Below are 55,426 nucleotides of genomic sequence, written 5' to 3' on the forward strand. Positions count from 1 at the left end.
GATCACCTTCGACCAGTCCTCGAAAGACATGTCGGAGAACTTTCCGAACCCCTCCACGCCCGCCGCGTTGACCAACACCAGAATCGGCCCGAACTTCTCGCGGATCTTCGCTATCGCGGTCTCGACCTGGGCGCGGTCCGTGACATCGGCGCGGTAACCGAAGCCGTCGTCGGTGGGAGACAGATCGAGGACGGCGACTTGAAATCCGTCTCTACGCAATCGCTGGGCGACGGCTCGGCCGATCCCCGAAGCACCGCCGGTAACGACCGCCGTCTTCACGCGAGCACCACCCGACTTTTGCTGAGCGACCGCCCAAATGCTGGGCTTCACATGCCTATCACCCGGCCTCGGCGACGGTCAAGCGCGCGTTGCCGATTTCGCCTTGATTCCGCTCAGTCGCCCCTCTTAGGGTCCGTCGATGGACGGAGTCACGGTGCAGCAGTCGCAGATCGAACTGTTTGCGCCCGTGGTGGCGCGCCTGCACGGACGGTGAGCCTTGACCACTGCCACCGGAGGTGCAAACATGTCAGCTACCCGGTTTGGGCGATCGCTCAAACGAGCGGGCCGACAGTTTGTCGCAGAATGAACGGCTCAATGGCTAAGCGCACCAGATACAGCGAAATACCACGATCAGTACGCGAATTACCGGCTCGAGCTCGGTATGGCATTGCATGAACAGGATGCCGTCTTGGTCGATCGAGGCCACCCATTCCGCCCTGAAGACGCGCGCGCAGAACACCTTTCATCTCAGCGATCAGGAATTGCCCATCCGCCAGTTCCACACCGTCATTCGCGACACGGTGGACGCCTACCGGTCCGTAGAGTCGTCATGACGCTGGCCCAAGAATTCTCCGACCTTGAACCGTTTGTCGACGACTGGGCTTTGCCAACCCGGGCCGAACGCTACGAGGCGCGGCTGTCCAAGCCCCACGACGACCTCGTCAGGTTTTACGACGCCATCGCACCGCGGGCCGAGGAGGCGATCGCGTACCTGAATGAGCGTGACATCAACGCATTACCGGACGATGCGCGACCAGGCTGCTGCACCTGCTCTATTCGATGATCCTCGTCTCCTATGCTGTCAACGTGTTCAAGCGGAATCGCATCCCGGACTCCGGCGCCGCGTTCTTCGACATGGCTGTCGAACCGGCCGTGTGATGTGAGCTGCCCGTGACCGCATCCGAGCGACCGAAAGCGCGCGACTCCACGACGCGCGACATGCTGGTGGAGGCGACGAGTCAGATCATGCTCGAGGAGGGTTACGCCGCGGCCACGTCGCGGCGCGTCGCGGCCAAGGCAGGTGTCAAACCGGCGTTAGTGCATTACTACTTCCCCACGATGGACGATTTGTATCTGGCCGTATTTCGCCGCGGTGCCGCGATCTATCTTGAGCGCCAGCAGAAGGCGTTGGCCTCCGACCAACCGTTGCACGCCTTCTGGGCAACTCTCACAGAGCCCAAGGACACCCGGTTGCTGCTCGAGTTCATGGGGCTTGCCAACCACCGCAAGGAGATTCGGGCCGAAATCTCGGCGTGGTCGGAACGCTGGCGTGAACAGCAGATCACCGCGCTGAACTTCATCATCCGCGAACACGACATCGACACCGACGAATTCCCGCCAGCGGCACTCGCGGTTGTCATCACATCCATCGGGCGCACCCTGATCCTCGAGCAGGGGCTCGGCACCCACGGTGGACACGACGAGGCCGTCGCGTTGGTCAACCGCTTCCTGGACCGGTTTGAGATGCCCGAACCCAGAGCGCGCCGGGAACGCGGCGCGAAGTAGCTCGAATCCCATGCGCCGCCGCATCACTGCGAGCTTTACGATGCGATCCTGCGCCGTAGCTACGGCGCTCAAGGAGGCCCGCCATGGCACTGCCCGCTTTGGTTCTTGTGCACGGAGGCGGACTCGCCGCCGATTCGTGGGATCTGACCATCGATGAGATCCATCGGTTGGCACCGGAGTTGACCGTGCTTGCCCTGGACATGCCTGGACGAAGGAACAAACCGGGAGACCTGAGAGAGATGACTATCGCCGACTATGTCGACTCGTTGGTCGGTGACATCGAAAGCGCCGGCTTGAAAGAGATCGTCATCGCTGGTCACTCAATGGGGGCCATACCGCTGCCAGGAGTCGTCGCCAGGTTTGGACCGGCTCTGGTCCGCGAAATAATTTTTGCCGCCGCGTTTCTGCCGCCGGAAGGCACATCGATCGTGGACGACTCACCGTGGCAGATCGCGATGATCGCACGCCGCAGGGCAAAGAAAAACATGCCGACGCCAACGCCGAAGTTGTATGCACGGTTCTTATTCATGAACGGGGTTCCTGCGCGTGGCCGCCGATTCATGACCGGCAAACTCTATCCAGAGTCACTGCGCATTCTCACCGAGAAGGTGTCTCGACGGGGAATGCCCGATGACATTCCGCGCACCTGGATCCTGACCCGGCGGGATCGTGCTCTCGCTCCTAAGCTGCAGCGCAAATACATTGACGCGCTCGGCGGTGTGCAGACACTCATCGAGATCGACACCTGCCACATGGTTATGGTCAGCGAGCCCGAACGGCTGGCGAAGATCCTCGTCGGGCGCTGCCTGCTCTATGCGTAGCCGCTCTCAGGGCAGCACCACCCGCAGCCGTTCCCAGCCGCGCACCGTGGACGTCGACGCCAATTGTGCGGTGTCGTAGTCGATGTCCCACTCCGGCCACCGGTTGAGGATCTCGTCGAGCGCGACGCGCCCCTCGAGGCGAGCCAGGTTGGCGCCCAGGCAGTAGTGCACGCCCTTGCCGAACGTGATGTGTGAGATGTTGTCGCGACGGATGTTGTAGTTGTCCGGATCGGTGTAGCGGCGGGGATCGCGATTGGCGGCGCCGAACAGCAGTAGCATCGCGCTGCCCGCCGGGACAGTCGTGCCGTAGCAGTCGAAATCCTTTGCCATCCAACGTGCGACGTGTGGACCGGTCGGTTCGAATCGCAGTGTCTCGTCGACGGTACGGGTCAACAGGGACCGGTCTTCGTAGACTTCGCGTCGCTGGTCGGGGTGCTCGGCGAGCACCTTGGCCAGCCAACCGATGAGCCGGCCGGTGGTCTCGTTGCCCGCACCGGCGACCACCTGCGTGTAGTGCAGCACCTCTTTGCGCGTCAGCTTGCGGTGCACCCCGTTCTCGTCATCGAATTCGACGTTTAGCAGCGTCGTCATCAGGTCGTCCGAGGGGTTCTTCGATCGCCAGTCGACGTAGTCGGCGTAGATGCGGCCGTCAGCGATGGAGTCGGCGTCGGCGACCTTCAACGGCGCGCCGGGCTTGGTGCGCAGGTTAGCGTCGTTGGCGTCGCGCACCGAGATCTGCTCGGACTCTGGTATTCCCAACAGCATGCCAATCACCCGCATCGGCATCATCGAGGCGAGTTCGGCGATGATGTCGAATCCCCCGGAGCCCAGCAGCGGGTCCAGACAACGCACGCAGTACTGCCGGATCTGATCCTCGAGGGCGGCCATCCGGCGCGGCGTGAACACGCGGGACATCAGCCCGCGGAGCCTGGCGTGCTCCGGCGGGTCCTGGAACATCATGACCCCGCCGGGCATGTCGAATTTCGACTGGACGAGCTCGAGGATATCGCTACGCCTGTTCGAGAAGGTCTCCCAGTCAGACAGCCCGTGCTCGACATCGGAATGCCTTGACAGAGCCCAGAAGTTGTAGCGCTCGTTGTAGTAGATCGGTGCCTCTTCGCGCAGCCGCGCGTAGACCGGGTACGGGTTGGCATTGATGTTGACGTCGTAGGGGTCGTAGTAGACGTCGGTGTCGTTGGTGACGGTCATCGATGCTTCCTAACTTCAGACGGCTGCCGGCATCGACCGGGAGCGCAACGCCGGTGATGTATCGCGCTTCGACGCGGGCCGGAACCACGCGGCATTGACCATGCCCGCGACGATGTCGGCACCTTCCGGTGCGAGCCGGGCGGCGTCACGTCTTCGCTGCGCCCGTGCCGCGCCTGTCACGAATGCGACCTTGCCGTTCATCCGACCCATGACATCCTCCACCCATCAACTTTGGGCGATCGCCCAAACATGTGGCGCAGGCCATGTCTAGCAGCATCGCGACGAGTCCGTCAAGCCCGCGCCGCGGCCTCGATCGGCGTTGCCGCGGCGGCGCGGGCGTGGACGACGAGCGCGGTCGCGTTCCAATCGGCGAGCCCGCCCCGGCGCTGTTGATGGTCCGCCACGCGCCCGACGGTGTGCCGTTCAATATCGGGGCGGCCAAGAGATGATGGTCGGGTGGCGAATGAAAAGGCGGCGACCGGGCTTCTGCTGATCGATCCCTACAACGATTTCATTTCTCCGGGCGCAAAGGTCTGGGACCGGTTACAGCGCGTCATCGAGAGCAATGACTGCGTCACTCATATGCAGCAGGTACTCGACGCCGCCCGCGGCGCGAACCTGCGCGTTTTTTATGCGCTGCATCGCCGCTACCGGCCGGGCGACTACGAAACCTGGAAATACGTCGCGCCGGTGCAACGAGCGGCCTGGTCGCGCAAGACCTTCGAATACGGCAGCTGGGGCGGCGAGATCCGGCCCGGGTTCGAGCCGCAAGCGGGCGACATCGTCGCCCATGAGCATTGGTGCTCGAGCGGTTTCGCCAACACCGACTTGGACCTGCAACTCAAGCGTCATGGCATCGAACGGGTCATCGTGATGGGTTTGATCGCCCATACCTGCGTCGAGGCGACGGTTCGCTTCGCCGCCGAGCTTGGTTATGACGTCACGGTGGTCCGGGACGCCACGGCCGACTACTCGGACGCCGAAATGCGCGCCGCCCTCGAGGTGAACATGCCCAACTACGCCTCGGCCATCGTGACCGCCGATGAGGCCGTTGCTGTGATCACCTCCCTGTAACGAGACGTCAGAAGCCAGATCAATTCCGTGAAGATTGGCGCGACACCGCGACAGTGACGTGGGATCAGTTACGGCGCGATGTGCGTGCCCGGCGCGTTCACGGCGGCGGTCCGGCGCGCCGGCGCCGGCCGGCGAGCTGGCAGGTGCGTTCATCGGGCTGGCCGGCAATGACTCCCTAGTCAGACGGGCCCGTCAGTGCGTCGATGTGGTAGCGGCTGGCTGTCCAGGGCGGCGAGTCCACGGTAGGCGTCAGGGTGACCGTCAGCTGCGCCTTGCCCGCCGTGACCGACCGCGGCACCAGGTAGGTGTCGTCCAACCATCGGTGAAAGGTGTTGCTGCGCGGCTGCAGCCAGTTCCCGGTCGGCACGCCGTCGACCGCAACGTCAACCGATTGGAAGCCGGTCGCCTGATCCGATGTGCGGCGCAGCAGGATGCCGTGGTTGTCCGGATCGATCTGAACGTGAAACGTGATCGCGCCCTGGGCCCTACGCACCGAGCCCACTACGGGCAGGGTGTCCTGGGTGCCCTCGTACTCACTGACCAGTAACTGATCGGTTGCTTCGGAATCGTTGTAGCCGTGCAGGACTCGATTGACCGGATCGGTGGGGCTCACGTCGTCTGCGCCGGTGACACCGACGTCCGGCTGCGTGTAGAGGAATGCGGTTGAGCTGTAGTCGGGTTGGACCATGTTCCGCTTGCCGTGCTCGATACCGAACCGGATCGCGGAGTGATAACCGATAGCGTCGGCGAGCATGATCCGGTACACGCAGACGCAGTAGTCGGCGCACCCGCCCGTGGCCGTACGTTGGTCGGGTTGGCCGTTGAGTGGGTCGCTGAAGTGGGTGCCGTTCTTGAAGTACCAGCCGCCCTCGTAGAGGTCCTCGGTGCCGGTCCCGTACCACTGCGGTGATGCGGCGCCGTCGGTGTAGACCCGTTCGGCGCCTTCGAGAAAGTACGGGGCGTCGTCACTGAATGCCGTTTTGGTTCGATAGCCGTGAATGGTTTGACTGACGCCGACGAATTTGCCGTGTCCCTGTTCTTCGGCGAACACCCAATCCTGGCCGGGGATCGTGGGTCCGGCGTGTGAGCGCGCGGTGAAGTAGCCGGCGCGGCCGCTGGTCAGCGCGGGCGCCCACTGGGCGTCGGGTGTGGTGGCGACGTCGCTGTCTATCCCCGTCACCGGTTCGGTGCCTGCATTGACGAGCATCACGCGGACTGACTCAGCGAAAGGCATTGGCCACCAATCGGATAACACCAACGCCCCGTCGGGCTCCACGCTGGTCGCGAACATCAGGGACCGCACGGGGTTCGCGCCCAGCCCGGCGCCGAAGAATTCCCCAAGCGGTGAGTCGACCGTGGTTGCGCCGTCGAACTCGATCTGCAGCCGCAATCCGGTTAACTGTTCTGCCGCCGGCTCGGGCAGGTGCAGCCTCAGCGCCGAGATGCTGGCCGGTCCACCCGATTCGGCAATAGTCAGCTCGGCGCCTGCTGGGAGGTCGGTGACCCGATTGGTGTGTACGGCACTGGCTGCCGCCGGTTTGGGGTCTACCGCGCCGGCGGACCGGAGAGTGCTCAGCACATCGAGCGCGGGGTCGGATGGTGAGAACGTGTTTATCCCGTCGGCGTCGGGAAATTGCCGATAATCGACGTGGTAGTACTCCAAATGGGATGTGACGCTGACCCGCATGGACCGCCGATAAGGCATCGGCACCTTGACGTAGTCGCCTCCGGGCGATTGAGCGGCGTTGGCCACTAGAGGCCACACGAACGGGGCCCCCAAATTGCCGTCGACCAACGATTGCAGTGAAGTGTCTACCACGGACTGCCCGTCCAGCTCGATGCGGATGTTTCCGAGGGCGCGAACATTGCCGCCATCGCGGGTCAGCCAGATCGAATCGATCTCTCCCGCACCGTGATCCTCCGCGATGACGCAGCCGGCACCCCCTGGCGCCAGGCATCCGCCGCTGCCGTTGCGATTGCCGGTGGAGATGTCGAAGTCACCGCCGCTGCGATCAAAGCTCGACACCTGCAGGCTCTGCGAACCCGGGTTCAAATAGGGCAACCGGTCCAACCGGCGGTAGGTGTCCCAGCCGACCATCCTTTCACCGGCTGTGTCGGGGCCGGCCGGCTCCGCACCCGCCGCCCCCGTCCCGGAAATCGCCAGCAGCAGCACCGCGGATACCGCGCAACACGCCCGCGCCGCCACCAACATCCCGCTAGCCCTTGAGATCTCGATCCCGGCTGGGCTGAACACGTTTGGGTTCGCCCGGCATCTTCGGGTAGTTCGGCGGGTACGGCATGTCCCCGAGCCCGCGCTCTTCGTCGGCCTCGGCCATGTCCAACAATGTAGCGATCGATTGGACCGCGTCATCCATTGCGGCCCAAGGGTCTATTCGAGCCTTGACGACGTCGGGCACGGTGGCCATGGTGTAGTCGTCTGGTTCGGCGTCGGCCAGCTCCTCCCACGTCAGCGGCATCGACACCGTCGCGATCGGGGTGCGCCGCACCGAATATGCCGAGGCCATAGTGCGGTCCCGCGCGTTCTGGTTGAAGTCGATGAAGATGCGCTCGCCACGCTCTTCCTTCCACCATGACGTGGTGACGGCGTCGGGTGCGCGGCGCTCGACTTCGCGGGCCAGGGCGATGCCTGCGCGGCGCACCTCGATGAAGTCCCAGTCGCGGGCGATCCGCAGAAAGACGTGGATTCCGCGACCACCCGAGGTCTTCGGGTATCCCACCAGACCGAGTTCATCAAGCAACGGCCGCAGCACGTCGACCGCGACGGTGCGCGCCTGCTCGAACGCGACCCCGGGCTGCGGGTCCAGGTCGATGCGTAGTTCGTCGGGATGCTCGGTATCCGGGCAGCGCACCTGCCACGGGTGCAAGGTGACCGTGCCCATCTGCGCCGCCCACACGACCGCCGCCGGATGGGTCACCTTCAGCGCGTCGGCCGTCCGTCCCGACGGAAAAGTCACCTGGCAGGTCCGCAGGTAGTCGGGGTGGTGCTGCGGGATCCGCTTCTGGTAGATCTCCTCGCCGTCGATGCCGTCCGGGAAGCGTTGCAGGTGGGTGGGCCGGTCGCGCAGCGTGTCGAGCATCGGACCGCCCGCCACGGCACGGTAGTAGTCCACCAGGTGTCGTTTGCTCCCGTTGGATCCCAGTTTGGGGAAATACACCTTGTCCGGATTCGTCAGGCGCACCGCAATGCCATCGACGTCGAGCTCTTCTGCAGCAGCCATGCCTCCGATTCCAGCACAATCGGGCTATGGACCTCCCCGTCATGCCGCCGGTGTCGCCGATGCTCGCGAAGTCGGTTCGCTCGATACCCCCTGACTCGTCCTATGAGCCCAAGTGGGACGGCTTCAGGTCGATCTGTTTCCGCGACCACGACCAGGTCGAGCTGAGCAGCCGCAATGAACGGCCGATGACCCGCTATTTCCCTGAGCTGGTCGAAGCAGTCAGAGCTGAGCTGCCGGACCGCTGCGTGATCGACGGTGAGATCGTCATCGCCACCGACCACGGGTTGGATTTCGAGGCGCTACAACAACGCATCCACCCGGCGGACTCGCGCGTGCAGATGCTCGCCAAGACCACGCCGGCATCCTTCATCGCATTCGATTTGCTCGCCCTCGGCGACGACGACTACACGCGGCGCCCCTTCAGTGAACGACGTGCCACCCTCGTCGACGCTTTGGCCGCCTCGGGGCCCTCGATCCACGTCACGCCGGCGACCACCGATCTGGACACCGCGCAGCGCTGGTTCGACGAATTCGAGGGCGCCGGCCTCGATGGCGTGATCGCCAAGCCACTGAACATCGCGTATCAACCGGACAAGCGGGTCATGTTCAAGGTCAAGCACGAGCGGACGGCCGACTGTGTGGTCGCCGGCTATCGGGTGCACAAGTCCGGTGCCGGCGCGATCGGTTCGTTGTTGCTAGGTCTCTACCAGGACGATGGACAGCTCGCGTCGGTGGGAGTGATCGGCGCGTTTCCGATGGCCGAGCGGCGGCGGTTGTTCGACGAACTACAGCCGCTCGTCACCGATTTCGAGGATCACCCGTGGAATTGGGCGGCCCATGAGGCCGGCGAGCGGACTCCTCGTAAGAACGAATTCTCGCGCTGGAACGCGGGTAAGGACCTGTCGTTCGTGCCGCTGAAGCCCGAGCGAGTGGTCGAGGTCCGCTACGACCATATGGAAGGCCGGCGGTTTCGCCACACCGCACAGTTCAATCGGTGGCGTCCGGACCGTGACCCGCGCTCGTGCACCTACGAACAGCTCGAACAGCCGGTGACCTTCAGTCTCGGCGAGATCCTGCCGGGACTCGGTTCGGGCTAAGACGGCGGTCAATCGCCGGCCGGACGGCATCTGAGCCGGGATGTCGGCTTCTATTGTCACGATGCCGCTGTCGTGCGTATCACCAACGAATTTCTTGATACCTCAACACGTTTGAGGTTTTCCAATGCCGGTGAGCTATCTAGTTGGTTGTCGGTGGTGGTTGCGGCTGGAAGGGGTCGTACCACCACCAGTCGGCGCGCTCGCCGGTGGGCCCGGGACACGGCGGGACGGTGGGCGGGGGTTGAGTTGGTGGGCGCGCGACCGATCCCGGGCGCAGTGGTCGCCCGGAGCTGTCGGTGACGCCGAGATCGTCGGCGCGTCCGACGATGGCGATGACGCCCCGGTGGTGCAACCGATGGTGATAAGGACATACCAACACCAGGTTGGCCAAGTCGGTCAGACCCCCGTCCTCCCAGTGCCGGATGTGGTGTGCGTGCAGACCGCGGGTGGCCCCACAACCCGGAACCACGCACGCGGGATGACGGTGCTCGAGCGCGCGGCGCAGCCGTCGGTTGATCACCCGCGTCGCACGGCCCGCACCGATGACCTCGCCGTCACGTTCGAACCACACTTCGCAGGTGGCATCACAGGTCAGGTATCGACGTTCGGCGTCGCTGAGCAGCGGACCGAGATGCAGCGCCGCGACGGGCTGCTGAGCATCGACGTGCACCACCACCGTGGTCTGATGGCCGTGTGGCCGGCGGGCCGCCTCAGCGTCCCATCCGGCCTCGACCAGGCGCATAAACGCTTCACCGTTGCTCGGCAACGGCGGCGCCTGATCGCTGGCGCCCTCGGCATTGCTCCGATCGTGCTTCCATTCGGCGATTAGCGCATCACGATGCGACGCCAGCGCCGTGTCGAACTTCGCCGCATCCAGGTGTGGAAGTGTGATCCGCCAACAGGTAAACCCCTCGCCGGAGGTCACGGTGATCGAGCGCTGCGGTTCAGGCCGAGAATCGGGTTCGGGTCGGGGTTCCAGCTTGACCGCCGTACGCAGCTGGTTAACCGTCGCGACGGCGGCCAGCTGCGCATAGTGCTCATCAGACCCCTCCCCGGCCCGCGCGGCGATGACGCCAACCTGGTCGAGCGACAGTCGGCCCTCCCGCAGGCCTTGGGCGCAACGAGGAAACGCCTCGAGCCGGCGCGCGACGGTGGTGATCGTATGGGCGTTCGCCGATGACGAGCCCATCTTCCAGGCCACCAACGCCGGAACCGACCGTGCGCCCGTGACGCCGCCGAGCTCGTCGCGATCAATCTCGGCCACGATCTCCACGATGCGCCCATCAATCGCGTTGCGCTGACCTGTCAACTCCGCCAGCTCGTCGAACAGCACCTCCAGCCGCTCGGCAGGGCTCACCGCGACCGGAGGCGTTGCAGTCGAAGACATGGCCTCATCATCGCAACCGGGTACGACAAATCCGGGCCACCCAATACGGCGACGGCAAGTGACCGCATTACCAAGCCGCGTGACGACCGCGGACCCCGAATCATGAGCCGAAGCGGCGGCTCAGCCGTCGATGTGCGTCGGCGGGTCGGCGAAGGTGAAATCCGAGGGCTGCTGGCCGGGACCCATCAGACCGCAGTGATTGTCGGGCACGAGGTACGAACTCATGCCATTGGGAACCAAGCGGGTGACGGCCACACAACGTTGCCAGGTGCCGTCGGGCTGGACGGGTCCGTCGCACTTGCTGAGTACGGGTCCCCCGTACTGACAGCCGGCGCGGGCGGGTGGCGATGCGGCGATCCAGTGTGCGGCCAGCAGCAAGGCAGCGAATCCTCCGACGATGCACCGCTTCATGGTTGCCTCCCGTCAACGACGCTACCGTCTGTGCGACTGCAAACACACGGTTTAGCCGCGTTTGATCCCGATCGGAGCGGGCACGCGGCAACCATGTCAGTCACAGCCTTTCAAGACCTGCCGTTGGCCGATCGTGACCGCAAATGGGATGGGGACGCGACCGAAACGCGGGTGCGTAAGTGGGCCGACGCACAGGACGGTCCGAACCAGAAGTACCGCGACGCGCACGTCTGGTACGACGCGGATAAAAAGGACAATTTCACGGCCTACAAGCTGCTGATCGCCGATGTCATCGACGGCAACCTGAAGGCCGTACCCCGCGGCGTGATGGCGGCGGGCGCGATCATGGACGGGGCGCGGGGCGGCATCGACGTGCCCGAGTCCGATGTCGATCGGATCAAGAGCCACTTGGCGAAGTACTACAAGAAGATGGACGAAAGCCCGCCGTGGGAACGGGACTAGACCCTGACCGTGAGCTGCGATAGCCCGCGCAGCGTCACATTGGGCTTGTACTGGGGCTCACTGTCCAATCGGGCGTTCGGAAATCGCGCCGTCACCGCCGACAGGGCCACCCCGGCTTCCAGCCTGGCCAGCGGCGCACCCAGGCAGTAATGCGCGCCGCGACCGAATCCTAAGTGCCGCATCGCTTTCCGATCCGGATCGAAGACATCGGGGCGGTCATACTCGGCGGGATCGCGCTGGGCGGCGGCGGTCAGCAGCATCATGATGTCGCCCTCGGGCACCTCAATGCCCCCAATTGCCATGTCGTCGCCGGCGGTTCGGGCGATCATCTGCACCGGCGGGTCATAGCGCAACGTCTCCTCGATGACCGCGGGAGCACGGCTGGCGTCGGCGCCGAGCGCGGTCCATTGCGACGGTTGGCGCAGCATCGCCAGCACCGCGTTGCCGATCAGGTTCACCGTGGTCTCGTGACCGGCGACCAGCAACAGGACGCAGGTGGAGACGATCTCCTCGGCGGTCAGCTGGTCGCCTGACTCTTCCACGGCGATCAGTCCGGACATCAGGTCGTCGCCGGGCCGCGAGCGTCGCCGGTCGATCAGGCCGTGCAGGTAGGCGCGCAACCACATTCCGGCGGCCATCCGCTCTGTGAAGTTGTCTGATGGCGCTCCGGTGAAGGCGACGAACGGGTCCAGTGATTGCGCCAGCAGCGCGGACACGCGGCTGAACTGTGGCTCGTCCTCGAGCGGCACGCCGAGCAGTCGGCAAATCACCGCTACCGGCAATGGGTAGGCGAGGTCTTCGACGACTTCGAACCGCTCCTTCTCGGCGATCCGGTCGAGCAACCCGGTTATGAGCGCGGTGATGTCGGGCTGCAGCGCGTTCACCACTTTCGGTGCGAACGCCTTGCTGACCAGTTTCCGCAGCCGGGTGTGGTCCGGCGGGTCCTGAAACAAGAAGCCCGGCGGGCTCGGCGGCGGCGCCTTGGCACCCGTCTCGATGAGCTGGCGGGTCTGCGCTTCGACCTGCGCGCGGGCGGCCTTCGACTTGCTCCTGTCGTTACTCGACGACGGGTGGCGCAAGGCGTCGTCGCAGTCACGGTAGGTCGAGAACACCGCGAGGTTGCCTTCCGGCAAGGCGATCGACCCGCGTTCACGAAACTGCGCGAACAGCGGGTAGGGGTCCGCACGGACGGCCGGGTCCAACAGCTGTACCAACAATTGACCGGGCTTGGTGGACTCGGCAGGCGCGGTCGTCATCCTGACATTGTGCCCGGCGCCCGGCGCCCCCCTTACTCAGCGGCGCAAGAACTCCACGATGTGGCCGGCCAGCTCCGCTCCGGCATCCTCCTGCACGAAATGGCCGGCGCCACGGATTACCGGGTGGTCGATCCCCTGGGCGCCACGCATCTGGCGCTGGAAGATGGCGGCCATCGGTCCGGTGATCGGGTCGCTGTCGCTGAAGGCGACCAGCATGGGTGTCGGGCTGGCCGAAAGCATGGTCCAGGCGGTCTTGTTAGCCACCGCGGCGGGGTCGTCCGGTGAGGTGGGCACCAGGCCGGGCATGGCGCGCGGCCCGGCGCAGTAGTCGTCGGTGGGGAAGGGCGCGTCATAGCCGGCGCGCACCTCCTCGCTCATCTTTTGGCGGCAGCCGCCCTGGACGAACGCGCCGATGTTCAACGTCGGCGCCGAGGTGATCGCTTCGCGGAACTTCCACCAGACATCGGCCATGGGCTGCTCGCCATTCGGTAGCCCGGTGTTGGCGACCACCAGTCGAGCGAACCGTTCGGGATGTTCTGCGGCAAGGCGCAATCCGATCAGTCCACCCCAGTCCTGACCTACCAGTGTGACGTCGTGCAGGTCGAGGACATCGAAGGCCACCGCTCGCATCCACTCGACATGGCGGGCGTAGCTGTGGTCTTCGCGGCGGGTCGGCTTGTCCGAGCGCCCGAACCCGACTAGGTCGGGGCAGATGACGCGATGACCGGCGGCGGCGAGGATCGGCATCATCTTGCGGTACAGAAATGACCACGACGGTTCGCCGTGCAGCATGAGAATGGGGTCGGCGCTTTCCGGGCCGTCCTGGACCCAGGCCACGCGCAGCGCGCCGCCTTCGGCGTCGGGCAATTCGCAATACCTTGGGGTGTAAGGGAAATCGGGAAGACCGGCGAAGCGGTCCTCGGGTGTCCGCAGCGTTTGCATGTCACGACCCTTCGGATAGTCCGGCCAGGCCCGGATCCGCCATCAAGCGATCGAGAAAACCGTGCTGGCCTTTCAGCAATTTGACACGCGCGGTCGCCACCGCGAACCAGCCCACGCGATCGACCTCCGGAAACTCCCGGAGCGTGCCCGATCCTTTCGGCCACTCCAATTCGAAAGTGTTGCTGCGCGCGTCGGCGATGTCGAGGTCGCTATGGACGGCGAAGGCGGTCACGACCTTACCGCCGGATTGTTTCAGCTGACCTAGGTCGATGCGGGGCCCGGCCGGCACCGGTAGCCCCAGCTCCTCTGCGAACTCCCGCTGCGCGGCCGCCCAGGGATCTTCCCCATCGGTGTACTCGCCTTTCGGGATCGACCACGCGCCGTCGTCTTTGCGGGCCCAGAATGGCCCACCCGGATGCGCGAGCAAGACCTCGACGACGCGGTCGCGGGTCCGGTACAACATCACACCCGCGCTCAGTTTGGCCATCGAGGCCTATTCTCCCACAGCGCGTTCCAGATCCTTGAGCGAGGACTCCAGGTGCGCGAGCAGGCGTTGCAGGTGCGGCACGCTGCGCCGGCAACCCACTAGGCCGAAGTCCAGATTGCCGGCGTTGCTGGCCAGGGTGATGTTCAGAGCTTGGCCGTCCAGCGCGATGGACAGCGGGTAGTTGCCGTCGAGCCGGGCGCCCCCGTAGTAGATCGGCTGTGTCGGGCCCGGCACATTCGAAATGATGATGTTGAACGGTGGTGACGTCGAGGACACCCAGCCCGGGACCGCCGCCAACGCCAGCGCTGACGTGTTGACGGCCGAGAGCGCCAGCGCCTGGAAACGCGGTAACTGCGAGAACACTTTCTTGTTGCTGCGCATCGAGTCGCTGATGGTCAGCAGACGCTGGGCGGGGTCATCGGCGTCGGTGGCGAGGTTGCACAGAATGGCGCCGACCAGGTTGCCGCCGGCATCAGCCTCTTCCTCCGTGCGCAGGCTCACCGGGACCATCGCGATCAGCGGTGTGTCCGGCAGCGCGTCTTGCTCGAGCAGGTAATAGCGCAGGGCGCCTGAGCACATAGCCAAGACGACGTCGTTCACCGTCACCCCCGCCGCCTTCTTCACGTTCTTGATCCGGTCCAGTGACCAGGACTGCGCGGCACACCGGCGGGCACCGCCGATCTTGACGTTCAACATCGTCTTCGGCGCCCCGAAGGGCAACGTCAGTTGCTGCTCGAACAGCGCCGCGCGCGCCAACCCGATCGTCGAGGGAGCCAGTGCCGCAAGGGATCCCGCTGTGCGGGCCAATGAGCTCAATGGAGACGACGGACTGGACTTGCGCTTGGGCTTAGGCAGAGTCCACGGGGCGCGAATCTCGGGGTCCTCGGGGTCGGTGGTCAATGCGCGCTGCATCAGCTTCTGCGCGGAGACACCGTCGATCAGCGCGTGGTGCACTTTCGTGTAGATGGCGAACCGGCCATCTTTGAGACCTTCGACGATGTGTGTCTCCCACAGCGGGCGGTGACGATCCAGCAGGCTGCTGTGCCACCGCGAGGTGAGCTCCAGCAACTCGCGGACGCGTTTGGGGGACGGCAGCGCCGAGCGTCGGACGTGGTAGTCGATGTCGACGGCGTCGTCGTACGACCAGCCAAGGTTCGCGACTCCGCCGACAAAGCTCGCGGGACGCTTGCGAAATGTGGGCTGGAAATCCCGCTGAGCGGCCAGGCTCTTGTACAGCTCACTAACGAAGCCGCGGCCGGCGCCCGGCGGGGGCTCGAACAACTGCAAGCCTCCGACGTGCATGGGATGTTCGCGAGATTCCCCCAGAAGAAAGATCGCGTCGGTGGGCATCATCAGTTCCATCCACCTATTAGACCCATTTCGGCCTGATCCGGGAAGCTAACGCGGGATTGGACCCGCGTCAGATCATCAGGTCACGACCGACCATGTCGAGGTCGCGATCAAATCCCCGCGTTCCAGCCCGGCGGAGCGGTGCTCGTGCACCTTGGCGTACTCCCGGGTCGTCACCATGTCGACGAAGGCCTGCGGGGTTGGGTACTCGACGATGAGAATCGCGTCCCACCAAGGTCGTTCGCCATCGCCGATCACCACCGATGGCGCACCCCCCGCATACCGCAGGGTGGCGCCCACGCGTTCCAGGTGTGGAGCCACTTCTCGACCGTATTGCACGTAGCTCTGCAGGCCGCCCTCCGGCTTGAACTTCAACAGGTTGACCATCACCACCGGCGCATCAACCGGTCGCGCCGCGAGCGCGGCGAACTGCTCGGGCGTCGGCTGCAAGCTGCTCATGTGAATCTCCCTGCGCTGGTTACCTTCTGAATACATGCGGGGGCGTGGTTACAGCAGATCCGTGATCGTCTTCAGGCCCGCGTCATAGAGCACACCGGGCAGCATCCCACCGTCGCACTCGATGGTGGTGCCGTTGACGAAGTCGGCCTGTCCACCGGCGAGGAAAACGCAGACCCGCCCGACTTCGGCGGGCTCGCCGGCGCGACGCAACGGGACGGCGGCGAAATACTCTGCGCCATCGGGGTCGTCCTTGGGTAGCACGAACGATCGGAAGTTCTCCGTCATCGTCGGGCCCAGGGCGATGCAGTTGACCCGCACCGTGGGCCCCCACTCTTCGGCCAGGGAGCGGGTGAGGTGGTTGAGACCGCTTTTGGCCGCGCCGTAGGAGACCAGGGTCGGAGACCCGGCCGGATGTCCGGCGCCGCTGGAGATGTTGATGATGCACCCGACGCCGTCCTGGGTTTGCATCTGCCGATAAGCGCGGATCGCGAACCACAATGGGCTGATGAGGTTCATCTGCACGGCGAAGGCGTGAAACAGGGCCGTGCGCGCGTAATCGTCGTCGGCGGCGGGCGCGCCCTGAATGCGTTGCACCAGTTCGGGAATGCTTTCGGCATGCGGCGCGGGAACGGTTCCTCCGGCATTGTTCACCAGGATGTCGACCCGACCGTGGGTAGCCACGACCCCGGCGACGAACGTGTCGATCGAGCCATGGTCACCCTGATCGCACACCTGTTGGGAAGCGCGGTCCGCCCACTCCGGTTCGATGCCGGGAATGGTGGGCAGCGGTGACCGCGAGCAGCCGATCACGGTCGCACCGGCGCGCAGCAGTTCATGGGCGATGCCCACGCCCACGCCGCGGCTGGTGCCGGTGACGATCGCGACCTTGCCGTCGAGGACGCCCATTAACAGACCCTCTCACGAAACCACCGATTGTTGACAGTCACTGTCATCCAGTCATAGCCTGCCATTTCATTCGCCGATGTGTAAAGAGCGCACCGTCCGGGAGGTCAATGATGAGCAGGCCAGCCAAATTCCGCGTCATCCAGTGGGCCACTGGGGGCGTGGGCAAAGCGGCGATCGGGTGCGTCATCAATCACCCACAGCTGGAGCTGGTGGGGTGCTGGGTGCACAGCGCGGACAAAAACGGTGTCGATGTCGGCCGGATCGTCGGCACACAGGAGCTTGGCGTCACCGCCACCACCAGCATCGACGAAATACTGGCGTTGGATGCCGACTGCGTCATGTACAGCCCGCTGATACCCAACGACGACGAAGTGATCGCCATTCTGCGGTCCGGCAAGAACGTGGTCACACCCGTTGGCTGGGTCTACCCCGACCCGGACAACAAGCGTCACCGGGCCGTCGCCGACGCCGCGACGGAAGGCGGTGTGACGCTGCATGGTTCGGGCATTCACCCCGGCGGCATCACAGAACGGTTCCCGCTCATGGTGTCCTCCCTGTCGTCGGCGATCACGCACGTGCGTGCCGAAGAGTTCTCCGACATCCGCACCTACAACGCGCCGGACGTGGTGCGCCACATCATGGGATTCGGGGGTACCCCGGAGGAAGCCACACAGGGGCCGATGGCCGGTCTGCTAGCAGGGGGTTTCAAGCAGTCGGTGCGGATGATCGCCGACCACATGGGCTTTCGCATCGATCCCGACATCAGGACGGTTCAGGACGTCGCCGTGGCGACCGCCGACATCGACTACGATCCCTTCCCGATCACGACCGGCACGGTGGCCGCACGCCGGTTCCGCTGGCAGGCCCTCGTCGATGGCGAGCCGGTCATCACCGCGGCGGTCAACTGGCTGATGGGTGAGGAAGATCTGGCCCCGGCCTGGAATTTCGGCGGGCGGGGTGAGCGCTTCGAGGTCGAGATCACCGGTGACCCCGACGTGAGTCTGACCTTCAAGGGTCTGCAACCGGAGACGATCGCGGAGGGCCTGGTGAAGAATCCGGGCGTCGTGGTCACCGCCAACCACTGCGTCAACGCCATTCCTGGCGTCTGCGCCGCCGAGCCGGGCATCAAGACCTATCTCGACTTGCCGCTGTTCGCCGGACGTCCGGCTCCCGGCCTCGCCGCGGGAAAGCCATGACCGAGTTCCTCGAAATGCAGCGGGGTGTAGGGCTGCAGATGGGACCCGCCAGATGAGCTACAGCCACCACGATTCGATGCGTGGGCACGTCGCGATCGTCACCGGTGCCGCCCAAGGCGTCGGAAAGGGCGTCGCCGCAGCGCTCCTCGAACGCGGTGCGGCGGTGCTACTGGTTGACATCCAGGAGGAGGTGCTGAACAGGACCGCCATCGAACTCGAGTCGATCGGGCGGATGGAACGGCTCGTCGCGGATTTGCGCGACCCGGACAGCGCGCAGCGTATCGTGGCCGCAGCGGTTGACGCTTTCGGCACGGTTCACGGCCTGGTCAACAACGCCATCGCCACCAACGAGCCGAAGGCGTTCGTCGACATCACCACCGAAGACCTGGCCCTCGGCTATGACGTGGGCCCCCGCGCGACGTTCCTGCTGATGCAGGCCGTGCACCCGTTGATGGTGGAGGCCGGCGGCGGATCGATCGTCAACCTCGGTTCGGGGACGGGCACGGGCGGCGAACCCAAGTGGGGCGGCTATGCCGCGGCCAAGGAAGGCATCCGCGGGCTGTCGAAGGTGGCCGCGCTGGAATGGGGGCGCGACAACATCCGTGTCAATGTCATCTGCCCCTTCGCCGAATCGGACGGCGTCAAGTTCTGGAAGTCGTTCGCGCCCAAGGAGTACGACAAGGCCGTGGGGCGGGTCCCGATGAAGCGTATCGGCGACGTCCGCACTGACGTGGGTGCGCTGGTGGCGTTCCTACTCGGCGATGACGCCACCTTCATCACCGGACAGACCATTCACGTCGACGGTGGGATCGGCTGCTTCCGATGACCGGCGAGTCGCTTCGCGACCGGCAGCGCGCGCAGATCCGGGCCGATATTCGGCGTGCGGCGTTTCGCCTATTCGTCGAGCGCGGGTACGACGCGGTGACTACAGAGGAGATCGCCACGGCCGCAGGCGTTTCGCCACGCACGTTCTTCCGGCATGTGCCGGCGAAAGAAGAACTTCTGCTCGCCCCGGTGCGATACGGTGGCGCCGCGATCGTCAATCTCCTCGAGGGGCGGCCCGCCGCCGAGCCACCCGATGTCGCCTTGATCAACGCCATCGTCACGCGGACCCGCTCATTCCAGCAGGCCGACACCGAGGAATGGCGCGAAGCCCTGCTGGTGGCGCCCGACCTGCTCGCCAAGGTCACGGTGCACCGGCCGGCCGATAAGGAGCGAGCCACCAAGCTGATCGCCGAACGGATGGGCGCCGACCCCGAGGCCGACATTCGTCCGGGCCTGCTGGTTCAACTCGCGTTCGCGGCCGCCGACTTCGCCTTTCAGCAGTGGGTGCGACGGTCGGGGACACCGTGGCCACTGGACCGCTACGTCACCGATGCGCTGGAGGCGGTCAAATCTGGGCACTGGAAACGGAAATGAGTTGTTCAGTGCCGCTGCAGCACTTCGGGATTGGCGAGCCGAATGGGCGTCCCGTCCAGCCACGCCAGCACCGATTCCACCGTTTCGGAGTAGAAGACGCCCAGCATTTCACGCGTGACATATCCCAGGTGGGGAGACAGCGTCACGTTTGAAAGCTGCCGCAGCCGATGGTCTTTCGGCAGCGGCTCGGTGTCATAGACGTCGAGGCCCGCCCCGGCGATGCGCCCGGTTTCCAGCGCGGCCAGCAGGGACGCCTCGTCGACGATCGGCCCCCTGGAGGTGTTGATCAGGTAGGCGTGTGGCTTCATCAGCGCCAGTTCCGCTTCGCCGACCAGTCCCCGGGTGCGTTCCGAGAGCACCAGGTGAATGGAGACCACGTCCGAGGATGCGAACAGCGTGGCCTTATCGACTCGGCGTGCGCCCGCACTCGCGGCGGCGTCCTCGGTGAGATTGCGACTCCACGCGATGACATCCATGTCAAAGGCCCTGGCGTACTCGGCCATGCGTCTGCCGACCCTGCCCAGCCCGAGCAGGCCGAGGGTCTTACCGGACAAGGTCATACCCGCGCTGGTCTGCCACCCGCCATCACGCATGCTGCGATGCTCTTCGGCGAGATTGCGCACCGTCGCAATCATCAGACCCCAGGCGAGTTCCGGCGTGGCGTCGCGCATGGACCTGAATCGGGGATGGGAAAAATCCGAGTGCGCCACCAGAATAGCGTGCTCGCCGGCCGCGGCCATGTCCATGTTCGGCAGGCTCCTGCCGACAATAGTGAGCAGCTTCAGGTTCGGTAGCCGCTCGATCAAGGTCCGCGGAAACGCCATTCGCTCTCGCAGGGTGCACACCACATCAAACGGCCGCAAGGCCTCGGCGGCCTCGTCTTCACCAAGGTGGCGGCCGAAAACGGTTACCTCGGCCCGCTTTTGCACCGGTGACCAGTCGCTAACCTGTAACGCCACGCCGGCGTAGTCGTCCAGAATCGCTACCTTGGGCATGCGGTCTCCCCACTCACCTGCATGACTCACTGGAACATCACGTCGCGGGCGCCGTCAAGGTCGCGACGGTGGTCTGCATGTGGGCCGACCCGTGGACATTGCCGAACACCCACCGCATATTCATCGAGTGGGCCTCGGCTCGCTGTATTTCTGCTCGGTCGGCATGGATGATCAGCGGCGCGCTCATGGCGCTCAACCCACCGCCGCACGATGTTCGCAGAGCGGCGGCGCTGCCGTTCATCGGCTGGATCACGCTGGCTTTCGGGGTCTACATAGCCATCAAAGCGTGTACACGACCGACATGGCGGGCTCAAGCGAACCGCCCCGCCATGAGCCGGATCACCGGTGGACGGCACACATCATGGAGCAGACCGCGTCCAACGAGCTGATCCGTCCACTGAGCGGGTATGTCGGCCCCCGCAGCGCGCTCTATCGTAAAGACCGTGTTTGCGAAGGTACTGGTCGCCAATCGCGGGGAGATAGCGATCCGCGCGTTCCGCGCGGCCTATGAGCTGGAAATAGGCACGGTCGCGATCTACCCCTATGAGGACCGCAATTCCGTGCATCGGCTCAAGGCCGACGAGTCCTATCAGATCGGCGAGGAGGGCCACCCGGTTCGCGCATACCTATCGGTCGACGACATCGTCGCGACGGCACAGGCTTGCGGAGCGGACGCGATTTATCCCGGCTACGGCTTCTTGTCGGAGAATCCGGACCTGGCGGCGGCGTGCGCGGCGGCGGGCATCACCTTCGTCGGCCCGAGCGCAGAGGTGCTCGAGCTCACGGGCAACAAGTCGCGGGCGGTCGCGGCGGCGCGCGAAGCCGGCCTTCCGGTGCTGGCTTCTTCGGCACCCTCGACGTCGGTCGACGAGCTGCTGGCGGCCGCCGAGTCGATGACCTTCCCGCTATTCGTCAAGGCGGTCGCCGGTGGCGGCGGACGGGGGATGCGCCGGGTGGTCGACACCGCCTCGCTGCCCGAGGCGATCGAGGCCGCCAGCCGCGAGGCCGAATCAGCGTTCGGGGATGCCTCGGTGTTCCTCGAGCAGGCGGTGATCGACCCGCGGCACATCGAGGTGCAAATCCTGGCCGACAGCCAGGGCAATGTCATGCACCTCTACGAGCGCGACTGCAGTGTGCAGCGCCGCCACCAGAAGGTCGTCGAGATTGCGCCGGCACCGAATCTGGACCCAGAGCTGCGCCAACAGATCTGCGCAGACGCGGTGACATTCGCGCGGAGCATCGGGTATACGTGTGCCGGCACGGTCGAATTCCTACTCGATGAACGCGGCAATCACGTGTTCATCGAGATGAATCCCCGAATCCAGGTGGAGCATACGGTCACCGAGGAGATCACCGATGTCGACCTGGTGTCGGCGCAGCTGCGCATCGCCGGGGGACAGAGCCTAAAAGACATTGGTTTGACCCAGGATTCGATCGTCCCCCACGGCGCGGCGTTGCAGTGCCGGATCACCACTGAGGATCCGGCGAACGGTTTCCGCCCGGACACCGGCCGAATCACCGCCTATCGCACGCCCGGCGGCGCGGGAATCCGGTTGGATGGCGGCACGACGCTGGGCGCCGATATCAGCGCCCACTTCGACTCGATGTTGATCAAATTGACATGCCGGGGCCGCGATTTCGCGACGGCCGTGCGCCGGGCACGACGCGCGGTCGCGGAGTTTCGGATCCGGGGTGTGTCGACGAATATTCCGTTCCTGCAAGCGGTCCTGGACGACCGTGATTTTCAGGCCGGCCGCATCACGACATCGTTCATCGAACAGCGCCCGCAGCTACTCACCGCGCGCGGCTCCGCTGACCGCGGCACCAAGATCCTCAACTATCTGGCCGACGTGACCGTCAACAAGCCGCACGGTGAGCGTCCGTCGACGGTGTACCCGCACGACAAGCTGCCAGACATCGATTTGTCTGTTGAGCCCCCGGACGGTTCCAAACAGCGGTTGACCGAACTCGGGCCGGAGCGATTTGCGGCCTGGTTGCGCCAGTCGGCCGGCGTCGGCGTCACCGATACCACGTTCCGCGACGCGCACCAATCCCTACTCGCCACCCGGGTCCGCACCAGCGGCCTGATCAAGGTGGCGCCCTATATCGCGCGGACCACACCGCAACTGCTGTCGATCGAATGCTGGGGCGGGGCGACTTACGATGTGGCGCTGCGGTTCCTGAAAGAAGACCCGTGGGAACGATTGGCGACGCTGCGCGAGGCGTTGCCCAACATCTGTCTGCAGATGCTGCTGCGCGGGCGCAACACCGTCGGCTACACCCCCTATCCGGAGACGGTGACGACGGCGTTCGTCGAGGAAGCGACGGCCACGGGCATCGATATCTTCCGGATCTTCGACGCGTTGAACAACGTCGACTCCATGCGGCCGGCGGTGGACGCCGTGCGCGAAACCGGCGCGGCGGTGGCCGAGGTGGCGATGTCCTACACCGGGGATCTGAGCGATCCGGCCGAAAAGCTTTACACGCTCGACTATTACCTGAAGCTGGCCGAACAGATCGTCGACGCGGGCGCCCACGTGCTGGCGATCAAGGACATGGCTGGGTTGCTGCGTGCGCCGGCGGCAGCGACGCTGGTCTCGGCGCTCAAGTCGCGATTCGACCTACCGGTACACGTGCATACCCACGACACCCCGGGCGGTCAGCTGGCCAGCTACGTGGCGGCGTGGCACGCCGGGGCCGACGCCGTCGACGGCGCCGCGGCCCCCCTAGCGGGAACCACCAGCCAGCCCGCACTGTCGTCCATCGTGGCCGCCGCGGCCAACACGACCTTCGACACCGGCTTATCGCTTTCAGCCGTCTGCGACCTGGAGCCGTATTGGGAAGCGCTCCGAAAGGTCTATGCGCCCTTTGAATCCGGGCTTCCCGCCCCAACGGGACGCGTCTACCACCACGAGATTCCGGGCGGCCAGCTGTCCAACCTGCGCCAGCAGGCGATCGCGCTGGGACTCGGCGATAGATTTGAGGATATCGAAAACGCCTACGCCGGAGCCGATGCCATCCTTGGACACCTCGTCAAGGTCACCCCCTCCAGCAAGGTGGTCGGTGACCTGGCGCTGGCACTGGTGGGAGCGGGCGTCAGCGCGCAAGAATTCGCCGACGATCCCGCACGGTACGACATCCCGGAGTCGGTGATCGGGTTTTTGCGCGGAGAACTCGGTGACCCACCGGGCGGCTGGCCCGAGCCGTTACGCACCAAGGCATTAGAGGGGCGCGGCCCGGCGAAACCCGAACAGGCGCTGTCGGCCGACGACGAAAAGGCGTTGGCCACCCCGGGCGTCGAGCGGCAGGCGGCGCTGAACCGGCTGCTGTTCCCCGGGCCGACCAAGGAGCTCGAGGACCATCGCGAACAGTACGGGGACACCTCGCGCCTGAGCGCCAACCAGTTCTTCTACGGACTGCGTCAGGGCGATGAACACCGCGTCGAGCTGGAGCGCGGTGTGGAGCTGTTGATCGGCCTGGAGGCCGTCTCAGACGCGGACGAACGCGGCATGCGCACCGTGATGTGCATACTCAACGGTCAATTACGACCCGTCCTGGTACGTGATCGCAGCGTCGCCTCGGACGTGCCCGCCGCCGAGAAGGCCGACCGTGCCAACCCGGATCACATCGCGGCGCCTTTTGCCGGCGTCGTGACTGTGACCACCGACGTCGGCCAGGAAGTCGAAGCCGGTCAGACGATCGCCACGATCGAGGCGATGAAGATGGAGGCGGCCGTCACCACCCCGAAGTCCGGAAAGGTCGCACGAATCGCGGTCTCGCAGACGGCACAGGTCGAAGGCGGTGACCTGTTGGTGGTGATCGACTAGCGGCGATCGCCGCCGTCAAGCGCGCCTGCCGTTGATCAGCGCCGAGCGCGCCAGCGTCCGCTCCGCCTGCTTCACGTGGGCAGCGTCGACCAGGACACCGTTCACGCCGGTCGCGCCGCGTCCGTTGGCCTCGGATTCCCGGTACGCAGCGACATTGGCTTCGGCCCTGGCGATTTCGTCGGCGGTCGGCGCGTAGACCTCGTTGGCGAAACTCGCCGGGGCTGTTGAATCAGATCAAGCAGGCCGCCCGGGTGGTGCCGAGCAATTTCCTCATCTTGTTCCCCGAGCATGAGAAGCACTCGCTTGACGGACATCAGGAGTCGCTCGACGCGCTCGGTGCCAAAGACGCCGAACGGGCCCGCACCATCGCCGAAAGACACGTGCTGGACGCCGGACGCTCGCTCGCCGACCGGCTGGAGCAGCGTGCGGTCACGCCCGGCGCGCCGCCTCCTGAGCCAGTTGAACGCGCGACGTGAGCCCGAGTTTCGTGTACACGTGGGTGAGGTGTGTTTGCACGGTCTTGGGTGAGACGAACAGCCGCTTGGCAATGTCCTTGTTGCTCAACCCTTCACAGACGAGGCGCACGACATCGTGCTCGGCAGGTGTCAACGACGCCCAGCCGCTGGACGGGCGCTTGCGCTCGCCGCGGCCACGCTGCGCGTAGGCGATCGCCTCCTCGGTCGACAACGCCGCCCCTTCGGCCCACGCCGCGTCGAAGTCCGCCTCATCCATCGCGTCGCGCAACGCCGCAACCGACGAATCGTAGCTGTCTTGATGGACCTTGAACCGCACGTTCTGGGTGCGCTGGCGGAAGGCGTCGGCGGCTCCGAAGAGGCGCGCGGCTTGCTGAGTGTCGATATCTCTGGCCAGTTCGGCGAGGCATTCAAGGATGCCGGCAAGCGGTTGATAAACCCCAGAGCTGGCGGCACAGGCAAGCGCATCATGGGCGTCACGTTCTGCGTTCCCTCGACTGCGCTCTGCGATAGCAACCCGAGCGCGGGCCAGTAGCGCCGCCACCAGGTGCCACCCCGTCGCCACCGAAGCCGCTTCGTCGGCCAAACTGCGCGCCAACACGAGGTCGCCCTCCGCCAGCGCCACTTCAATGGTGTTGAAGGCACGTTGCACCACTGCCATCTGGGGTTGGGACACACCGATGTGGTGCGAGGCCCGCTCGCTCGCGTCATGAGCGGCGCGGACGTCGCCCGCGGCCAGCGCCGCCACCGACGACGCCGCGTGGCCCATTCCCTTGAAAATTTCATCCATGTCCGACGCGGTCTCGAGTGCCTTATCTACCACAGCGCGCGCCGTATCGACGTCACCCTGGTGTGCCAGTGCCATAGCCAGACCCATCCCTGCGATTGGTTTGAGAAACTCGTCGTGATCGGCTTCGCACTCGGCGATTACCCTCTGGAATCGGGCAACGGCGGAGGCAACGTCGCCGTCCATCAACTGCACCCACGCGAGGTACAGGCGACACATCCGCGAGTTGGGCCGGTCGCCAATCGCATCCGCGATATCGCGACCTTCTTCACCGGCGGTGCGGGCCGCGATCGGGTCGCCCACGCTCACCCAGGTGTTCGCCTGCCAGGCGAGGATCCGGCTCAGGCTCCATCGATCGTCCAAACTGCGGGCATACACCATTGCCTCTGCGTAGTACTTTGCGGCCGCCTCCGCGTTGTAATGGACGGCGCCCGCGATCCAGCCACAGGCGGTCAACGTCCTTGCCAGCAGGGCCGGGTCACCGACTTCGCGAGCGATCGCCAGCCCGCGCTCGGCCCGATCGAAGCTGCCGCCGACAAACATGTTCAACACCGCCGCGTCGGCGAGCGCCCGGGCACGCACCGAGGCGGACACCTCGAGAGTGTTCAAATCGCGCTCTCCGAGAACGGTGTCGAACCATGCCCGGCCTTCCAGCACGCGTAAACGCGTGAGCCAAAGTGGTTGGAGCGAGGATGCCAGCGATAGCGCGCGCTCGGTATCGGATGTCTCCAGGTTCCATCCCAACGCGTTGCGCAGGTTGTCCATCTCGGCTTCCGCCTGATCTAGGCGCTGCGCGTAGTCAGTGCGGGCCGGCGCGTCGAGCAGCGCCGCCATCGCCGTGTAGTAGTCACAATGCCGCGACCGGACCACGTCGGCCTCGCCCGACTCCCCCAATTTCTCCAGCGCATATTGGCGCACGGTTTCGAGCAGCCGGTATCGCGTTCTTCCGCCGCTGTTTTCGGCAACCACCAGCGATTTGTCCACCAGCAACGTGAGCTGGTCCAGCACCTGGTAACGCTCGACACCATCGACTCCGGCGACCGCCTGCGCTGCGTCCAGGTCGAAACCACCCAGGAACACTGCCAACCTGCGGAACAAGATCCGCTCCGTATCGGTGAGCAGGGCGTGCGACCAATCCACCGACGCGCGCAACGTCTGCTGTCGACGCACCGACGTTCGCGCGCCTCCGGTGAGCAGACGGAAGCGGTCGTGCAGGCTGCCAAGGATCTCATCAACCGACAACGCGCGCATGCGCGCCGCGGCCAGTTCGATCGCCAATGGCATCCCATCCAGGCGCCGGCAGATCTCGGTGACCGCGCGGGCGTTGTCGTCGTTCACGGTGAAGCCACTTCTAACCAACCGCGCACGGTCGGCGAACAACTCGATGGCGTCGTCGGACAGTGACAGCGAGGGCACCTGCCAACCGGCTTCGCCCGTCACACCGAGCGGCTCACGGCTGGTGGCGAGCACGGTCAGCCGCGGTGCGGACCCGAGGAGGCCAGCGACCATCGCGGCGGACGAGTCGAGCAGATGTTCGCAGTTGTCCACCAGCAGCAGCATGTGGCGGTCGCGAAGATGCTGCTGCAGCGTGTCGATGGTGGATCGACCGGGCTGGTCGGGCAGCCCCAGCGCGCGTGCCGCGGCGACCGGCACGACATTGGGATGGGTGATGGGCGCCAGATCGACGTAACAGATTCCGTCGCCGTACTGCTCGGCGAGGGCCGACGCGACCTGCACGGCTAGGCGCGTCTTGCCCGCTCCGCCGGCTCCGGTGAGGGTGACCAGACGGTTGGTCGCCAGTGTTTCGCATAGGCCATGGATTTCCCACTGGCGCCCAACAAAATTCGTGAGTTGGGTTGGAAGATTATGAGAGACATGAGCTTTTGGTGTACGCAGTGGCGGGAAGTCATTGCGCAGGTCTGGGTGGCACAGCTGCACAACCCTTTCGGGACGGGGCAGGTCCCGAAGCGGATGGCTGCCCATGTCGGCCAGCGACACGTCCGGCGGAAGCTGATCGATGACCAACAGTTCCGTTGCACCCGACAACACCGTCTGTCCGCCGTGCGCGAGATCGCGCAGTCGGGCGGTGCGGTTGATCGTGGGACCGATGTAGTTGCCCTCATCGCGCAGGCGCACTTCCCCGGTGTTGATGCCGATGCGCAGCCGAATCGGCGCCAACGGGGCCCGCTGCAGGTCCAGGGCGCAGGCCACCGCGTCGGACGCGCGAGCAAAGGCGATCACGAAGCTGTCGCCCTCGCCCTGCTCGACCGGGCGGACTCCGTCGTGGGCCGCCACCACGTCCGTCAGCGTCTGGTCCAGCCGCGCGACAGCAACCGCCATTTCGTCCGGCTGGGTCTGCCACAGGCGCGTGGAGCCCTCGACGTCTGCCAGCAGCAACGTCACGGTTCCGGTCGGCAGCTCGCTCACGGCCAGGTCGCTCCACTCAGTCTCGCTCATGCTAGCCAGCATGCGGTGCTGCGGATCGCAGAACATCAGCAAAATTGCTGATGTTCCCTGGCGGCCATGTTCAGGTGGGTGTCTAACCCCGAGAGTAATTAGGTATTTCGCCCGATGGACTGGCGGCGGCGCCGACCAATAGTCGACGTCATGACAACCACCACTCCCGCACCGAGCATCTTTGACAGCACGTGGCCGACCTTCGCGTATCACGACGCGACAGACCCGGACGAGGCGCACCGCATCATCCGGCAAGCCCACCGGCAGGCGCCGATCGCGCTCGGTAAGTTCGGTCCCGAAATTCTCGACTATCGGATGGCCCGCACCGTGCTGCGCGATTCGCGGTTCGCCATACCGCGCGGCATCAGCCTGGTAGTGCAGGGCATCAACTCCGGACCGGTCTGGGACAAGGTCTGCCAGACGCTCATGTCGGTAGAGCCAAACCAACATCACCGGTTGCGCTGTTTGGTGGCAAGGGCTTTCACTCCCCGGGCGGCCGAGCGGATGCGCAGGGCGTGCATCGAGGTGATCAGCAAGCTGGTCGACCGGCACCGCGCCGCCGGCCACTGCGACATGGTCCGCGACATCGCCAGGCAGTACCCGGTTCCGATCATCTGCGCGTTGGTGGGCGCACCGGCTGAAGATTGGCAACTCTTCGCACGCTGGGCCGACGACCTCAGCAAAGCGTTCGGCGGCAACGTTGCGGCCGAGGAGTATGCCATTCTGCGGGCCTGGCGGGAGCTCGACGCTTACCTCGAAGAACTGATCTCACGCCGTCGCCGGTCGCTTGGCGACGATCTGATCTCCGACCTGGTCCGCGTCGAAGAGTACGGTGACCGACTCACCCACGACGAACTGGTCAATCTTGTTGCGATCCTTCTCAACGCAGGCACCGACACCACGCGAAACCAATTGGCGGCGGCGGTGCAGGCGCTGTGTGACCATCCGGACCAATGGACGTTGCTGGCCGACCATCCCGAGCTAGCACCGAAGGCGGTTGACGAACTCATTCGCTACTCACCGGTCGTCTTCGCCGCGCTGCGTGTCGCCACCAGCGATGTCGACCTGGATGGTGTTCAGGTGCCCCAAGGGGCATATGTCATGGTCAACACTGCCGCCGCCAATCGCGATCCGGCGATCTACGACGACCCTGATCGCCTCGACATCACACGCGAAGGCGCCGCGCCGGTCCTTACCTTCGGCGGTGGCGTCCACTACTGCCTCGGCGTCCATCTGGCTCGAATCGAGCTCGTCGAGGCGCTGCAGGTGATCACGCAACGGATAGCCAAACCTCGACGGGTCGGACCTGCACTGTGGAAGCCCCCCGCGGGGATCAGTGGTCCGACGTCACTCCCGCTCGCGTTCGACCCCTGACAGGCGAATCCCAACACACTTGATTCCAACGTCTTTCGACGCGTCAGGTCAGTGCGGGCAAGACCTTGTCCGTGAGCAACTGGACCGACTTCCACGCTTCGTCGACCGGCATGCCGCCGACCAACGGGTGCATGACGAGCGGCCCGAAATCATCGGCCTCACGCACCTCCGTGATCAGCTGGCCGGGAGTGAGAAAGCGGTATCGTCCCGATGCCCTGACCTGGTCAAGAGTCTGGACACCCGGCAAGTGCATGAGCGAACGCTGGTCGGTCGACCATTGACCGTAAGTGACTGCTTCCCAGAGGATGTGTTCACCCAGCTCGGCCCATGCCCTGTCCGGATCCTCGTGCAGGTAGATCATTCCGCGGTTGACCGGTCCCGGCATGAGGATGAACGGTGACGTGCCGGCCTCGGCGCACAGCTCGCGGTAGTAATCGGCGATGTCGGGCAAGTGGTCCGCCAAACTGAGCGGCAGCCGGAACCGGGCCGCGCGACGCGCCGTGGCACGAGTGCCGCCACCTACGTACAGCGGTGGATGCGGTCGCGTCCAGGTGCCGGTGCAGATTCCAGTTTCCGCATCAGCGCCGGACCAGACCGCCAGCATGCGTTCGAGCAGGCCATCCATCAGCACGCCACGCCGCCCGAAATCGATTCCTAGGGAGTCGTATTCGACGGGGCGATATCCGAGTCCCACGGTGGTGTGCAGACGGCCGCGGCTCATGTTGTCGACGAGTGCGATGTCTTCGGCGAGCCGCACGGGATTCCACAGCGGTCCCAGTGCGCAATCGACGCTGGCGATCAGTTTCGACGTCCGGGCCAAGAACATCGCCGCGGCCATGATCGGATTGCAGCTCCACCCGTGCCCGGTCGCGTGGTGCTCGTCGACGCTGATCGAGGTGATGCCGCGGGATTCCCCCCACTCCCCGAGCTCAAGGGCGGCGGACAAGAGCGTGGCCTCAGTGCGTGGATCGCCGTGCGGGGACGCGAAGTTGAAGCGCAGCACCGTCAACAAGATGTCCGGCTCCGCTACGCTTCCGGCCCGGCCGCCGCCTGCAGGAAGGCAGGAAAGTCCGGGAACAGTGCTCGATCGACGATCTCGATGCGGGTGCCCGCCGCGTCCACGTAGTAGGCGAATAGCGCTAAATCCGGCGGTGTGGTGTCGGCAGTTGCTTCGAAGGTGAAGCCGTTGTCCGCCAGTACCTTTGCACTCTCGGCCAGGTTGTCCGTCCAGTAGCCGAGGTGATGAATCGCGTTGCCGGGTGCCGCAGTCCACGCCGTCCCTGGTACCTCTTTGATCAGCTCGACGTGTGGAGGCTGCAGCGAGTAGACGAAAGTCGAAGTCACCTCTTGTGTTCCGCTCACCGTGCGAAACGGCAATGTGTAGCTCACGGGGCTGATCCAGCGGTAGCCGGCCAGCGCGCTCAGCCGGGCCATCGCCGCGTCGAGGTCGGGCACGATGATGCCGGTGTGGTAGAAGTCCTCGGGCCGTAGTGCGAATGCCGTCATGCGTTCCTCGCTATCTGATTGCGAAGCCAGGCACTTTCCCAGAAGTTGGTGCTGCTGGCGAGAAGTTTTTCATGGGCGTCCCGCAACACCTCGCGCGCCCCCGGATGGTCCGCGGGGAGAAGCGCGGCAAGGTGGATGGCATGCAACGCGCGATCGGCGGCCAGGTGCGCGCGGGCTCGATCCAGCAGCGCGTCGGCGCCGGCAAGCTCGACCACGTCGGCGGCGACGGCATCGAATCCGACGGGGTATAGCTCGGTGGTCGATTCGTGGTGGAACCAGCCCGAGTAGTTCTCCCAGATGGCCCGCACATCCCAGGCCACTTTGCCGTACCCTTGACCCACTTCGCATTCGGCGGGCAGGACGATTTCCCGCATCAAGGTGCGGACGTCCTTGCCGGCGTTCATTCCGGCGACGGTCTGATCGTGGATGCACTGAATCACGTCGCGCAGCCGAGTCAGTTCCGCGTCGATACGTTGGGCACCGGTGATCGGCTCGAAGTGACCGGTCACCAGCACCTCGGCCTGCAGGCTGCGGACCCTCTCCACCGAGGCGATAGCCGCCAACGCGTCCCGATAGCGATCGCCGCGCATGGTGACGAGATTCGGAATGTGGCCAAAGAGCGGCCCAAACGTGTTTCCACACAGACAGACTCGCTCGTCCGGCAGCCAGATCACCAGCGAGTCGGTGGTCTCGCCGCCGGGCACGGAGATCAACTCCATGCGCCGCCCGCCGACCTCCAACCAGAGGGTGTCGTGGAAGTCGATGTCGACGACGGGCACGCTCTGACCGGGCAACCGCGTAGTGCCCAAGCGCCGTTGGATGGCGTGGATACCGCTGGCCAGGGTGTCCTTGAAGGCGAAAGCGCTGCGGCTGGCCCGGTACGGGATCAGCCGATCGTTGTCGTCTCGCCAGGCCTTCCAATTCGCCTGCGCGACAACGGTCGTGTCGGGATCGCGCACGCTGTCCAGGCCACCGACATGATCCACATGGCCCTGCGTGAAGATGATGTAACGCACCGGTGAGGAGTCCACGGCGTCGAAGTTGGCGCGATGCACCGGTCCCTCGAAGCCCATGCCGGTGTTGACGATTACCCGGCCCTCGGTGGTCGTGAGCAGATACGAGTTGGACAAGCCCGGTGAGCACCATAAGCCCGGTGCGATCTGTTCGGCCTGCTCGGCCGACGCCGGGCGCATCGCCTCAGCGCCCGGTCTGTTCCGATAGACAGGCTCTGACATCGCTGGTGGCTCCTCTATTCGGGACGGACGTCGAACTTGTCGAAGTAGAAGTCGAAGCGACTGCGGAGCTCGTCCGCGGAGATGCCGAAATGCCGCTGCAGCTCATAACGGATTCGGCCGTGTTTGCCGCGCGGATTACCGTCCAGGTAGCGCTGAAAACGTTGTTGCACCTTGGGCGGTAAGTCGACAGCCGCGCACTGGTAAAGCCGCTCGAGCACCGCCATTTCGTTGCCGCCCAACTGGTGGAAGTTGATGTCGATGCTGCGGTCGGACGCCACCAGCTGGCGGTCACGTACGCAGGCGCTGAGCAGCCGGTACACGCGGTCACTCCAATAGTCCAGCAGCCACTGCGGGTCAATGCTGGTGCGGCGCAGCCGATCCGAGTAGGCCATCATGGTGATCGCCGACTGGATCACCGCGCCGGGGTCGCGGTGGGTGAAAGCCACTGTCGCGTCGGGAAAAGTCGCCATCAGCGGACCGAGCTGCTCGCAGTGCTGCGGACTCTTGAGCACCCAGGTGTGCGGCCCGCGCAGGAAGGTCAGCGCCTGCAACACCTTCCTCATGTAGGCATAGTGCCGGGTTTGGTCGAGGCCCAGATAGTAATCTCGCCAGTCAGGCACTCGGGCATGCCATTCCAGCACGTATGAGGCCAGATCGAGGTCAAGAAGCTCGACCTCCTCCTCGATCGCCTCGGGGTACCGGTCATGCATGGCGGCTACCACCGGCGCGCTCGCCATCAACGCATCGTGTTCTGACTTGGCACGCGCATAGCGGGGATCGACGCCGCAGATAGCCGGGCCCTGCCCGGGGGCGGGGATGGGATCCTGGCTCTCCCAATACGGCAGGGCACGCCGGCGGGGATCGGCGGCAATGAGATTCACCAGATGCGTGGTGCCCGAACGCGGCATCCCAACGACGATGAACGGTTTTTCGATCGGGATGGATTCGATCTCGGGGTACCGCTGGATGAGCTCGGTAAGTGACAACCGGTTGCGCAGCAGGCGCACGATTCGTTGGCGCAGCGAGCCCCGGGTGAGCTGGCGCAGGCCTTCGTCGGCTTCGATCGAGGCGACGTGCATCCGCAGGCGGTCAATGAAGCCATCGGCGTCGTCGAGGTCGGCGGTTGCGGGTGTCAAGCCGGCCTGCTCGATCGCCTCCGCGACCATCCTGTCGATGTCGAGGTCGACGGGCTCGGCTTCGGTGAATTCCAGGATCCGGCGCTGCACGTCGGTCAGCTGGGGCGCGGTCAAGTCGTCGAATTCGATGTCGTCCGCCACAGAACCCACCGGGACCCCTCTTTGACGCGTCAGGTGAGAGATATGACAGAGACGCTAGACGCGGCGCAGATGCGTCGCTCATCCGCCTCGCTCGCGGTCGCGCTACAGGTTGGCCAGGTCGTCGGGAACGTCGACCTTGTGTTCTTGCAGCGCCTCCAGCGGTACCACCTCAAGGGTGCTCTCGTGAGTTGCCGCCAACACCACCGGCGCGGCACAACCGTCGTCGTGGGCGCGTAGCCAGTTCAGCGCGGTCACGCACCAGCGGTCGCCCGGCAGCAGGCCGGGGAACCGATACTCGGGAACCGGCGTCAACAAGTCGTTGCCGATGGAGCGCTGGTGCTCCAAAAATTCGGCGGTCATCACCGCGCAGATTGTGTGGCGCCCGAGGTCCTGAGGGCCGGTCGAGCAACAGCCATCGCGGTAGAAGCCGGTCAGCGGGTCTGTGCTGCACGGTTCCAGCGGACCGCCTAACACATTTCGATCAGGCACCCGTTCAGTATTGCGCTCCCGGGGGTGAAGTTTGAGGCGATTCCGCCGACTGCCTTGATCGGGTTTTCCCGACGTGGCTAGCGGCGCCCGCCGGTGTGGACGCCTGCGCATCGGGCGTGTTAACTCGAAGCGATGTCGACACCGCCTAACCAACCCCTAAATGGGCCCGGTGAGCCGCCCTGGGGATGGCGGCCGCATGGTTACGGATCGCAGCCGGATCCGCACACCCCATCGCCGCCGCCGGGGTATCCGCCCCCTCAGGCCTACCCCGGATACTCCGGCTATCCGGGCCATCCCGGTTACCCAAGCCATGTTGACCCGCAGGCGCCCTTTGGGCGCGACCACGCTACCGGGCTGCCGCTTTCGGATAAGTCCGCCACCACCGCCGGCTTGCTTCAGCTTTTCCTTGGCATGTTCGGAATCGGTCGCTTCTACATCGACTCGACTCAGATTGCGGTGGCGCAGCTATGCCTTGGGCTGTTCGGAGTTCTCTTCAGCGTGTTCTGTTTAATCGGTCTGCCGGTTCTGCTCGGCAGCATCGTTTGGGCCATCGTCGACGCGATCATGATCTTCACCGGCAACGTCAAAGACAATCACGGTCGCAAGCTGCGGTAGGCATCCGAGAGCCCGCCGTCCTAGGGGCTTCTCATGATCGATTGCCCGACAACGTATTTGGTACACAGTCGGGGCGCATTTTAACCTCACCGGCAGGCATGACGCTGTGGGCTCGCCGATGGCCGATGGTCACGGATTGGTCACGATGACGAGCGAAGGTCACCGCTCGAGGATGCCCATGACGGCACCATAACGATCGTCATCTGAAGTCGTCGCGACGCGCTGAGCAAATCCCAGGGAAATGGCCCCGAAAACTTATCGTCACATCGTGGAACGACGTACGGCCTTGAAAATCCCTCTGTTATTGGCCGCGGGCGCCGCAGTTGCCCGGATGCCGCGGGCCGCCGCGGAGGAAGCGGGCCGATGGTCACCCGAGCGCGCCAATCGTTGGTATCAAGCGCAGGGCTGGCTCGTTGGATCGAACTACATTCCGGCGAGCGCCATCAACCAGCTCGAGATGTTCCAGCCTGACACCTTCGACCTGCGGCGCATCGATACCGAGCTTGGCTGGGCCCAGTTCTACGGCCACAACACCGCACGTGTGTTCCTTCACGATCAGCTTTGGGCGGCCGACCAGCGCGGCTTTCAAACTCGCCTCGGGCAATTCGTCGACATCGCGGCGCGTCACCGCATCAAACCGCTGTTGGTTTTCTTCGACTCCTGCTGGGATCCGCAACCCCGCGCAGGGCGCCAGCGGGCGCCGAGGCCCGGCGTGCACAACTCGGGCTGGGCGCAGAGCCCGGGCGCCGAACGCCTCGGTGATCCAAAGTACGTCCCGGTCATGCGTGACTACGTCACGGCGGTGATGACCCAATTCCGCAACGACGACCGAATTTTGGGCTGGGACCTGTGGAACGAACCCGACAACCCCGCGCGCCAGTACCGCAATGCCGAACGAAGCGACAAGGAGCAACTGGTCGCAAACCTGCTCCCCCAGGTCTTTCGCTGGGCCCGGGCCGTGGATCCCAGCCAGCCGCTGACAAGTGGTGTGTGGCGGGGTGATTGGGGACAGCCGCAGGGACGCAGCGCAATCAGTGACATACAGCTCGCCAACGCCGACGTGATCACCTTCCACTCCTACGCGGGACCAGCTGGGTTCGAGAACCGGATCAACGAACTCACCCCGTTGGGCCGGCCGATCCTGTGCACGGAATACATGGCGCGACCCCAGGGCAGCACCGTCCAATCAATTCTGCCGGTGGCAAAGCGCCACAACGTCGGCGCGATCAACTGGGGTTTGGTGGCCGGCAAGACGCAGACCTACTTCCCCTGGGATTCATGGGATCACCCTTACACCTCGGTCCCTAAAGTGTGGTTCCACGATCTGATCCGGCCCGAGGGGCGACCGTTCCAAGACATCGAAGCGCTGACGGTTCGAAAGCTGGCCGGCAGCCAGACCTGAATCAGGTGAGTTCGCCGCCGCCGTTCCGGTATTAGGGTTCTACCAGCACAGAAGCGGGCTGCGATGCGCGTCGGTGTTTGTCGGCGGCGGGCGGCACCATGCAGCTGATAAACCTGAGCGAGGCCGAGCTCATCGCGTCGGGCGGGGCGATCCGTGGGCGATCAACCAGAGCCTGCAGGCCGGCAGCCCCCTTCAGATTTCACTGCTGGCGGAGACCGTTCATGGCGCGGGGCGGCACACCGCCGAGGCCGACCGCGCCTTCGAGGAGGCCCAGAGACGCTTCACCGAATCTTGGAACCACATGCTGGTGGCCATCCCATCAAGGCCGCCGATGAAGTACAGCGGGGTGACCAAATCCCTTGGCGCACAAACCGAGCAATCCGCAACGCCTACTCAGACACTTTGCGGAAGTCGATGGACGTTCTGGATACCGCCGGCTGCGACCCCCGGACAACGGTCGACACCCGGATGCAAAGCCCGTTGAAGCCGGGTGAGGCAAGAAACCTGGGCCCGATCGCCGGGACCGGCGGTATCCCAGGCATCCCAGGGATCGGGGCGGCGGACCTGGGAGAAGTGGTGGAGGTAGCTTCAGAAGCTGCGTCGTAAAGAAGACAAACGCACGTGGGCGTCACCACCTTCGCAACCGCCGTCAGCGGCAGCAAAACGTCCCACGAGGCACCGGCAGCTAGACGGCGACGTGGTCGGCGCAGTCGACTCGCAGGTCCGAGATAGACATTGGTGTGTCATAGAACTTACAGCGGTAGCTGCGCGCACCGGTCTGGGATGTTTCGAGTTGGACGCAGGTGCTGCAGGCACGCACGACGGGAAGCATCTGTGCGTCATGGAGTTTGGCCATCACAACGAGGAGCGTGTCGAGCAACCGTTCGGCTTCGGAGCGGTCGAGTTTGGATGTGGCGATCTCGGCAGGTGCGGTCCAGCGTGCCAGCTCGGTCGCGGTTTTGCGGCCGGCCGGGGTGAGTACCAGGCCGTGGCGGCGGCGGTCGTCGGGGTCTGGGGTGCGCACCACCAAGCCTTTGCGGACCAGTGCGGCGATTGCGTCGCTGACGGTGGGATCGGCCACGTTGAGTTCGCGGGCCAGCGCTGTGCTACGTGCCGCAGGCGGCGGTCCGACGTAAAGCCAACTGAGCACCCGCATTTGGGTGCTCGACAGATCATGTATTTCGGCGGCCCGCCTGGCCAGGACGTGCAGAGCGCCGCCGACTCGGTCGAGCGCGGCGACGATCTTGGAGTCCAGGCTTCGGTGGCGTGCGCCGTCGGATTTCAGAACACAACCTCGCTCAGCTTGTCCGTGGCGACGTCAAAGACGAAGCCACATACGGATTCGTGCTTGGTGACGAACGGGCCGGCCTCGATACGGCGCAGCGACTGGCGGACGTCATCCTTGGGGTCGAACGTGCCCGCATATGTGGCGTTGTCGGCCAGGTATTCGCCGGTGACCATCACTGTGACCTCTTCCTCGGTGCTTGCCGTCGAGTTGGCGTCCGCCATCGCAGCGTATTTGGGGCGCGCCTAGCACCCGACGTTGCGAATCACCGTGATCGTAACGCTTAGGACTCCTTGGGGTTTATTGCATCATGGTCTCATTCGCGTCATCAACGCAGTTCAACGCGGCTCAAGCCCGACCGAGGACGACATATGCCCAAACTTTCCCGCAGCGATTGGTACGACCTGGCTCGCGACACCGACTGGACGCTTCGCTACGTCACCGAGGACGAAGTGTTTCCCGAAGAGCTTTCGGGCACGCACCGGGTCTCCTCGGAGGCCTGGCTCAAGTGGGACGAGCCATACAAAGTCGGTTACCGCGAGTACGTGCACAATCAGGTCACCAAGGACACCACGACGTACTCGCTGAAGAACGCCATCGGACGATCGAAGCTGTTCGAGCAACTCGACCCGGGATGGAAGTCGGTCATCGTGGCGCATTACGGCGCCATCACCATGCCCGAATACCTGGCGTCCATCGGTGAAGCGCGGATGGGAAGGTTCGGCCGCTCGGCGGCCTGGCGTAACACCGCGACCTTCGGCACCCTCGACGAGGTCCGCCATGGCCAGATCCAGGCGTTCTTCCCCTACGGCCTACTCGCCAAAGAGCCGCGAGGCGATTGGGCACTCAAGGCGTTTCACACCAACAACTGGATCGTGCTCGCGGTGCGCTACTTGTTCGACGACATGTTCGTGGCCAACGACGCGTTGTCGATCGCGCTGCAGTTGACCTTCACCCTGGAGACCGGGTTCACCAACCTGCAGTTCCTCGGCATGGCCGCCGACGCCATCGACGTCGGCGATCTGGAATTCGGCGCGCTGATCAGCTCCATCCAGACCGACGAGGCCCGCCACGCCCAGCAGGGCGAGCCCACGATCAAGGTGCTCACCGACAACGGTGAGGCCGAGTGGGGCCAGTTCCTCATCGACCACATGTTCTGGCGGTCGTGGCGCATCTTCGCTCTGCTGACGGGTCTGTCGATGGATTACTACACGCCGCTAAAGAGCCGGCGGATGAGTTTCAAAGAATTCATCGAGGACTGGGTGGTCAAGCAGTTCGCCGACCAGTTCCGCGACTACGGGCTCGAATTCCCCTGGTACTGGCAGGAATTCATCGACGAGCTGACCTGGTATCACCATGCCATCCATTTGGGTGTGTGGTACTACCGGCCCACCGTGTGGTGGAACCCCGACGCGGGCGTCTCCGAGGCGGAGCGGCTGTGGCTGGAGGAGAAGTACCCGGGCTGGAACCGCGATTTCGGCAAGCAGTGGGATGTCATCACCGACAACATCCGCGACGGCGACATCGACGCCACCCTGCCTGAGACGCTGCCGATCACCTGCAACCTGTGCCAGTTGCCGATCGTGCGAGCCGCCGGGGTGATCGTCGGCGCGCACACCGATGCCGCTCCACTGACGCACGTGCACAACGACCGCAAGTACCTGTTCTGCTCGGAGCCGTGCCGGTGGATCTTCACCCAACGGCCCGACCGGTTCGCCGGCCACCAGTCGCTGATCGATCGGGTCCTGTCCGGCGAGATCAGCCCACCCGACCTCGGCACCGTCTTGCAGTACTTCGGGCTGTCGGCCGACGAACAGGGCCAAGACGCCGACAACTACGGGTGGGCACGCAACGGTGCACGCCACGGATCGAAGGGCTGACAATCGTGGCGCTGCTTCCCCTGACTGCTCTGTTCGAGGGCGACGTGCTCGAACTGCTCATCCCCGTCGATGACGCCGACAGCGTCGAAGCTGTCAGCGCAGCGATCGCCCATCACGTGGTCGGTCACCGCGTCGCCGAACGCGATGCCCCAATCCGGCTGCGGCACAACGGCAACGTGCTGGACCCCAAAGCGGGAATCGGGGCGTCCGGAGTCGGGCCACTGGACCACGTCGAGGTGTTCTATGACCAGCGCTAGCACCTGGACCCCGGTGGCCACCCTCGATGATCTCTGGGAGGGCGAGGTGGCGGAATTCCAGGTGGGGGGTCGATCGATCCTGCTCGCCCACCTGCGCAGCGGAGAAATCCGCGCCTATGACGGTTTGTGCCCGCACGCCGGGTTCCCGCTGGCTGACGGCGACGTCGACGGCGACATCTTGACGTGCAGCGCCCACAGCTGGGAATTCGACCTCGCCAGCGGCGCCGGGGTGAACCCGGCCGACTGCCGGCTGCACACCCACCCGGTTCGCCTCGACGGCGACCAGATCGCCGTGTCGCTCACCGAAGGAGACCACCGATGACCGCCGCTGCAGAACAGGACAAACTCGTCGGTCCGGTCGTGCGCGGTTTCGACCCCGACATCGTCGCCGCCCTGGCCGACGCCGTCGTCTCCGACAATCCCAACGCCGCCATCACCATTGAGGACCACGGCGGCTATGTCCGCATCCACGCACCGCGATTCCTGCGCGTCACCCGCGCGAGCCTGGAATCAGCTGCAGGCCAACCGTTCCCGCTGGCCACCCTGGAGCCGGCACTGGTGGCATTCGCCGGCCGTATCCGCTACATCGGCGACGACGAACTGCACTGGTACCTGGATCGAGAGGACTGACACATGACCGCCGCGAAAACCCGACCACTCAAGACCTGGAGCATCGCCGGCGACACCCGGCGCAAACCCACCGAGTACGAAGCCGTCACCGGCAGATTCCACTATCACTTCAACCGCCGGCCGGCTCCCTTCGACCTCGATCCCGGCAGCGCCATCAACCGCTGGTATCTAAAACATCGCGAAGGCTCACCACTGCAGGCCGAAAGCTGGGAAGGCTTCCGAGATCCGGCTGCGCTGAACTACCGCCGCTACATCGCGCTGCAACACGACCGCGAGGTCTACGCCGAGGGCGTGGTCGACCACTACGAGGCACTCGACGGCGACGGCAAGCTCGATCCCGCCTGGATCGAGACCCTCGCCCGCATCTACGTGCCCGCCCGCTACTTGTTTCATGTCCTGCAGATCACCAGCCTTTACGTCGGACAGCTCGCGCCGAGCGCGTACATCACCAACGCGGCGTTCTTCCAAGCCGCCGACGAACTACGGGCATTGCAGTGGATCGCCTACCGTGCCAAGTCGCTGTCGCTCACCCACGGCACGCATTTGGCCAATACCGAAGCGACTCGGCGAACCTGGGAGACCGACCAGGCTTGGCAGCCCGCCCGCGAGACGCTGGAACGCCTGCTGCTGGCCTACGACTGGGGCGAGGCCTTCACCGCGCTGAACTTGGTGGTCAAACCAGCGCTCGACGCGTTGTTCAAAGAGGCGTTCGTCGCGCTGGCGACCGACCGTGGCGACGGCCTGACGGCGGCGCTGCTGCAGGAATCCGGCGTCGATACCACCCGCAACCAAGCCTGGAGCGCCGCACTCGCCCGCTACGCGCTGACCGCCAATTCCACCAACGGTGCGGTCATCGACGGCTGGATCGAAAAATGGCGCCCCCGCGCCGACCGGGCCGTCGCCGGCCTCGCCGACGCCCTGCCGGATCCCGGCGCTACCCGGGAGCGGGTCGCGCGCTCCGTCGCCGCATTCACCGACGAGTGGGCGGGCTAGTCACACCGACCACTCCGTAGACACCGTTACTGCCCCGGATGATGCGAAACGAAACGGCTTGGTGCAGCGTATTTTACGACGCCGCGAAGTCACCGACGGCGGTCATCTTGTTGCCGTCCCAGGCGGTGGCGAAGCCGCCCGCGTTATATGCACAATTCAGGATGATCGTACGGTGTGGGGGACTTTGCATCCACATATCGAGGGCTTTGTTGGGATTCGCGGCGGATCCGGTGCCCCAGAAGACGATCTCGCCCGAGTACCTGCTCCGATAGCCCGCATCCGTGATGCGCGCCTGCGGCGAAGAGCCATCCGAACCGATGTGTCCGTTTACCCCGCTGCGCAGCATGTCGTCGGCGTGGCGCTGGGCCGCTTCGGCCAACCGCGGATCGTCACTGATAGGCCCGCATCCCTGACGAAGCTGGTTGACTCCGCTGTACAGCACGGTCCCCGAATCGTCCGCGCGCGCTGGGAAGTTGGATAAGGTTCCGGGAGTCGTGACGAAGGCAGTACAAATCGCGATGACGGCGATGCTCTCGACGTTCCTGGCCATGATGCCTCGTGCCATGCGCCCGTTGGACTGCTTTTGGTATCCAAATGTTATCCGTTGTCAACCAAGAACGATGACGAATCGCAAATCCGTCGGCGCCGCTGACATGGCGCATGACCGCGGGGTCCGACGCGAGCCGCTCCTAGTGGCCGACGTTGTGAACTAGATCGATGGCGTACTGGTTCACGAAGTTGCCGGCCGGTGGATCACCTTTGCCGCACGTCCCGTCGGATTCACCGGGACGTTTGATCCACAGGTAGGCGTCGGCATGCGCGCCCGCAGTAGCCGCGGTAGGCGGGGTGCCGAGCGCACGACCGCTGGGGTTGCACCAGTTCAGGTCGGAGTCGGGCGCCGGCCCGGCACCGTTGCGAGACGTGTCGATTACATAGTGCGAACCATTCGTGAGCCCGGAAATCGCCTCGCCGTAACCGATCTCGTCCTCGGTGGTGAAGAAGTTCGCAGTGTTGACGCTGAAACCCCGCGCGTGGCCGACACCGGCCTGGTTGAGCCTGGCGGCCATGTCGTCGGCGCTGTGCCAGCGCAGGTGACCCGCGTCGACGTAGACGGCCGCGTTCGGATCCCGGGTCAGCGTGTCGACGGCGTAGCGAATCAGGTCGAAGCGCTCTTGGCGCTGATCACCCGACAGGCAGTCGGCCATGGCGAGCGCATCGGGCTCGACGATGATCGCCACCCGGGAGGCGCCCACACCGGACGCGATGCCGTCGATCCAGCCTCGGTAGTCATCGGCCGACCTCATGCCGCCGGCGGCGAAGCTGCCACAGTCGCGGTGGGGGATTCCGTACAGCGCGAGGATCGGGATGGCGCCCGCAGCGGTGGCATCGCCGACATACTTCCCGACCGTTCCCGCCGACGAGCCCGGGACGATCCAGTAGGCCTGCGGTGTGTTGGCGATGGCCGTCAGCTCGGGGCTTGGCGGATCGGCGCTCTGCGCGGCGCGCATGGCGGCCGACGTGGGGTTGACGTAGAACGGCGCCCCGGCCAACGGATCCCCGTCGGCAACCAGGCGCACCGCCGGGGCAGGACGAACCTGGTCAGGGCCGCCGAATTGTGCAATGCCGGTGACGGCCGCAACCGTGAGCAAGGGGACGATCCATCGCGCGACTGCACCAGCAGCGGAGACCTTCACCTCAGAGAAGTTAGTGGCTCGCGGTCATCCAGCGCCAATCGTCGACGCCCCGATCCATGGTTCGGTCGTTCTGGAGATGGCCGGGGCCACCGGCTTACATCGATCCGGCCCCGCCTGGACCTCCGCCAAGCAGATTGGCCGCAAAGGCTGCGCCCTGGCCGATCACTGCCGTGTTGGTCGAATACGTGTCGTGTGCGGCGAAATTCATGCCCTCGGAGCAGATCGGGTCCTGGGCAGCGCACACCTGGATGGTCTTGGCCGCATAGAGCGGCCCGATGACGACGGGCGGCTCGCCGAAGAACTTCATCGCCTTTTCGTTGGGCAAGGCGTAGAGGACAACGGAGGAGACGTGGTTGGCCACTTCCGGATCCAATGGTTTGGGCACTGCCGCGGGATCGATCCCGTCCGGTACGACAGGCGAGGTGACGAAGCCCATCACGGCCGCGCCTTGGGAGTAACCGCCGAGCACCATCTTGGTGTTGGGACAGTTATGCGCCATCGAAACGACGTGCGCACCCGCGTCTCTGACGCCGGCCTCTCCCGCGTTCGTCCAGTCGTGGGTAGCGGGGTAATCCACCGGATATACGTCGAACGACCTAGCACCAATGCTCGAATGCAACGAGTCGACGAAAGCCTGTCCGGTCGGGCCGAGGCCGGGTGGATCGTCGGTGCCGCGGGCGAACACCACCTGAACGTCCGGGCACGGATCTGCGACGGCGGTGGGGACGGCGGACACGAGCACCCCAGCGGCAACACTCGACGCCGCGGCTACTGCAGCAGCAAGGAAACTAGAGCTGTGACGTGCAATCATGCCGCCGTGTTCCCTTAAGTGTGATTTTTAAACCGCGACTTTTCGGCCGCAGACGGTGCCGGACACAAATTTGCAGACACAATGATCAGCCAGCTTCTAGCAAATCTGAAACCGCTGAGGTTCCCCGCTGCCGTCGATAGACGTGGCGGATCGCTGCCGAATGAACGCGACGGGCGGAACGGACGTCGAGGGCGCTCCCCGGTTTGTCCACCACCTTGGCACCGCCAGCTGGTCCGCACCGGCTTGACGCCGTTCTCCGGGAAGCTCTCGTCTAGTAATCCCCACACTTGTGCGGTCATTAACCGCTCTGATGGGCGATAGCAAGGCTGTGGCCAGAGCCCGCGGCATATGCGACGACGTGGTCAATGCTCGTCACACGGGCAGGCCCATTGTCACCGATCACGCCGGTTCCAAGCTCGCCGACATCATTGCTGCCCCACGCCCATAGTGTTCCGTTGGGTTCATTCGTCGTGTTGAAGCGGGCGGTCCCAGAGGAAATATAGGTACGGCAGGTGACCCGTATTCAGGTCACTGGCTGTCGCTGCCGGGTATTGGTCTGCGTACACGATGGCGGCATACGACGCCGTGTGTCTAAATCCATTTAAGCGTGACCTATTTCGACCGACCTGTCCCGCCGTGCCAGGAGCCTGACCCTTGCTTGTGTTGGGAGTGGCTGTATGTGCCATCTGCGTCGGGAAGGTTGCTCCGTGTGTGGTCTGGCGAGGGCACGCATTGCCCGTTGGCATTTGTGTAGCCGCCGCACGACGGAAATGGGGCCATCGGCGACAGCGGTGCCACCACCGAGAGCGGTTGTGCGCTGACGACGGGCGCCGTACCGATAGTGCCTCCGATGAAAATTGCAGTGCCAACGAGCACCGAACGGACCATTCGCATAACTCCCCTGAGTCCCCTTGCAACGATCTGTTGTGGCAGTCCCGAGTACCCCTAGGGAGGCTAGCTTGAGAGCCGACGTTCTGGAGGCAATTTTCAGACGAAAGTACCAAAAGGTCTCGCAGGACTCGACCAAAACCAAGCTCGCCGCTCGCGGACGACACCCACCACACGAAGGTCGGAACATCCGAGAAACCAAGAGCCTTGGTGTCATGCCATGCCGCACGTAGCACACCTGTTGTGGCGCAACGCCCGACTAAACTCGCCGATGGAGCCTGATCGTGGTTTCCGAAATCGCCAGTGTGGGTCCAGGCTGCAACCTCTTTCGGGATCCGCATATGTCGCCCAATACGAGACAGCGCTGAGTTGCGCTGGGGCCTGGTCGCTTTGGTTGACTACGTAGGTCACCACCGCGCCGGATTTTAACCGGAACCCCTACGGCGCGACGTGGTGCGCCGTCGGTAGACGCTCCAATCGCCGCTTGAGCTGGGGTTGTGTTCCTGCAGCTACAGCCGTAGCGGTGAGCCCTGGGTTGTTTGGGCCTCGCCGTTTGTTTCACGAACAGCCTGTCCCTGGTTTCGGAAGATGGTCGCTGGACTGCTCCACCCCATTGGTCTCATCTGTCTCATTTGTCAAAACGGCGTACAGCCAACGGTATTCGCAGTAGGCTCGGCTCGAAAGTCTCGTCGCTGCCGATTCGGGTGTGCGGCTACGCCCCCGCTCAATCGGAAAAGACACTAGACGACTGATGAATAAACTGACCCGCGCTGTCGGGGCGTTGGCCGCGGTCGCGGCGGCAACCCTCCCCGCCAGCGGCATTGCAATCGCGTCACCTCACACGCAAGCACCGAATCCTCCGCAACCCGGCCACGGGTCGAGCGGTGGCGGGCTTGGCGGTGGCTCCTTCGGCGGCGGTGGGCCGTCCGGCGGCGGTCTGTTCCCGCGTCCGCAGCAACCCGTTCAACCGCCACCAGTACAGGCGCCACCGCCCGTGCAGCACCCCGCTCCGGCTCCTGTTGAGGAAGCGCCAGCGCCGCCCGTGCATCAGCCGCCCGTGCAGCACCCCGCTCCCGCTCCTGTTGAGGAAGCGCCAGCGCCGCCCGTGCAGCAGCCGTCCGTGCAGCAGCAGCCGCAGGAAGAACCTGCACCACCCGTGCACAAACCGGACCCGCCGCAGCATCAGGAACCTGCACCCGTGAACAAGCCCGACCCGCAATTGCAGGAACCCGCGCCCCCCGCACACGCACCTCAACAGAAGCAACCCAGCGGCCCGAACAGCGAGCCGCACGCTGGTGGTCCGACTGATGCGATACCAGGACAGCACACCGATTCTGGCTTCCAAACCGACGGGCCGATGCCGCCGCGCGGCGGTGGTTCGACTGACCCGCACACGGATGTAACCGTGCCCGACGGGCCGGTGCCAGGACACACCGGTCCCGGCACACAGACTGACGGCCCCCTACCCCGCGTCGGCGGGCAGACCATGCCCAGCGGTTCGCCGGAGCCGCTAGGACCGCATAACGCGCCGCGACCAGCGCACTCCGAGCCCGGTCAGCAAACCACGGTGATAAACCGCAACGGCGGGACGCAGCAAGTACCGATCGCGGCCAGCCCGCCAGGCGTGGAGGCGTCGTCGCATGAAGCGGTCGAGGCGGCTCGCACCGCACCGCCGAATAAGGTCGATGCTATGTCGCCGCCACCCGTGCGAGTCGACTTTCGTGACCGAACCGAGCACGCGATTCGGGTTAACGTCGACCATGACGAGTCATTCGTCCGACCGCGGCACTGGGATTACATCGACTACGACGAATATCACCGGCCCCGCTTCTTCAACCCGACGGCCAGCGAGATGTCGTTCAGATACTTCTACGGTGGCGACTACCGCACCGTCGTGGTACCGGTGGGTGGAAACGTTGTACTCGACGCCGCGATCGCCGGCGTGTACCCAATCACTGTGGTCGCCGGGGACGTCATCTCCGCGGCCACCTTCATTGGCGGGGCGTTTATCCCGCCTGACGGGTGGGTCGGCCCGCCGCCCGACGACTGGGCACCGTATCAACCGGTCGTGTACGACAGTGTCCCGGTCGACTTCGTCAACGCCGATGGCCAGACAGCGTTGGTGGACCGAGTCACGATGGTCGGTCACGATGACAGCCTGCCGCAAGGCCAGCGCGACGTATTCACTATCAACGATTCGACCCTGGCGCGCGGCCAAGTCACTCCGGCGCCTGATGGCGGCCCGCCGCAGGTGAAGGTGCAGCAGACCCAACCCCTGCCGGGTGTCAGTCCGTGGAACGACGGCAAGCAGTACGTCAATACGCAGGTGACTCCCCTGGCCGCCAGCCACCGCAACCTCGTCCCGTGGATTATCTGCGGACTGGCTGCTGTGCTGGCCGCCCTGAGCGGGATCGCAGCCTGGGTGTGGAAGCATCCACGCGGCGCACATGCGTATGCGGCCACCGCGAATGCGCCGACGGAAACCTTCGATCCGATACCGCCCACCAATTGGATGTATGACGCCGCCGACGCCGACCGCACCGGTCGCGCGTGGAGCGAAACGGCCAACTGGCGGCGGCCCCCGGCGAGCTGACTGCAAGCTCGTAGAAAGGACACAGCTACTGACGGCCAACGCGCCGAGCGGCTGGCACTACATGGATCCAACGACGATCGGTGAAGGCGTCCATGAGAACCCTGATCACAGCCGTCGCTGTAATGGACGCGGTTTTGAGCGCCGTCCCGGCCCACGCAGACCCCAACCAGGGCGAGGGCGGCCAAGGCCAAGCTAGCTACCTGACCCAAGTTGAAGAGATGGCACCGGGTCTGGGTAAGAGCGACGCCGTGCTGCTCGCGGACGGTCGGCGGTCTGCGATTACCGGCGCGCTGGTCACGAAAGCATCGACCTGCCGGGTATCGCTGGACCGGAGGTCGCGCGCACTGACCGATCTGTGCCCAGAAGTCCGTGACTTGTGATGGCGAATCAAGTATGGCGGTGGCGGAGGGATTTGAACCCTCGGACGGTTTTAGCCGTCACACGCTTTCGAGGCGTGCTCCTTAGGCCGCTCGGACACGCCACCGCCGAGCAGCTTACCCAACCGAGGGCCGGTCACCCCAATCGCTGGCGGGCGAAGAAGGCCTCCAGCGGCGCGGCACACTCCTGCGCCAGCACACCACCGCGCACCTCCGGGCGGTGATTGAGCCGCCGATCGCGGACCACGTCCCACAACGACCCGACCGCTCCCGTCTTGGGCTCCCAGGCACCGAATACCAGCCGCGCGATGCGGGACAGCACGAGCGCGCCCGCGCACATGGTGCACGGCTCGACCGTGACCGCGAGCGTGGCGCCTTCCAGCCGCCACCCGTCCCCGAGCGCCTCGGCCGCGGCACGCAGCGCCAAAATCTCGGCGTGGGCAGTCGGGTCTCCGCATGCCTCGCGGGCATTGACCGCGCGGGCCAGTTCCGTTCCGTCGGCGCCAATCACCACCGCCCCGATCGGCACGTCACGCGGACCCGCCGTCGCGGCAACCGACAATGCGGAGCGGATCAGGTCCTCGTCGCTGGTCACCGATGGTCCTGATGGCGGCGACCCGCCGCGCCCGGCTCCGCCGCGCTTGCGATCACCGACGGTCCTGATGGCGGCGACCCGCCGCGCCCGGCTCCGCCGCGCTTGCGATCACCGACGGTCCTGATGGCGGCGACCCGCCGCGCCCGGCTCGGTCATTCGTGGCGACCCGCTGCGCCCGGCTCGGCCGCGCTTGCGATCGCCACCGCCGCGCTTGCGATCACCGACCGAGGCGGTCGATCACCGCCGACAACTCATCGGCGAAGCCCATCTCACGAGCAATCCGGCCCAACTGTTCGTCGGCGTACAGATCGGTCTCGTCGAGGATTACCCCAAGCACCGCCTCGGGCAGCCCGACGTCGGATAACAGCCCTAAGTCGCCCTCTTCGAAGGGGTCTGAGTCCTCGAGATCCTCTGGATCGATGTCGGCGTCCAGCTTGTCGAGCACTTCCGCGGCGATGTCGTAGTCCAGCGCGGCGGTGGCATCGGAGAGCAACAACCGTGTCCCCGACGGAGCCGGCCGCACGATGACGAAGAATTCGTCGTCCACGTCCAGCAGGCCGAACACCGCCCCGGAACTGCGCAATTCACGCAGCTCCGTTTCCGCGGCCGACAAACTCAACAGCGACTTCCGGGCCATCGGAGCACACCGCCACTGCCCCTCCTCACGCACCACCGCAACGCCGAAACCGTCCGGCGTGTCGGCGGACAGGCGCTGGGCGGAGGCCCGTTGTGCTCCCATGGCCGCTTACGGTAGTCCCTGACCAGGCCTCTGACCAGATGGCGCCTGGTAGCCGCGAGGTCTGACGGCGCCATTCCCGGCCGAATGTGCCAACCTTGGAGTGTGGCAAGCCCTCGTTCTAAGACACCGGTGTGTGTGCTCGGGCTGGGGCTGATCGGTGGCTCGATTATGCGGGCCGCCACGGCGGCCGGCCGTGAAGTATTCGGCTACAACCGCTCGGTCGAGGGCGCGCAGGCCGCTACCGCCGATGGATTCGACGCGGGCACCGATCTGATCGCGACCCTGTCTCGCGCCGCCGGCTCCGAGGCGTTGATCGTGCTGGCCGTGCCGATGCCGGCGATGGCGGGCATGCTCGCCCACATCAAAGAGACGGCTCCGGCGTGTCCGCTGACCGACGTCACCAGCGTCAAGCAAGCGGTGCTCGATCAGGTGGTCGCGGCAGGTCTGCAGGAGCGCTTTGTCGGGGGCCACCCGATGGCGGGCACGGCGCATTCGGGATGGACCGCCGGCTACGCCGGATTGTTCACCGGAGCCCCATGGGTGGTCAGCGTCGACGATCATGTCGATCCCTCGGTCTGGTCGATGGTGATGACGTTGGCGCTGGACTGCGGCGCAGTGATCGTGCCGGCCAGGTCCGACGAACACGACGCCGCCGCGGCGGCCATCTCGCACCTGCCCCACCTGCTCGCGGAGGCGCTGGCGATCGTGGCTGGAGATGTCCCGTTGGCATTCGCATTGGCAGCGGGGTCATTCCGGGACGGAACCCGGGTGGCGGGCACCGCCCCAGACCTGGTCCGGGCGATGTGCGAAGGCAACTCCGACCAATTGGCGCCCACCGTTGATCGCGCCATCGAGTTGCTGAACCGTGCCCGCGAATCGTTGGCTTCCCACAACTCGGTCGCCGACCTCATCGAGGCCGGCCATGCCGCCCGCACGCGGTACGACAGCTTTCCGCGCAGCGACATCTTCCACGTTGTCATCGGCGCGGAGGACTGGCGTCAGGAACTGGCCGCGGCGGGCCGGGCCGGCGGGGTGATCAGATCCGCTCTGCCAAGCCTGGATAGTCGACGATGAATCCCTCATCGTCGACGCTGACCGTGGTATCGGAGATCGGCGAGTGCAACTTGATCTCGTCCAGACTGCCGGTGCTGCTGTAGCTCACGGTATCCGCGGTGATCGACATGTCCGGCACGTTCACATAGACCACCGGCAGCGTGACCGAGGCCGCCCGCTCGTATAACCCGAGCCGCCGGATGGGCAGCGCATTGAAGAACGGGCTGAACTCCACGTCGACGTCGAGCGCACCGTTGTAGGCCGCGCGGTGCTCGCCCTGATGATCGGTGACCAGCCACATGTTCTCTTCGTCGCGGGCGAAGGAGAACACGCGTTCCCGCTCGGCCAGGGTCACGGTCATGCCCAGCCGCTTGGTGGCGCCGGTCTCATCGGTCAGCAGATCGTAGTAGGCGCCGAACGCCGGATGGGCCTCGGTTGCGGCGGCAATGATGCGGCCGTTGGCCTTGATTCTGTTGCCGGACACCTGGAGTCGTACCGATTCCATCCGGGGTGCATCCTGTGCGCGCCAGGTGAGCATCGCCTGCCACACGCGGCGCGACGGTTCAGAGGGGGCTGCGTTCACTCATCTACCGTAAGACGTGCCCGCCAACCGCTGCGGAAGTGCCCGGTATGTTCGGCGCAGCCGCCCGGTCCCCGGCACCGAAGCCCACACCGCCAGCGCCAGCAGTCCGTCGAGCACCAGCGCCAACCCGGCCACCATCAGCGCGCCGACCAGGGCGAGATGAAACTCGCGTTCTTTGATCCCGTCGATCAGGTATCTGCCCAGACCACCAAGGCTGGCGTAGGCGGCCACCGTCGCGGTGGCAACCACCTGCAACGTCGCGTTACGCAGTCCACCCAGGATCAACGGCAAGGCGTTCGGCACTTCGACGCGCATCAACACTTGGGCCTCGGTCATACCCATCGCCCGGGCGGCGTCGACCACCGTCGGCTCGACATTGGCAACCCCGGCATAGGTGCCGGCCAGCAACGCCGGCACACCCAGCAGCATCAGCGCCACCAGCGACGGACCCAGGCCCAGCCCGAACTGCAGCGTCCCGAACAGCAACACGCCCAACGTCGGCAGAGAACGCAAGCCGTTGACGGCGCCGACCACCAGCAGCGTGCCGCGGCCGGTGTGCCCGATGATCAGCCCGACGGGAATCGCGATCAGCGCCGAGGCACCCACCGCCAGGGCGGTGTACTCGAGATGCTCGAGGACGCGGGCCGCGAGTCCAACCGGGCCGGTCCAGTTGTCGACGGTCAGCACATAGGAGATCGCCGCCTCGACGAAGTTCACCGTGCGCCACCCACCACGGGTGCCACGACCGAGCGGCGGCCGGTGGCGCGGGTGGCGTGTGCCCACGGCGTGGCCAGCCGGCCGGCCAGCACGATGAGCACGTCGATGACCACCGCCAGCAGAAACAGCGCGATGATGCCGGCCAGAATCTGATCGCTCTTGTTGGTTTGGTAACCCTGGGTGAACCAGCTGCCCAGGCCGCCGATGCCGATCACCGAACCGACCGAAACCATCGCGATATTGGTGACCACGACCACCCGCAAACCGGCGATGAGCACCGGAATGGACAGTGGCAGTTCGACTTTCAACGTTCGCGTGATCGGCGAGTAACCGACCGCGGTAGCGGCGTCACGTACCTGGGCAGGCACGGCGTCCAGCGCCTCGAGCACCGCCCGCACCAGTAGCGCGGCGGTGTAAGCCGTCAACGCCACCATGACGTTGGCTTCGTCGAGGATGCGGGTTCCGATCAGCATCGGCAACACCACGAACAGCGCCAGCGAGGGAATGGTGAACACGACGCTGGCGGCCGCCGTCGTCAGCCGGCGGGCGATTCGCGTGCGCTGCACCAGCATGCCCAGCGGCAGCGCGATCGTGAGCCCGATCAGCACCGGTATCAACGACAGCCACAGATGTAGGACGGTCAGCGCCCGGGCGTCATCGAGATGGGTCAGCAGATAGCGCATCGGCTAAGTCCCTTGAGGTTCCGGTGAACCCAGTCGTTGGGCCTGGACGGCGGTCAACACGTCGGCGGCAAGCACACCGCCGATCACCTTGCCGCCGTCGTCAACGGCCACGCCGATCCCCGACGGAGACGACAGCGCCGCGTCCAGCGCCTGGCTGAGATTGCCTCGCGGTCGAAACAGCGATCCGACCCCGCTCATGCTTTCGGACAACGACAGATTCTCGCCGTACCGACGCAGTCCCGCCTCGTCGATCCAGCCGAGGGGCACACCGGCATCGTCGATGACGACCGCCCAGCCGTCGGAAAGCTTTGCCTCTGACAACTTCTCGGCAGTGATCCGTTCGACGTCGTGCAGCGGCAGACCAGCCGCGTCGAGCAGTTGCAACCATCGATAACCGCGGCCCAGGCCGATGAACCTCGACACGAAATCATTGGCCGGCCGCGACAGCAGCCGCCCGGGTTCGTCGTACTGCTGCAACGAACCGCCCTTGAACACCGCCACCCGTTCGCCGAGCCGCAGCGCCTCATCGATGTCATGAGTGACGAAGACGATGGTCTTGTGCATTTCGCTTTGCAGACTCAGTATTTCGTCCTGCAGGTCGTGGCGTACCACCGGATCGACGGCGGAGAACGGCTCGTCCATCAACAGGATCGGGGGGTCGGCGGCAAGCGCGCGCGCCACGCCGACCCGTTGTTGCTCTCCGCCGGAGAGCTGCGCGGGGTAGCGGGTCGCGAGTTTGGCGTCCAACCCCACCCGTTCGAGCACCGCGTAGGCGGCTTTGCGAGCGGCCCGGCGTGGCTGCCCTCGTAAAACTGGAACCGTTGCCACGTTGTCGATTACGCGTTGGTGGGGCATCAGTCCGGCGTGCTGGATGACGTATCCGATGCCGAGGCGCAGCTTTACCGGGTCGCGGGTACAAACATCGACGCCGTCGATCGAGATGGTGCCCGAGGTGGGCTCCATCATCCGGTTGATCATGCGCAGTGCGGTGGTCTTACCGCTGCCGGAGGACCCGACGAATACCGTCAGCTTGCCGTTGGGGATGCTCAGGCTGAGCTGGTTCACCGCGGTGGTGCCGTCGGCGAAGGCCTTGCTGACGTTGTCGAAGATGATCAAGTCATCCTCCGATCGGATGGTCGAAGCCGTTGACCTGTACCCAGTTTCGCGCCGCATCGTCGGGGTCGATGCCCGAGTTTCCCGACACCGCGGCGTTGAGTCCGGCGACACCGGAAGTCGTCAGCTTCGCTGAGACCGCGTCCAGCACCACCTTCAGACGATCGGATCGCTTTTCCGAATTAAGTAGTGGCACAATGTTTCCAGCTATGAAATTGTGCTCGGGGTCGTCGAGGACCACCAAATGATTCTGCGGTATGGCCGGTGATGTGGTGAAGATATTGGCGGCATTCACCCTTCCCTCGATCAGCGCGCGCACGGTTACCGCACCTCCGCCGTCGTCGATGGCGACGAAGTTGCCCGGCCTGATGTCGAGTCCATACTTCTGCCGCAGCCCCGGCAGGCCCGCAGGCCGTGTCGCGAAGGCCGAAGGCGCCCCGAATCGCACGTCCGCCGAATGGGGAGCCAAATCGGCGATCGCCTTCAGGTTCCAGGAGTTCGCAGTTTGCCCAGTCACGCTGACCGTATCGGTGTCGGTGGCCGGGGCGGGCGTCAGAATCGACAGGTCAGCGGGCAGGCGCTGGTCGAGCTCCCGCTCGACGGCCGCCAAGGTGGTGGCGTTGGACTGCGGCCAGACATAGAGCAGCAGATTGCCGATGTACTCCGGCACCAGGTCAATGGAATGGTCTTTGAGCGCAGGAATATACGTCTCCCGGCTACCGATACCCATTCGCTTGCCCACTTCGAAACCATTGGCCTGCAACGCTTGTGCGTAGATTTCGGCGATGATCTGCGATTCGGGGAAGTCACCGGAACCAATGACAATGGAGTTAGGACTGCGAACCTGCGCTCCCAGCGGATCGGAATTGCTGCACGCCGCAACGACGGACATCGCGATCGCAAACGCTGCCGCGCGCGCGATCGCGCCCCGCGGGCGCGGGAGTGTCCTCATACCGCCGACCCTAACTCCCGAACCTCGCGGGCGGGGGCACGTGAGAACGGTTGCCCGAATCGGTTTCAATCTGCGTCGGATAGGGCAAAGATGGCATTATGAGCAGCCAAACCCCTGCCTCGCCCGGGCAGCCGCCCCCCGAGCCCACCCCTGCGGCCAAGACCGGCGCACCCGCCAAAGAACCGGCCATCGGGTTCACCCGCGCCGGTGCCTTGTGGTCCTCGCTGATCGCCGGCTTCGTGATCCTGATCCTGTTGCTGATCTTCATCACCCAGAACACGACACCGACGGACTTTCAGTTCTTGGGCTGGCACTGGAGCCTGCCCAAGGGCGTCGCGATCTTACTGGCGGCCGTGGTCGGCGGGTTGATCACGGTGGCGGTCGGAACCGCGCGGATCTTGCAGCTGCGTCGCGCGGCGAAAAGGCAACACGCGGCCGCCGCGCGCTAGCCGGGCAGCTTGGCCAGTTCAGCCAAACCCCTGGAGATCAGCGGCGCCACCACCTCCGGTGCGTGGTCGGAGTCCATGCCGCGGGCTTGATCCGACATCCGCCGGCGGAAGTCGATGCCCGCGGCGATGATGGCGAGCTTGAAGTAGGCCAACGCCATATAGAACTCCCAATGCGCCAACGGTGTACCGGCCGCCAACGAGTACCGGTCGGCCAGTTCGTCCGCCGTCGGCAACAACGGCGATGTCCAAGCGGCTTGCGCGTTGACGATCAAATCCAGCGCCGGGTCGCGATATACGCACATGAGGGCCGCGTCGGATAGCGGATCGCCCAGCGTGGAGAGCTCCCAGTCGACGACGGCACGAACCTTCGTCGGATCCTCGGCATCCAGGATCGTGTTGTCGATCCGGTAGTCGCCGTGCACGATCGACGTGCGGCTCTGCTGCGGAATAGCCTCGCTCAGACCGGAATGCAGGCGTTCTACGTCGGCATCGCGCCGATCTTCGGGCAACCGCACCAGCGACCATTGCGAGCCCCATCGCCGCACCTGACGCTCCAGATAACCGCTGGGCTTGCCGAAATCGGCCAGACCGACGGCATTGGGATCGACGTTGTGTAGGTCGACAAGCACCCGGATCAACGAGTCGACGCAGCCCCCAATGACGGTGTGGCTGAACGATTCGAGTTGAGCGCGACGGCGCACCACCTGCCCGGCGACGAAGTCGACGATCTGGAAGGGGGCGCCGAGCACCGAATCGTCCTCGCAGAGCGCGATCGTGCGCGCCACCGGAACCGGCGTGTCCTGCAGCGCGGCAACGACGCGATACTCGCGGGCCATGTCGTGCGCGGACGGGGTCAACCCGTGCAGCGGCGGTCGCCGCACCAGCCAACTGGTGCTGTCGTCGTAGACACGGAACGTCAGATTGGAGCGGCCACCCGAGATGAAGTCCGCGCGTAACTCGCCGTCGCGCCCGATCCCGAGTGAACGCAGGTAGGAGTCCAACGAGGCCAGGTCGAGCCCCTCGAGTTGGTCAGCTGAAGTCACCGAACTTGTCTACCATCGCCGACCCCGATCCGGTGCACCACCTGCGATGTGCCGGTCTTGCGCTCAGCCCGCGCCGCGGCTCGCGTCGTCGTCGAGCATCCTTTGGTTCCGCGGCAACAGGTCCCAGACGTGTTCGGTGGTGTTGACCGCGGCG

At 65.1% G+C, this 55,426-nt stretch carries 57 protein-coding genes, 1 tRNA gene and 7 pseudogenes (2 of these 65 cut by a window edge); 26 read left to right on the top strand and 39 right to left on the bottom strand.

All coding sequences use genetic code 11. The annotated features are described in order from the left end of the window. Positions 1-279, bottom strand: the beginning of a protein-coding gene (locus AC5Y4F_RS19830) for an SDR family NAD(P)-dependent oxidoreductase (RefSeq protein ID WP_067932570.1). Its footprint begins 426 nt before the window's first position; the window shows 279 of its 705 coding nt (coding positions 1-279); its start codon is at positions 277-279; its stop codon lies off the left edge, out of view. Positions 280-680: 401 nt separating this feature from the next. Here AC5Y4F_RS19830 and AC5Y4F_RS19835 point away from each other — a divergent pair, with 401 nt between their 5' ends. From AC5Y4F_RS19835 to AC5Y4F_RS19850, 4 genes and pseudogenes are all read left to right on the top strand, one after another. Further along, on the top strand, positions 681-833 hold the full coding sequence (locus AC5Y4F_RS19835) for a hypothetical protein (protein WP_231986310.1): 153 nt from the start codon (positions 681-683) through the stop codon (positions 831-833). Continuing rightward, positions 830-1,158, top strand: a pseudogene (locus tag AC5Y4F_RS19840) (hypothetical protein). The gene AC5Y4F_RS19835 and the pseudogene AC5Y4F_RS19840 overlap by 4 nt, the downstream one beginning before the upstream one ends. A gap of 60 nt (positions 1,159-1,218) precedes the next feature. Then, complete coding sequence (locus tag AC5Y4F_RS19845) at positions 1,219-1,785, top strand: TetR/AcrR family transcriptional regulator (protein ID WP_067932572.1); 567 nt, start codon at positions 1,219-1,221, stop codon at positions 1,783-1,785. Positions 1,786-1,868: 83 nt separating this feature from the next. Further along, a complete protein-coding gene (locus AC5Y4F_RS19850; protein ID WP_499997987.1) occupies positions 1,869-2,606 on the top strand; it encodes an alpha/beta fold hydrolase in 738 nt (245 codons plus the stop codon). 6 nt (positions 2,607-2,612) lie between these two features. On the opposite strand, the gene AC5Y4F_RS19855 is transcribed toward AC5Y4F_RS19850, so the two are convergent. Next, positions 2,613-3,815, bottom strand: a complete 1,203-nt coding sequence (locus AC5Y4F_RS19855; protein WP_499997989.1) for a cytochrome P450 — start codon at positions 3,813-3,815, stop codon at positions 2,613-2,615. A gap of 105 nt (positions 3,816-3,920) precedes the next feature. Further along, a pseudogene (locus AC5Y4F_RS19860) lies at positions 3,921-4,025 on the bottom strand (SDR family mycofactocin-dependent oxidoreductase); the annotation flags it as partial. A gap of 246 nt (positions 4,026-4,271) precedes the next feature. Here AC5Y4F_RS19860 and AC5Y4F_RS19865 point away from each other — a divergent pair. Further along, positions 4,272-4,889 carry a cysteine hydrolase family protein gene (locus AC5Y4F_RS19865; protein WP_499997990.1) on the top strand — a complete coding sequence of 206 codons (618 nt, stop codon included), beginning with the start codon at positions 4,272-4,274 and terminating at the stop codon, positions 4,887-4,889. 175 nt (positions 4,890-5,064) lie between these two features. Here AC5Y4F_RS19865 and AC5Y4F_RS19870 read toward each other — a convergent pair whose 3' ends face one another. Then, positions 5,065-7,101, bottom strand: a complete 2,037-nt coding sequence (locus AC5Y4F_RS19870) for a glycoside hydrolase family 172 protein (protein WP_499997992.1) — start codon at positions 7,099-7,101, stop codon at positions 5,065-5,067. 4 nt (positions 7,102-7,105) lie between these two features. Then, the gene (ligD, locus tag AC5Y4F_RS19875) at positions 7,106-8,128 is read right to left on the bottom strand and encodes a non-homologous end-joining DNA ligase (protein WP_067932446.1); all 1,023 of its coding nucleotides are present in this window, start codon (positions 8,126-8,128) and stop codon (positions 7,106-7,108) included. Positions 8,129-8,154: 26 nt separating this feature from the next. Here ligD and AC5Y4F_RS19880 point away from each other — a divergent pair, with 26 nt between their 5' ends. Further along, entirely contained in the window at positions 8,155-9,225 is a 1,071-nt protein-coding gene (locus tag AC5Y4F_RS19880; protein WP_499997997.1) for an ATP-dependent DNA ligase, read from the top strand. Between the two features lie 139 nt (positions 9,226-9,364). On the opposite strand, the gene AC5Y4F_RS19885 is transcribed toward AC5Y4F_RS19880, so the two are convergent. Beyond that, positions 9,365-10,612 carry an HNH endonuclease signature motif containing protein gene (locus AC5Y4F_RS19885; RefSeq protein ID WP_499997999.1) on the bottom strand — a complete coding sequence of 416 codons (1,248 nt, stop codon included), beginning with the start codon at positions 10,610-10,612 and terminating at the stop codon, positions 9,365-9,367. A 120-nt stretch (positions 10,613-10,732) separates the two neighbouring features. Next, entirely contained in the window at positions 10,733-11,023 is a 291-nt protein-coding gene (locus AC5Y4F_RS19890) for a CDGP domain-containing protein (RefSeq protein ID WP_067932452.1), read from the bottom strand. 93 nt (positions 11,024-11,116) lie between these two features. Here AC5Y4F_RS19890 and AC5Y4F_RS19895 point away from each other — a divergent pair, with 93 nt between their 5' ends. Beyond that, positions 11,117-11,485 carry a hypothetical protein gene (locus tag AC5Y4F_RS19895; protein ID WP_499998001.1) on the top strand — a complete coding sequence of 123 codons (369 nt, stop codon included), beginning with the start codon at positions 11,117-11,119 and terminating at the stop codon, positions 11,483-11,485. Here the strand turns inward: AC5Y4F_RS19895 and AC5Y4F_RS19900 are convergent. From AC5Y4F_RS19900 to AC5Y4F_RS19925, 6 genes are all read right to left on the bottom strand, one after another. Continuing rightward, the gene (locus AC5Y4F_RS19900; RefSeq protein WP_499998003.1) at positions 11,482-12,741 is read right to left on the bottom strand and encodes a cytochrome P450; all 1,260 of its coding nucleotides are present in this window, start codon (positions 12,739-12,741) and stop codon (positions 11,482-11,484) included. The two genes, AC5Y4F_RS19895 and AC5Y4F_RS19900, sit on opposite strands and share 4 nt — an antisense overlap. A gap of 36 nt (positions 12,742-12,777) precedes the next feature. Next, positions 12,778-13,683, bottom strand: coding sequence for a haloalkane dehalogenase (locus AC5Y4F_RS19905; protein ID WP_067932458.1), 906 nt, complete (start codon positions 13,681-13,683; stop codon positions 12,778-12,780). 1 nt (position 13,684) lies between these two features. Beyond that, on the bottom strand, positions 13,685-14,170 hold the full coding sequence (locus tag AC5Y4F_RS19910) for an NUDIX hydrolase (protein WP_067932460.1): 486 nt from the start codon (positions 14,168-14,170) through the stop codon (positions 13,685-13,687). 6 nt (positions 14,171-14,176) lie between these two features. Next, entirely contained in the window at positions 14,177-15,532 is a 1,356-nt protein-coding gene (locus tag AC5Y4F_RS19915; RefSeq protein WP_067932462.1) for a WS/DGAT/MGAT family O-acyltransferase, read from the bottom strand. 66 nt (positions 15,533-15,598) lie between these two features. Next, positions 15,599-15,979 carry a DUF1330 domain-containing protein gene (locus AC5Y4F_RS19920; protein ID WP_067932464.1) on the bottom strand — a complete coding sequence of 127 codons (381 nt, stop codon included), beginning with the start codon at positions 15,977-15,979 and terminating at the stop codon, positions 15,599-15,601. 48 nt (positions 15,980-16,027) lie between these two features. After that, positions 16,028-16,885 (bottom strand): SDR family oxidoreductase, encoded by an 858-nt coding sequence (locus AC5Y4F_RS19925; protein WP_067932466.1) that lies wholly within the window; start codon positions 16,883-16,885, stop codon positions 16,028-16,030. Positions 16,886-16,995: 110 nt separating this feature from the next. On the opposite strand from AC5Y4F_RS19925, the gene AC5Y4F_RS19930 reads away from it, so the two are divergent. From AC5Y4F_RS19930 to AC5Y4F_RS19940, 3 genes are read left to right on the top strand one after another with little or no spacing between them, the layout of a single operon-like run. Next, complete coding sequence (locus AC5Y4F_RS19930) at positions 16,996-18,081, top strand: NAD(P)H-dependent amine dehydrogenase family protein (protein WP_499998084.1); 1,086 nt, start codon at positions 16,996-16,998, stop codon at positions 18,079-18,081. 52 nt (positions 18,082-18,133) lie between these two features. After that, positions 18,134-18,907 carry an SDR family NAD(P)-dependent oxidoreductase gene (locus AC5Y4F_RS19935; protein WP_067932467.1) on the top strand — a complete coding sequence of 258 codons (774 nt, stop codon included), beginning with the start codon at positions 18,134-18,136 and terminating at the stop codon, positions 18,905-18,907. Beyond that, positions 18,904-19,500, top strand: coding sequence for a TetR/AcrR family transcriptional regulator (locus AC5Y4F_RS19940; protein WP_067932469.1), 597 nt, complete (start codon positions 18,904-18,906; stop codon positions 19,498-19,500). Before AC5Y4F_RS19935 ends, AC5Y4F_RS19940 begins: the two co-directional genes overlap by 4 nt. Before the next feature lie 5 nt (positions 19,501-19,505). On the opposite strand, the gene AC5Y4F_RS19945 is transcribed toward AC5Y4F_RS19940, so the two are convergent. Continuing rightward, a complete protein-coding gene (locus AC5Y4F_RS19945) occupies positions 19,506-20,495 on the bottom strand; it encodes a D-2-hydroxyacid dehydrogenase family protein (RefSeq protein WP_499998004.1) in 990 nt (329 codons plus the stop codon). Between the two features lie 37 nt (positions 20,496-20,532). Beyond that, positions 20,533-20,682: a hypothetical protein gene (locus tag AC5Y4F_RS19950; protein WP_499998005.1), complete on the bottom strand. Its 150-nt coding sequence runs from the start codon at positions 20,680-20,682 to the stop codon at positions 20,533-20,535. Between the two features lie 256 nt (positions 20,683-20,938). On the opposite strand from AC5Y4F_RS19950, the gene AC5Y4F_RS19955 reads away from it, so the two are divergent. Then, positions 20,939-24,322, top strand: a complete 3,384-nt coding sequence (locus tag AC5Y4F_RS19955) for a pyruvate carboxylase (RefSeq protein WP_499998007.1) — start codon at positions 20,939-20,941, stop codon at positions 24,320-24,322. 15 nt (positions 24,323-24,337) lie between these two features. Here AC5Y4F_RS19955 and AC5Y4F_RS19960 read toward each other — a convergent pair. Further along, positions 24,338-24,529: pseudogene (locus AC5Y4F_RS19960) on the bottom strand (HpcH/HpaI aldolase/citrate lyase family protein); the annotation flags it as partial. A gap of 5 nt (positions 24,530-24,534) precedes the next feature. Here AC5Y4F_RS19960 and AC5Y4F_RS19965 point away from each other — a divergent pair. Continuing rightward, positions 24,535-24,798, top strand: a pseudogene (locus AC5Y4F_RS19965) (GntR family transcriptional regulator); the annotation flags it as partial. Here the strand turns inward: AC5Y4F_RS19965 and AC5Y4F_RS19970 are convergent. Then, positions 24,752-28,039, bottom strand: coding sequence for a LuxR C-terminal-related transcriptional regulator (locus AC5Y4F_RS19970; protein ID WP_499998009.1), 3,288 nt, complete (start codon positions 28,037-28,039; stop codon positions 24,752-24,754). The pseudogene AC5Y4F_RS19965 and the gene AC5Y4F_RS19970 sit on opposite strands and share 47 nt — an antisense overlap. 150 nt (positions 28,040-28,189) lie before the next feature. Here AC5Y4F_RS19970 and AC5Y4F_RS19975 point away from each other — a divergent pair, with 150 nt between their 5' ends. Beyond that, positions 28,190-29,413: a cytochrome P450 gene (locus tag AC5Y4F_RS19975; protein WP_499998011.1), complete on the top strand. Its 1,224-nt coding sequence runs from the start codon at positions 28,190-28,192 to the stop codon at positions 29,411-29,413. Between the two features lie 43 nt (positions 29,414-29,456). Here the strand turns inward: AC5Y4F_RS19975 and AC5Y4F_RS19980 are convergent, their stop codons facing one another. From AC5Y4F_RS19980 to AC5Y4F_RS20000, 5 genes are all read right to left on the bottom strand, one after another. Beyond that, positions 29,457-30,428, bottom strand: coding sequence for an LLM class flavin-dependent oxidoreductase (locus AC5Y4F_RS19980; RefSeq protein WP_499998086.1), 972 nt, complete (start codon positions 30,426-30,428; stop codon positions 29,457-29,459). A gap of 11 nt (positions 30,429-30,439) precedes the next feature. After that, the gene (locus AC5Y4F_RS19985; protein WP_067932477.1) at positions 30,440-30,919 is read right to left on the bottom strand and encodes a VOC family protein; all 480 of its coding nucleotides are present in this window, start codon (positions 30,917-30,919) and stop codon (positions 30,440-30,442) included. Next, positions 30,916-32,154, bottom strand: a complete 1,239-nt coding sequence (locus tag AC5Y4F_RS19990) for an MBL fold metallo-hydrolase (RefSeq protein ID WP_499998013.1) — start codon at positions 32,152-32,154, stop codon at positions 30,916-30,918. The genes AC5Y4F_RS19985 and AC5Y4F_RS19990 overlap by 4 nt, the downstream gene beginning before the upstream one ends. A gap of 14 nt (positions 32,155-32,168) precedes the next feature. Next, a complete protein-coding gene (locus AC5Y4F_RS19995; protein ID WP_499998015.1) occupies positions 32,169-33,440 on the bottom strand; it encodes a sulfotransferase family protein in 1,272 nt (423 codons plus the stop codon). A gap of 93 nt (positions 33,441-33,533) precedes the next feature. Continuing rightward, positions 33,534-33,920 carry a DUF2237 family protein gene (locus AC5Y4F_RS20000; protein WP_067932483.1) on the bottom strand — a complete coding sequence of 129 codons (387 nt, stop codon included), beginning with the start codon at positions 33,918-33,920 and terminating at the stop codon, positions 33,534-33,536. Positions 33,921-34,052: 132 nt separating this feature from the next. Between AC5Y4F_RS20000 and AC5Y4F_RS20005 the strand changes: the two genes are divergently transcribed. From AC5Y4F_RS20005 to AC5Y4F_RS20020, 4 genes and pseudogenes are all read left to right on the top strand, one after another. After that, positions 34,053-34,535, top strand: a complete 483-nt coding sequence (locus AC5Y4F_RS20005) for a TM2 domain-containing protein (protein WP_067932486.1) — start codon at positions 34,053-34,055, stop codon at positions 34,533-34,535. A 268-nt stretch (positions 34,536-34,803) separates the two neighbouring features. Next, complete coding sequence (locus AC5Y4F_RS20010) at positions 34,804-35,937, top strand: cellulase family glycosylhydrolase (RefSeq protein WP_067932488.1); 1,134 nt, start codon at positions 34,804-34,806, stop codon at positions 35,935-35,937. A gap of 73 nt (positions 35,938-36,010) precedes the next feature. Continuing rightward, positions 36,011-36,256, top strand: a pseudogene (locus AC5Y4F_RS20015) (putative alpha/beta hydrolase); the annotation flags it as partial. A 56-nt stretch (positions 36,257-36,312) separates the two neighbouring features. Further along, a pseudogene (locus AC5Y4F_RS20020) lies at positions 36,313-36,531 on the top strand (DUF4185 domain-containing protein); the annotation flags it as partial. A gap of 91 nt (positions 36,532-36,622) precedes the next feature. Here the strand turns inward: AC5Y4F_RS20020 and AC5Y4F_RS20025 are convergent. Together AC5Y4F_RS20025 and AC5Y4F_RS20030 are read right to left on the bottom strand one after the other, a co-directional pair. Beyond that, positions 36,623-37,192 (bottom strand): MarR family winged helix-turn-helix transcriptional regulator, encoded by a 570-nt coding sequence (locus AC5Y4F_RS20025; protein ID WP_369829685.1) that lies wholly within the window; start codon positions 37,190-37,192, stop codon positions 36,623-36,625. Between the two features lie 26 nt (positions 37,193-37,218). Then, positions 37,219-37,347, bottom strand: a pseudogene (locus tag AC5Y4F_RS20030) (carbonic anhydrase); the annotation flags it as partial. Between the two features lie 246 nt (positions 37,348-37,593). Between AC5Y4F_RS20030 and AC5Y4F_RS20035 the strand changes: the two are divergent. Genes AC5Y4F_RS20035 through AC5Y4F_RS20055 form a run of 5 tightly spaced genes read left to right on the top strand, consistent with a single transcriptional unit; the run spans position 37,594 to position 40,982 of the window. After that, positions 37,594-39,102: a ferritin family protein gene (locus AC5Y4F_RS20035; RefSeq protein ID WP_499998018.1), complete on the top strand. Its 1,509-nt coding sequence runs from the start codon at positions 37,594-37,596 to the stop codon at positions 39,100-39,102. Positions 39,103-39,107: 5 nt separating this feature from the next. After that, entirely contained in the window at positions 39,108-39,359 is a 252-nt protein-coding gene (locus AC5Y4F_RS20040; protein ID WP_067932494.1) for a toluene-4-monooxygenase system B family protein, read from the top strand. Further along, positions 39,346-39,681, top strand: coding sequence for a Rieske 2Fe-2S domain-containing protein (locus AC5Y4F_RS20045; protein WP_499998021.1), 336 nt, complete (start codon positions 39,346-39,348; stop codon positions 39,679-39,681). Before AC5Y4F_RS20040 ends, AC5Y4F_RS20045 begins: the two co-directional genes overlap by 14 nt. Continuing rightward, entirely contained in the window at positions 39,678-39,989 is a 312-nt protein-coding gene (locus AC5Y4F_RS20050; RefSeq protein ID WP_067932498.1) for an MmoB/DmpM family protein, read from the top strand. Before AC5Y4F_RS20045 ends, AC5Y4F_RS20050 begins: the two co-directional genes overlap by 4 nt. A gap of 3 nt (positions 39,990-39,992) precedes the next feature. Then, entirely contained in the window at positions 39,993-40,982 is a 990-nt protein-coding gene (locus tag AC5Y4F_RS20055) for an aromatic/alkene monooxygenase hydroxylase subunit beta (protein WP_067932500.1), read from the top strand. A 73-nt stretch (positions 40,983-41,055) separates the two neighbouring features. On the opposite strand, the gene AC5Y4F_RS20060 is transcribed toward AC5Y4F_RS20055, so the two are convergent. The 5 genes from AC5Y4F_RS20060 to AC5Y4F_RS20080 all read right to left on the bottom strand — a co-directional run bounded on the left by AC5Y4F_RS20060 (position 41,056) and on the right by AC5Y4F_RS20080 (position 45,558). Further along, positions 41,056-41,532, bottom strand: coding sequence for a CAP domain-containing protein (locus AC5Y4F_RS20060; protein WP_499998024.1), 477 nt, complete (start codon positions 41,530-41,532; stop codon positions 41,056-41,058). 139 nt (positions 41,533-41,671) lie between these two features. Then, entirely contained in the window at positions 41,672-42,676 is a 1,005-nt protein-coding gene (locus AC5Y4F_RS20065; protein WP_499998026.1) for a glycoside hydrolase family 6 protein, read from the bottom strand. Between the two features lie 94 nt (positions 42,677-42,770). Further along, on the bottom strand, positions 42,771-43,487 hold the full coding sequence (locus AC5Y4F_RS20070) for a cutinase family protein (protein WP_067932504.1): 717 nt from the start codon (positions 43,485-43,487) through the stop codon (positions 42,771-42,773). A 298-nt stretch (positions 43,488-43,785) separates the two neighbouring features. Further along, positions 43,786-44,010, bottom strand: a complete 225-nt coding sequence (locus tag AC5Y4F_RS20075; protein WP_499998089.1) for a hypothetical protein — start codon at positions 44,008-44,010, stop codon at positions 43,786-43,788. Positions 44,011-45,207: 1,197 nt separating this feature from the next. Then, a complete protein-coding gene (locus AC5Y4F_RS20080; protein ID WP_156749983.1) occupies positions 45,208-45,558 on the bottom strand; it encodes a hypothetical protein in 351 nt (116 codons plus the stop codon). Between the two features lie 507 nt (positions 45,559-46,065). Between AC5Y4F_RS20080 and AC5Y4F_RS20085 the strand changes: the two genes are divergently transcribed. Both AC5Y4F_RS20085 and AC5Y4F_RS20090 read left to right on the top strand, forming a co-directional pair. After that, the gene (locus AC5Y4F_RS20085; protein ID WP_499998028.1) at positions 46,066-46,968 is read left to right on the top strand and encodes a hypothetical protein; all 903 of its coding nucleotides are present in this window, start codon (positions 46,066-46,068) and stop codon (positions 46,966-46,968) included. 92 nt (positions 46,969-47,060) lie between these two features. Next, the gene (locus tag AC5Y4F_RS20090; RefSeq protein ID WP_067932509.1) at positions 47,061-47,348 is read left to right on the top strand and encodes a hypothetical protein; all 288 of its coding nucleotides are present in this window, start codon (positions 47,061-47,063) and stop codon (positions 47,346-47,348) included. Between the two features lie 14 nt (positions 47,349-47,362). Here the strand turns inward: AC5Y4F_RS20090 and AC5Y4F_RS20095 are convergent. The 3 genes from AC5Y4F_RS20095 to AC5Y4F_RS20105 all read right to left on the bottom strand — a co-directional run bounded on the left by AC5Y4F_RS20095 (position 47,363) and on the right by AC5Y4F_RS20105 (position 48,679). Continuing rightward, positions 47,363-47,452, bottom strand: a tRNA-Ser gene (locus AC5Y4F_RS20095). Positions 47,453-47,481: 29 nt separating this feature from the next. Then, the gene (locus AC5Y4F_RS20100; RefSeq protein WP_067932511.1) at positions 47,482-47,940 is read right to left on the bottom strand and encodes a nucleoside deaminase; all 459 of its coding nucleotides are present in this window, start codon (positions 47,938-47,940) and stop codon (positions 47,482-47,484) included. A 217-nt stretch (positions 47,941-48,157) separates the two neighbouring features. After that, positions 48,158-48,679, bottom strand: a complete 522-nt coding sequence (locus AC5Y4F_RS20105) for a tRNA adenosine deaminase-associated protein (protein WP_499998033.1) — start codon at positions 48,677-48,679, stop codon at positions 48,158-48,160. Positions 48,680-48,808: 129 nt separating this feature from the next. On the opposite strand from AC5Y4F_RS20105, the gene AC5Y4F_RS20110 reads away from it, so the two are divergent. After that, positions 48,809-49,753: a prephenate dehydrogenase gene (locus AC5Y4F_RS20110; RefSeq protein ID WP_499998091.1), complete on the top strand. Its 945-nt coding sequence runs from the start codon at positions 48,809-48,811 to the stop codon at positions 49,751-49,753. Here AC5Y4F_RS20110 and AC5Y4F_RS20115 read toward each other — a convergent pair. The 5 genes from AC5Y4F_RS20115 to AC5Y4F_RS20135 are packed head-to-tail and all read right to left on the bottom strand — an operon-like array spanning position 49,716 to position 53,780. Beyond that, positions 49,716-50,315, bottom strand: a complete 600-nt coding sequence (locus tag AC5Y4F_RS20115) for a putative glycolipid-binding domain-containing protein (protein WP_067932517.1) — start codon at positions 50,313-50,315, stop codon at positions 49,716-49,718. The two genes, AC5Y4F_RS20110 and AC5Y4F_RS20115, sit on opposite strands and share 38 nt — an antisense overlap. Further along, a complete protein-coding gene (locus AC5Y4F_RS20120) occupies positions 50,316-51,032 on the bottom strand; it encodes an ABC transporter permease (RefSeq protein WP_067932518.1) in 717 nt (238 codons plus the stop codon). It abuts the gene before it with no gap. Next, a complete protein-coding gene (locus AC5Y4F_RS20125; RefSeq protein ID WP_499998037.1) occupies positions 51,029-51,715 on the bottom strand; it encodes an ABC transporter permease in 687 nt (228 codons plus the stop codon). Before AC5Y4F_RS20125 ends, AC5Y4F_RS20120 begins: the two co-directional genes overlap by 4 nt. 3 nt (positions 51,716-51,718) lie before the next feature. After that, positions 51,719-52,831, bottom strand: coding sequence for an ABC transporter ATP-binding protein (locus AC5Y4F_RS20130; protein ID WP_499998040.1), 1,113 nt, complete (start codon positions 52,829-52,831; stop codon positions 51,719-51,721). 1 nt (position 52,832) lies between these two features. After that, positions 52,833-53,780 (bottom strand): ABC transporter substrate-binding protein, encoded by a 948-nt coding sequence (locus AC5Y4F_RS20135; protein ID WP_499998044.1) that lies wholly within the window; start codon positions 53,778-53,780, stop codon positions 52,833-52,835. A gap of 98 nt (positions 53,781-53,878) precedes the next feature. On the opposite strand from AC5Y4F_RS20135, the gene AC5Y4F_RS20140 reads away from it, so the two are divergent. Continuing rightward, positions 53,879-54,229, top strand: coding sequence for a LapA family protein (locus tag AC5Y4F_RS20140; protein WP_499998046.1), 351 nt, complete (start codon positions 53,879-53,881; stop codon positions 54,227-54,229). Here AC5Y4F_RS20140 and AC5Y4F_RS20145 read toward each other — a convergent pair. Then, entirely contained in the window at positions 54,226-55,272 is a 1,047-nt protein-coding gene (locus AC5Y4F_RS20145; protein WP_067932528.1) for a phosphotransferase family protein, read from the bottom strand. The genes AC5Y4F_RS20140 and AC5Y4F_RS20145 overlap by 4 nt on opposite strands. A 63-nt stretch (positions 55,273-55,335) precedes the next feature. Next, a protein-coding gene (locus AC5Y4F_RS20150) for a histidine phosphatase family protein (protein ID WP_499998049.1) crosses the window boundary here: on the bottom strand, positions 55,336-55,426 show its final stretch. It continues 548 nt past the right edge of the window; 91 of the gene's 639 nt are visible here — the last part of the coding sequence; the start codon falls outside the window, past its right edge — the gene reads right to left on this strand; it ends in the stop codon at positions 55,336-55,338.

This window comes from Mycobacterium sp. NGS56 (assembly GCF_059812425.1).

Excerpts from the sequence above, each read along its gene's own strand:
- AC5Y4F_RS19835 (WP_231986310.1), top strand. The coding sequence starts at position 681 with ATGCCGTCTTGGTCGATCGAGGCCACCCATTCCGCCCTGAAGACGCGC.
- AC5Y4F_RS19845 (WP_067932572.1), top strand. The coding sequence starts at position 1,219 with ATGCTGGTGGAGGCGACGAGTCAGATCATGCTCGAGGAGGGTTACGCC.
- AC5Y4F_RS19850 (WP_499997987.1), top strand. The coding sequence starts at position 1,869 with ATGGCACTGCCCGCTTTGGTTCTTGTGCACGGAGGCGGACTCGCCGCC.
- AC5Y4F_RS19855 (WP_499997989.1), bottom strand. The coding sequence starts at position 3,815 with ATGACCGTCACCAACGACACCGACGTCTACTACGACCCCTACGACGTC.
- AC5Y4F_RS19870 (WP_499997992.1), bottom strand. The coding sequence starts at position 7,101 with ATGTTGGTGGCGGCGCGGGCGTGTTGCGCGGTATCCGCGGTGCTGCTG.
- ligD (WP_067932446.1), bottom strand. The coding sequence starts at position 8,128 with ATGGCTGCTGCAGAAGAGCTCGACGTCGATGGCATTGCGGTGCGCCTG.
- AC5Y4F_RS19880 (WP_499997997.1), top strand. The coding sequence starts at position 8,155 with ATGGACCTCCCCGTCATGCCGCCGGTGTCGCCGATGCTCGCGAAGTCG.
- AC5Y4F_RS19885 (WP_499997999.1), bottom strand. The coding sequence starts at position 10,612 with ATGTCTTCGACTGCAACGCCTCCGGTCGCGGTGAGCCCTGCCGAGCGG.
- AC5Y4F_RS19890 (WP_067932452.1), bottom strand. The coding sequence starts at position 11,023 with ATGAAGCGGTGCATCGTCGGAGGATTCGCTGCCTTGCTGCTGGCCGCA.
- AC5Y4F_RS19895 (WP_499998001.1), top strand. The coding sequence starts at position 11,117 with ATGTCAGTCACAGCCTTTCAAGACCTGCCGTTGGCCGATCGTGACCGC.
- AC5Y4F_RS19900 (WP_499998003.1), bottom strand. The coding sequence starts at position 12,741 with ATGACGACCGCGCCTGCCGAGTCCACCAAGCCCGGTCAATTGTTGGTA.
- AC5Y4F_RS19905 (WP_067932458.1), bottom strand. The coding sequence starts at position 13,683 with ATGCAAACGCTGCGGACACCCGAGGACCGCTTCGCCGGTCTTCCCGAT.
- AC5Y4F_RS19910 (WP_067932460.1), bottom strand. The coding sequence starts at position 14,170 with ATGGCCAAACTGAGCGCGGGTGTGATGTTGTACCGGACCCGCGACCGC.
- AC5Y4F_RS19915 (WP_067932462.1), bottom strand. The coding sequence starts at position 15,532 with ATGGAACTGATGATGCCCACCGACGCGATCTTTCTTCTGGGGGAATCT.
- AC5Y4F_RS19920 (WP_067932464.1), bottom strand. The coding sequence starts at position 15,979 with ATGAGCAGCTTGCAGCCGACGCCCGAGCAGTTCGCCGCGCTCGCGGCG.
- AC5Y4F_RS19925 (WP_067932466.1), bottom strand. The coding sequence starts at position 16,885 with ATGGGCGTCCTCGACGGCAAGGTCGCGATCGTCACCGGCACCAGCCGC.
- AC5Y4F_RS19930 (WP_499998084.1), top strand. The coding sequence starts at position 16,996 with ATGAGCAGGCCAGCCAAATTCCGCGTCATCCAGTGGGCCACTGGGGGC.
- AC5Y4F_RS19935 (WP_067932467.1), top strand. The coding sequence starts at position 18,134 with ATGAGCTACAGCCACCACGATTCGATGCGTGGGCACGTCGCGATCGTC.
- AC5Y4F_RS19940 (WP_067932469.1), top strand. The coding sequence starts at position 18,904 with ATGACCGGCGAGTCGCTTCGCGACCGGCAGCGCGCGCAGATCCGGGCC.
- AC5Y4F_RS19945 (WP_499998004.1), bottom strand. The coding sequence starts at position 20,495 with ATGCCCAAGGTAGCGATTCTGGACGACTACGCCGGCGTGGCGTTACAG.
- AC5Y4F_RS19950 (WP_499998005.1), bottom strand. The coding sequence starts at position 20,682 with ATGAGCGCGCCGCTGATCATCCATGCCGACCGAGCAGAAATACAGCGA.
- AC5Y4F_RS19970 (WP_499998009.1), bottom strand. The coding sequence starts at position 28,039 with ATGAGCGAGACTGAGTGGAGCGACCTGGCCGTGAGCGAGCTGCCGACC.
- AC5Y4F_RS19975 (WP_499998011.1), top strand. The coding sequence starts at position 28,190 with ATGACAACCACCACTCCCGCACCGAGCATCTTTGACAGCACGTGGCCG.
- AC5Y4F_RS19985 (WP_067932477.1), bottom strand. The coding sequence starts at position 30,919 with ATGACGGCATTCGCACTACGGCCCGAGGACTTCTACCACACCGGCATC.
- AC5Y4F_RS19990 (WP_499998013.1), bottom strand. The coding sequence starts at position 32,154 with ATGTCAGAGCCTGTCTATCGGAACAGACCGGGCGCTGAGGCGATGCGC.
- AC5Y4F_RS20005 (WP_067932486.1), top strand. The coding sequence starts at position 34,053 with ATGTCGACACCGCCTAACCAACCCCTAAATGGGCCCGGTGAGCCGCCC.
- AC5Y4F_RS20035 (WP_499998018.1), top strand. The coding sequence starts at position 37,594 with ATGCCCAAACTTTCCCGCAGCGATTGGTACGACCTGGCTCGCGACACC.
- AC5Y4F_RS20045 (WP_499998021.1), top strand. The coding sequence starts at position 39,346 with ATGACCAGCGCTAGCACCTGGACCCCGGTGGCCACCCTCGATGATCTC.
- AC5Y4F_RS20050 (WP_067932498.1), top strand. The coding sequence starts at position 39,678 with ATGACCGCCGCTGCAGAACAGGACAAACTCGTCGGTCCGGTCGTGCGC.
- AC5Y4F_RS20055 (WP_067932500.1), top strand. The coding sequence starts at position 39,993 with ATGACCGCCGCGAAAACCCGACCACTCAAGACCTGGAGCATCGCCGGC.
- AC5Y4F_RS20060 (WP_499998024.1), bottom strand. The coding sequence starts at position 41,532 with ATGGCCAGGAACGTCGAGAGCATCGCCGTCATCGCGATTTGTACTGCC.
- AC5Y4F_RS20070 (WP_067932504.1), bottom strand. The coding sequence starts at position 43,487 with ATGATTGCACGTCACAGCTCTAGTTTCCTTGCTGCTGCAGTAGCCGCG.
- AC5Y4F_RS20080 (WP_156749983.1), bottom strand. The coding sequence starts at position 45,558 with ATGCTGCGGCGGGTCCGGTTTGTGCACGGGTGGTGCAGGTTCTTCCTG.
- AC5Y4F_RS20085 (WP_499998028.1), top strand. The coding sequence starts at position 46,066 with ATGTCGCCGCCACCCGTGCGAGTCGACTTTCGTGACCGAACCGAGCAC.
- AC5Y4F_RS20090 (WP_067932509.1), top strand. The coding sequence starts at position 47,061 with ATGAGAACCCTGATCACAGCCGTCGCTGTAATGGACGCGGTTTTGAGC.
- AC5Y4F_RS20105 (WP_499998033.1), bottom strand. The coding sequence starts at position 48,679 with ATGGGAGCACAACGGGCCTCCGCCCAGCGCCTGTCCGCCGACACGCCG.
- AC5Y4F_RS20125 (WP_499998037.1), bottom strand. The coding sequence starts at position 51,715 with ATGCGCTATCTGCTGACCCATCTCGATGACGCCCGGGCGCTGACCGTC.
- AC5Y4F_RS20135 (WP_499998044.1), bottom strand. The coding sequence starts at position 53,780 with ATGAGGACACTCCCGCGCCCGCGGGGCGCGATCGCGCGCGCGGCAGCG.
- AC5Y4F_RS20140 (WP_499998046.1), top strand. The coding sequence starts at position 53,879 with ATGAGCAGCCAAACCCCTGCCTCGCCCGGGCAGCCGCCCCCCGAGCCC.